Source organism: Deltaproteobacteria bacterium (genome assembly GCA_016709225.1).
GTDB classification, from domain to species: Bacteria; Myxococcota_A; Polyangia; order Nannocystales; family Nannocystaceae; genus Xiheibacterium; species Xiheibacterium phototrophicum.
Map to the genome: position 1 here is coordinate 861347 of JADJEE010000012.1, position 57671 is coordinate 919017.

A 57671-nucleotide genomic window follows, 5' to 3' on the forward strand; every position below is an offset into this window, starting at 1 on the left:
ATGTCGAGCACCAGCGCGGCGGCCCACTTCGCCGGCACCCACGCAGCTGCACCGAGCCACGGGTCGAGCACTGCCGCCAGCACGCCGGCGGGCGTGAGCACCAGCGTGAACACCGGCACCGCGACGACGTTGGTCGCCACCGACCACGCGCCGGTCTCTCCGAAGTGCAACGCGACGACCGGCGCGATCGCCCAGCTCACCCGCCAGCTCTGCAGCGCGAGCCCGGCCCGCTCGGGTGCGCGCAGCAGCGCGGCCATGGCAAAGAACGACAGCTGGAAGCCGACGTCGAAGGCCCACGCCGGTCGCCACGCCAACATCACCGCCGAGGTCCACGCCAGCACCGTCACGCCGTGGAGCGGGCGGGCGGACCACGCCGCCAACCCCAACGCGACCACCATGATCGCCGAGCGCACCGCCGGCGCCTCGGCACCCACCAACCCGACGTACGCCACCACCGGCAGCAGCCCGGTCAGCGCCGCAGGGGCCGGCGAGTCGGTGAACCACGCCGTCACCCGCAGCGCGCCGCGCCACACCAGCCACGCGATCAACGTGACCTGCATGCCACTGACGGCAACCAGATGTCCGAGCCCCGCGATGGCGAGCTCGCGCCGCCGCGTCGGTGACAACGCCGCGCGCACACCGAACAGGCTCGACACCACCAGCGCGCGCGCATCGTCGCCGCGACTCTCGGCCCACCAGGCCTGCCGAGCCCGCGCGACCACCGACCAGTACCCGTCGTCGTCGTCGCGCGAGCGCCACGCCCGATCGGCCGACAACGCCCAGCTGGCCCCGCGGCCCCGCGCGAACGCCAGCGGATCGGCTGCGCCCGGCCACACCGGGCCGTGCACGAAACGCAATGCATCGAGCGGCACGATCACCTCGGCACCCGCGGCGATCGGGCAGATCTCGGGCGGCAGGTCGAGCGACGCCCGCTGCGGACTCGCCCGCGGCCGTGCGACCACCGAGCAACGGGCCCCCGGCCAACCCGCGGCCTCGATCGCGAACCGCTCCACCGCGGCGATCTCCCCGCGCCCCGCGGGCCAGTCGCGCGTGCGCTCGTCGGCACCGACCGCGAGGCCACGCGCCAGCGCGAGCAGGATCAGCGCAGCGGCGAATCGTCGCGCCCCCGGACCACGCGCGCACACGGCCCACAGCGTGAGGCCCAACGCCCCGAGCACCGCGACCAACACCAGCGGCGCATGCACGCCCGTCCACACGCCGGCCCGTGTGGCCATGGACCCTCCCACGAGGGCGACCACGACCCCGAGCCACAGCACCGTGACGCGCACGACGGCGTTCGTCGACCCGCAACATCGACACATTGCAGCCGCGGATCGGCGGATCCGATCGCTCGCGAGTCCGTGGCGCCACGCAGGGTGATCCCGCGCGCAGTCACGAGCCGATGCGAGAGTCGACGCCAGGCATTTGCGGCCACGCGCCCATCGGGCCTACACTGTGCGCCGCGATGCTGCTGACCCGCGTCTGGGGCGTGATCCTTGCCGCACTGGCGAGCCTGTGCCTCGGCGGCATGTTCCTGCTCTCCAAGGCGCAGGGCACCGACTTCTCCGAGAGCGACCGCGCAGCGCTGCATGCCGTCACCGAGGCCGGCGTGGCCGCGCTGGGGGCCCAGCTCGAGTCGGCGCCCGCACGCCAGGTCGGCACCATGCTGCTCGACCCCACCGTGCGCGAGGCGTTGGCCCGCACGCCCGAGCAGGAGGCCAAGCTACCGCCGGAGAAGCTGCCGCTGCCGCAGGTCTTCACCGAGGCCGCCGAGGGCCTGCGCGTGCGCAACAAGTCGGACATGACGGTCGCGTTCGTCGACGGCTCCGGCAACGTCGTGGCGGTGAGCGGCATTGGTGAGCCGCTGGTCTCCGAGCTGGTCGCGAGCACGCCGTTCCAGGAGCTGCCCGCCGACGAGGACGGCATGTTCTCGCTGATGCTCGGCGGACAGATCCACGCCGCCCGCGTGATGCGGGCCGATGCCAACGGACGGCGGCTGGTTGGGTTCGAGCCGCTGTCGATCGGCGCAGGCTCGCTGCTGCGTCGCGTGCTCGGCACCGAGAACCCGGCCGGCATGGTGCGCAACGGCAAGCTGATCGGCGACACCATCGGCGACCAGCCGGTCGCGGGTGAGCTCGAGAAGCTCGCGGTCGCGCACCTCGACGATGCGCCCGACGAGGGTGCGAGCAAGGTGTTCAGCGTCGGCGATGGCCTCGATGCGCGCATCGGCGCGGTCGGTCGCATGCCCGGCCCGGCGGGCGAGGGCAAGGGCGGCGCGCTGCTGGTGGTGATGTCGCGCCGCACCGCCGCCGCAGGCCATCGCGATCTCACCGACGCGCTCGCGAGTGCGCGCGAGCGCGGCGTGGTCTCGGCCGCCAACTGGGTGCTGCTCGCGGTGCTGCTCTTGATCTGCGCCGCGTTGGCGCTGTACCTGCCGCAGATGGAAGCGCTCGGGCCCATGCGTCGGCTCGCAGGCGAGTTCCAGGCGGTCGCGCGCGGCCACCAGCACCAGATCTTCCACGATCGCTACGGCGGTCCCACCGGCGACGTCGCGCGGGCGGCCAACGCCGCCCACGAGGCCTTGCGCGCGGCCTACCTGGCGGAGCTCGAGATCGACGAGGAGGTCAGCGAGGACGCCGGCGCCGCGACGCGCCAGCGCCCGAAGACGATGCGTGGCCGCAAGCTGACCCGTTCGGTGCGCAAGGTCGAGGACGATCCGCGCGAGACCAACGTGACCGCGCGACAGGATGCGAACGCCGAGCCCGCGGCCGAGCCGAGCGCATCGACGCGACTGCCCGAGCGACCCGCGAATGCGCCCGCCACCAACCCACCGCCGGCGCGGCGGCCGACGCCGATCGCGGCGCAGCCGGCCTCACCCATGGCCTCGCCATCGGCCTCACCCGCAGCCGCGCCGACGCCCCCGCGAAGCCCTGCCCCCGCCGCGCCGCGTGCCGTCGCGCCCCCGCGCGCCGCGACGCCGGTGAGCGTGCCGCCGGCCCGCCCGGCGACCACCGAGCCGGTCCCCGCGCCACCGCTCGCGACGCCGCCCGCCGACGCCGGCGACGACGACGACGATCGCACGCGATACCACCGCGAGGTCTTCGAGGAGTTCCTGCAGATCAAGATCGCCTGCGGTGAGAACGTCGAGGGCTTCACGTTCGACAAGTTCGCCCGCAAGCTGGCGAAGAACACCCAGGACATCCTCGAGAAGCACAGCGACGTGCGCGACGTGCAGTTCACGGTCTACGTGAAGGACGGCAAGGCCGCCCTCAAGGCCAAGGTCATCCGCGGAGGCGGTGCGTGACACTGCTGAAGATCGCCCAGATCGGCGCGCCGGTGCTGCGTGAGCGCGCCCGCGAGGTCGAGCGCGAAGAGCTGCGCAGCGCGCCCTTCCAGCAGTTCATCGACGACCTCGTCGAGACCATGCGCGACGCGAACGGAGCTGGGCTCGCGGCCATCCAGGTGCATCGCCCCGTGCGCGTGTGCGTGATGGAGGTCGACGGCAACCCGCGCTATCCGTACAAGCCGAAGATCCCGCTCACCATCCTCGTGAACCCGGTGCTGACGCCGCTGTCCGAGGAGCGCTTCGACAACTACGAGGGCTGCTTGTCGGTGCCCGACCTGCGCGGGGTGGTGTCGCGCTTCGCCGAGCTGCGCGTGCAGGCGTGGGACCGCGACGGCAACGCCATCGACCGCGAGGTCCGGGGCATCACCGCTGGGACGTTTCAGCACGAGGTCGATCACCTCGACGCCACACTGTTCATCGATCGCGTGACCGATCCGCGAACGTTGTGCATTTGGAAGGAATTCGCCCGCCATCGCGAGGCCGACTTCCGCGCCCAGGTCGAACGCGTCGTCGCGCGCTACGGCTCCTGAGCCGTGCCCGAGGCCGCCGCGGGCGGCACCGCGGCGCATGGCATGCTATGGTCGCTGCCGAAGCTCCGTCGTGCGAGAGGTCGGCCGCAAGTCCCTGGCGATGATCGGATCGGCGGTGCTCCACGCCGCGCCGGTGGTGTGGGGCATGCTGTCGATGGCGCCACACATCGAGGTCGACCTCGAGCTCGAGTTCACGGAGGTCGAGCTGATCGACCCGGACACCATCCAGGGCGCGATGCCCGAGGCGCCCAAGCAGGCGCCCGTGGTCGCTCCGCCGCCGCCCGAGGTGAAGCCGCCCGCGCCCGCCACCGAGCCGACCCCCGAACCACCCAAGCCCGAGCCGCCCAAGCCCGAGCCGCCCAAGGAGCCCGAGCGCGACCTCGGCGGTCAGAAGCACTCCAAGGTCGACGAGCTCGGCCCGACCAACAGCACCTACTTCGTGATGTTGGTGCCGAAGAAGATCCGCAAGCTCAGCTTTGCCGAGCAGGCGCTCGATGTCATGGCCCCGCTGCCGGACTTCGAGTACCTCATCACCGCCGGCGGCTTCGATGCGCTGCGGGATTTCGACCACATCGTGATCGCCAGCCCCGATCTGCGTGACTGGCGACAGACCTTCCTCGCGGTCGACTATCGGATGTCGCGCGACGAGGTCCAGCGAGGCATCGAGCGCGCGGCCGCGGCCAACGACGAGTCGATCGAGTGGATCGAGGAGAACGGCATCATCCGCGGCAACCCCAAGCCGCTCGATGGCTCGCCCGACGTCGACAACCGCTGGTTCGTCCTGCTCGAGGACCACATCGCGGTCTACGTGCGCGACGAGTTCCTGCGCCACATCATCGCGCCCGAGCCCGGCGACGAGAAGACTGCGGGCAACTTCGTGGCCAACCTCGTGAAGCTGCGCAGCTTTGCCGCCCGTCAGCCCACCGCCGGGCTGCAGGTCGTGATGAAGGACCTGCGAGCGTCGCTCAAGCGCGCCAAGCTGCCGTTCACGGTGCCCGACGGCATCGAGCTCTCGGCCGAGGCCACCGAGGATCCCGAGCTGCTGGTGCGGGTCGAGTTCAGCGAGATCGTCGACGCCAAGGCCTTCGAGAAGTTCTGGCGCGAGGACGTCGGCAAGCTGTTCGACAGCCGCATCGAGCTCAAGCTGGTGAAGGGGATCATCTACGACCCCGTCGAGCTCGCGCGCAAGAACACCGACGTGCAGATGTGGTCGCGCTTCGACGCCAAGCAGGCCAAGATGATCCTCGGCATCATCGCGGACAACAACGCCAAGTACCTCCGCAAGACCCCCGAGCAGCTCGCCGAGCTCCGGCGTCAACGCCAGGAGAACTGGCTCAAGCGCAACAAGGGCAAGCTGCCGCCCTCGGCGCTCGGTGGTGGCGACGACGAGCCCAAGCCCGAGCCGCCCGCGCCAGCGCCAGCGCCAGCGCCAGCGCCGTGAGGCCGAGCGGCCGCCGGCGCCACTTTAACGCGCGGGTGTGCGTGAGCCCGCGCGGGCGCGAGGCGGGCACGCCCGCCGATGTGATGGGTCCCACGCGTGACAGGCAGCGCCGGCACGCCGGGACTGCGAAGTCGAACGAATCGTCGATGAAGGAGGACGCAAGGGCCGCCATGTACGCCGGTGGAGTACGCCGATGGGCGGCAGTGGGTGTGGAGCGAGCGGACGAGGCCTGGTGCGCCGACGCGCATGCGCCCACGGCGGAGACCCGCCGATGGGCACGACCGGATCGTTCGCGCTACACTGTCGCATCTCGTAGGCCGAGGGACCGGAACCGACGCCGACAAGACACGTGGATCGACACCACGAAGGATGATGGATCATGGGCACCGTAGCGCAGGACGAAGAGAAGGAACGCGACCCCTCCGAGACGTCGGGCTACGCCGACATCATGGAGATCGCGCAATCGCTCGGGATCGAGGACGACGAGATCGCCGCCAGCTCGGACGACGACGACGACGACCTCGATGATGGTGCCGGCACAGGCTATGGCGGAGCCGCGGCCGCGGCGCTGATCGGTGACGCGGCCCTCGAGGCGCCGCCGCCGGTCGCAGCCAACACCACGCGACCGACCAGCGAGAGCAAGCCCCCACCACCGCCGCCGCCGAAGCCGAAGACCGGCGAGGTGCCCAAGGCCGAGGCCGCCGCCGACGCGCCCAAGCCCGAAGCGAAGGCGGACGCCAAGCCGGAGCCCAAGGCCGAAGCCAAGCCCGAATCCAAGGTGGAGTCGAAGCCAGTCGCCGCCGCCGTCTCGCTCGCCGAGGTCGCGCCGAAGGCCGAGCCCAAGTCCGCCACCGTGGCCGTGCCCGCGCCACTGCCGAAGGCCGAGCATCGCGCCACCGCAGCCGCGGTGACGATGGCGCCCTCGCCCGCACCGAAGCAGGAAGAGCAGCGCAAGGGCGGCATGCTGTGGATGCTCGCGCTCGGAGCCCTCGTGCTCGGCGGCGTCGCCTGGGTGGCGATGCGCCCCGACAGCGACGCGAACAAGACCGCAGCCGCGGGTGCCGAGGTGCGCGCGGCCGCTCCGACGCCGCCGCCGGTGGTCGAGCCCAAGCCCGAGCCGCCCAAGCCAGCGCCGGTCGTCGTGGCGCCGCCGGTGGTCGAGGAGCCGGTCGTCGAAGAGCCGCCGGTGGTCGAAGAGCCGCCGAAGGAGGCCAAGGTCGAGGTCTCGGTGACGCAGAAGAAGAAGGGCGAGAAGAAGCCCGCCGCTGGTCCGCCGGAGCCCTCGGGCCCGCCCGAGCCCGCCGAGCCCAAGTCGCTCACGCCCAAGGAGATCGACGAGCGCTTCCGTGCGGAGTGCGTGCTCGACCCGAACAAGCCCGGCTGCGCCGAGCTCCGCAAGAAGGAGCGCAACGGCCCCGATCTCGACGCGAAGCTGGCCGACAAGCTCAGCGAGTCGCAGCTGCGCCAGGGCTTCTCCTCCGCGAAGGCGAAGGCCAAGGCCTGTGGTGGTAGCGCGGGTGAGACGGTGCGCGTGAAGGTGTCGATCGCCGGCGACTCCGGCGACGTCATCTCGGCGTCCGCGCTCGACCCCCACGCCGGCACCCCGCTGGGCGATTGCGTGGCGAGTGCGCTCAAGGACGCCCACTTCTCGCGCTTCACCTCAGAAACGCAGGGCACCGTGTATCCCGTCAGCTTCTGAGTCGGCTTCCGAGTTGGGGATGGACGCGAGGCGCTCATCCCCAACCGGCGATTCGACGCTCACGAGCTCGTGAGCGAGACGGCGGGCGCGAACAGCTCGGGCACCCGAGCGGCGCGAAGGGGATGTCCGAACAGGTAGCCCTGCCCGCGCAGACAGCCGAGCTGCAGCAGTTGCTCGGCCTGTGAGCGCGACTCGATGCCCTCGGCGATCACATCGACGCCGAGCGCCTGCGCCAGCCCGACGATCGTGCGGATCATGGCCGCGCCCTGCTCGCTGCCGTCGAGCACGTCGACGAAGGCCTTGTCGATCTTGAGGCCGTCGACGGGGAATCGGTGCAGGTACGACAGCGACGAGTAGCCGGTGCCGAAGTCGTCGACCCAGATGCGCACGCCCGTGCCGCGCAGCGTCTCGAGCACGCGCAGCACCGCCTCGGCGTTGTCCATCAGCACGCTCTCGGTGAGCTCCAGGCGCAGACAGCCCGGGGCGACCTCGTTGCCGCGCAGCGCATTGTCGATCTCCTCGAGCAGGCGCGGATCGGCGAGCTGTCGGCCCGAGAGGTTGACGCTCATCGACAGCGGCGGAAGCTCGGGCAGCGCCTGCTGCCAGTGCCGTAGCTGCCGCACCGCCTCGTGGATGGCCCAGCGCCCGATCGGCAGGATGAGGCCGGTCTGCTCGGCGACCGGGATGAACTCCGAGGGCGGCACGATGCCGCGTCGTGGGTGCCGCCAGCGCGTCAACGCCTCGAAGCCCAGCAGGTTACCGGTGTCGAGCGCGACGATCGGCTGGTAGTGCAGCTCGAACTCCTCGCGCTCGACCGCCTGCCGCAGCGCGACCTCGAGGCGCAGGTGCGTGAGCGCGTCGATGCGCATCTTGGTCTCGAAGACCTCGTGCCGATCCTGACCGCGTTCCTTGGCCTTCGTCGCGGCCGCGCCGACGTCGTTGATGACCTCCTGCGGGTCGTCATAGCCGCGGGTGCTCGTCGTCAGGCCGATGCTGACGGTCGCGTAGACGGTCTGCCCGTCGACCTCGAAGGGGTCGCGGACCGCGACGCGGATGCGGTTGGCGATGTCGGTGCCGGCGTCGACGTCGTCGAGGTTCTCGAGCAGCACCGCGAACTTGTCGCCGCCGAAGCGCGCGACCACGTCGCCGGGCCGCACGCAGCCGCCCAGCCGGCGCGCGAGGATCGCGAGCATGCCGTCGGCGGCCTGGTGACCGATGCTGTCGGCGAGCCACCGGAAGCGGTCGACGTCGACCATCAGCACCGTGAAGCGGTAGCTGGAGTCCTGCTTGCGCAGCTCGATCGCGCGGGCGATCCGCTCCATGAAGGGCTCGCGACGGGGCAGGCCGGTCAGCGGATCGTTGCGGCTTTCCTCGAGCAGCTTCTGCTCGCGCAGGCGGAAGTCGGAGGTGTCCGTCAGCGAGCCAGCCATGCGCACCGGTCGCCCCGCGGCGTCGCGCTGGACGACGCCACGGCTGATCACCCAGCGGTACGTGCCGTCACTGGCACGCAGGCGATGCTCGTTCTCGTGGAAGGGCTTGTCGCCCGCCAGGTGCTGCTCGATGTCCGCGCGCAGGGCCTCGAGATCGGCCGGGTGCACGCGGCCGAACCACTCGTCGACTTCGTTCGAGAGGTCATCGATGCCGTAGCCCAGCAGCTCACGCCAGCGCCGCGAGAAGTGCATCTCACCGCTGTCGAGCAGCCACTCCCACACACCGTCGTTGCTACCGCGGACGGCGAGGGCGAAGCGCTCCTGCACCTCGGCGAGCGCGCGACGCATGCGACCGCGCTCGATCGCCGCGTGCACGCTGGCCTCGAGCAACGCACCGGAGATCTCCGAGCGCAGCACCACCGCGTCGGCGCCGTCGTGCTGCAGGATGTCGCGCCGGGCCGAGCGCTGCTCGGGCTTGGCGGTCATGTCGATCGCGACCAGGGGTACGCTCGGCAGCCGTCGGTCTCGCACCAGGCGCGTCCACATGCGGCGATCCGCGGCGACCTCGACCAGCACCGCGTCGTACTCGGCGCTGGTGAGGGCCTGGATCGCGAGCACTTCGTCGGCCGCGTGATCGCAGACGAAGTTGGGATCGGCGACCTGCTCGAGCAGCTCGAGGACGGTCGAGTACTCACGCGTCGACTCGCCCAGGTAGAGCACGCGCTGCGTGCCCGGCCGCGGCTCGATCGATGCTCGGGGCTGCACGAACTGCGTCGTGCGGGCCAACGTGGTCATTTCCATCGTCGGCCGACGCTCGCGCGTGCTGCTCTCGGAATCGTCGATCACCCGTGCTCCCCCACCATCGACTCGTCCGCCACCGCGGCCGTGGCCGCGCCCCCGAGCTGGACCGGCGAGAACTCCTCCCAGCCATGACGCCGGAGGTAGTTCGACCACACCCCTTCACAGACGGAATCGTACCGGCACGAGTTGCACGCCTCGCGCTTGCGACGGGCGGCATCGTCGAGATCGGCGCGTCGCAGCTGGACCAGCCCGGACTCGCCCTCGACCGGCAAGCCCGCGAGGGTCGGCTCTCCGACGCGCACGCGCGCGGCGGCGGCCGCGGGCTCGAAGTGGACGTAGCGCTCGACGTAGCCGCGGTTGAAGTCGGGCACCTCACCGGTCGTGCACAGCGGGATGTCGACGAGGAACGCCATCGGCTGCGGCTCGACCCGCTGCTGCTCACGCACGAACGCGGCGAAGCCCGCTGCGATATCGCGGTAACGCGGGAAGATCTGATCGAAGTGGGTGTTGGCGCGACCGTTGGCCTGCATCACATTGAAGACCACCTGCTCGACGCCATGCGCCCGCAGGAAGCGATAGATCGGACCCAGGTGCGGCAGGTTGCGCCGGGTGATCACGGTCGACGTGTGCAAGCCGACGCCGTGTCGTCGCAGGCTCGCGACCATGTCGATGCCCGCGAGCGTCTGCGCGAAGCTGTCGGGTGTGCGCGTGAGGCCCTCGTGCAGCTTCGCCTCGTGGCCGTGAATCGAGATGTAGACCCGGTTCAAGCCCGCCGCGACCAGCCCCTTGGCGTAGCGCTCGTAAGAGAGCGCGCGACCGTTGGTCATCACGCTGATCACCGGCACGCCGTGGCGCTTCGCAGCCTTGATCCAGCGCGGCAGCGCCGGGTTCGTGGTCGGCTCGCCGGAGGTGAAGCAGACCTCCTCGCAGCCACGGTTGTGCTCGAGGATCCACTGCACGGTCTCGTCCGTCGTCGCCGAGTTGGTGACGTAACGGCCGTCCCGATCCTCCTCCATACAGAAGATGCAGTTGTTGTTGCAGACGGCACCGGTGAGCACATGGACTCGCTCACGGCGATCGGCGATGCGCTGCTCGATGCCGAGCGCGCCCTGTTCGCCGACTCCGCCGTCCGCCACGGTCACCAGCTCCCGTGACTGCCGTGGGAGCCGTGACTGCCGTGACTACCGTGACTGCCGTGACTGCCGTGGCTGCCGTGACTGCCATGGCTGCCGTGCGAACAGTGCGTCGGCGCGGCCATGCCCGCCTCGCCCTTGATGGTGTCGGGACCCTCGTCGGCGTTGTCCTTGGCGCGCACCGAGATTTCGCGCTGCTCCGCGCCCAGCATCGCCGCGGGCGCGCGGTTGTACGTGGGCAGCGCCTCGTCGTCGTCCGGTTGGTCTCGGGGCTCGTCCATCGGCAGTATCCCGTTGTCGAATGATACCAGCCGCCCGCGCGAAGTTGGCCGCTTGGTCGCGGGTGAACGCTGATCGGCCACATCGGTGCCATGCCATGGGGCGGCGGACCCGCGGGCCTGCTCGGACGGGGACGTGCCCGCGCACCGGCGCGACGACGCGAGCCCATCGGGTAGCGCGCGATGTCGCGCGGGACCACGGCCCGCCAAGCGCACGGGCGAGCACTGCACCCGCGCTACGGCGTCGCGCGGTCCTGCAGGAAGTGTTCGCGCGGTCGGATCGTGGTCCAACGCGAGAGCACCTCGAGGGTCGCCGCGTCCGCGGTCGCGAGCTTCTCGAAGAGGTAGTCCTGGATGCCCTTGTGGACGGCGCACATCGAGCTCTCGCGCATGCGCCCCATCATCGTGCCGAGGGTCTTGTGGTTGTGTTCGGGCTGCGTGCCGCAGTACGGCACGTAGGGGCAGTCGACGCAGTCGGGCTGAGCGTCGAGGTTCGAGGCGACCGCCATCGCGCGGATCGTCGGATGGCCCACCACGTCGCGGTAGCGGGCGGTGCGGACGTCACCCAGCAGGAAGGTCGCGTCGCCGGCCGCGGCCAGCATGCGGCCCTCGTCGGAGCTGTAGATCTTGCCGTCGTGATCGTACGCGAGCTGGCCGATGCCGGCGCCACCGGGGCTGCGGATGTCGAGGAAGTTGGGATCGTCGCCGCTCAGGATCTTGGTCAGGAAGATCGCCGCGTAACGCTCGAGGATCTCGACGCCCTGGCGGTTGCGCTCGATGATGTAGTCGACCGCCTGGCGGTAGTAGGCCAGGTACTCGCTGCGTGGGTATTCGACCACGCGCCGGGTCTTCTCGGCGAAGCCGAACGGATCGACCGGGCGCAGGAACAACGCGCGACAGCCGAGCTCCACGTAGGTGTCGACCACCTCGCGCCAGCGCTGCAAGGTCTCCTTGGTGGTCGTGAGCAGGGCTTCGACGTGATAGAGCGTCGGGTCGAGGCCGGCTTCGGCGTAGGCCTCGTTGATGCGGCGGATCCACGGCAGCGCGCTGCCGAACGCGGAGGCCTGCGGCAGCTTGCGCTGCTTGTCGTGCAGGTCGGCGGGGCCGTCGATGCTGGTGCAGATCTGCACGCGGTGTTCGAGCAGCCACGCGAGCTTGGCCTCGTCCATCAGCGACAGGTTGCTGACCATCGTGAACTCGAGCTGCTTGCCGAGCCCGCGGTTGCGCTCGAGCGCGTACTCGACGATGCGCTGGACGACCGGGAAGTTGACCAGCGGCTCTCCACCCTGGAACTCGATCGTCACGTGCGGGCTGGTCGTGCGCAGCACCAGGTCGACCACGCGCTCGGCAGTCTCGGGCGTCATGTCGGTGTGCACCGCGTCGAGGTTGGCCCGCGAGGCGTGGCAGTAGACGCAGGTCTCGTTGCAGCGCAGCGTGACGACCACCAGGTGGAGGTTGGGGCCCGCGTGCAGGAAGCGCTTGCGCTGGCGCATGGTCTCGGCGGCCCGGCGGGCGTCGAAGCTCTCGCGCACGAGGTTCTTCGCCGCCAGCTGTGCGTGCAGGGCCCCGGAGCGATCGACCCTACCCGACACGAACTCGCGGAACTGCTCGCGCGAGAGCACCACCCACTCGCCCTCGAGGCTGGTCACCACCACGCGCTCACCGAGCTCGCGGTAGCGGAAGAACGCCGGGTAGCCGCGGGTGTCGAGCACCGGAGTCGTCATCGCGGTGGTCATCGGTCGGGCCCTCCGCGCTCGATGGTGAGGCCCAGCGCATGGTTGCCGAGCTCGAGCGCGATGCGTCGCAGACGTCGGGCCGCGCTCGCCGGGGCCGCTTCGGCGCGGAGCGACAGCTCGACCACGAAGGCGGTCTCGGTCTCGCTGCGCACGCTGGTCGCGACCGACGCGAAGGCCTGCAGCGCCTGATCGATCGCGCTGCCGGCGTAGAGCGTGCGATCGAAGCTCAGCCTCACGCCGCACCCCCGTCGTCGTCCGGCTTGGGCTTCTTCTTGTACTTGTCCTCCCACGACTGCGCGATGCCCAGCGGGTCGTCGAACGGCTCGTCGGTGAAGTCGAACGCCTCGAGTTCGTCGAGCGAGGGCGGCCCCATCGCGCCGCCGAAGGCCTGAAGGGTCACCGACTCGATGAGCGCCCGGTTCTGTCGCGTGATCTCGCGGCGACACGCGCCCGACAACAGCTCGTTGGCGAACTCGCCGACCAGCGCGCGCAGGGCCTCGGCGTCGGCGGCCTGCTTGGGCGTGAGCACCACGCACAGCCGCCGGTTCGCGTCGCGCTCGAGGAACACGTAGCAGCGCGCGATGAAGGCATACGCGGCGGCGTAGACCACATCGAGCGGGTACACGCCGTCGTCGACCCGCAGCGTGACGGCCGCGGTACCGAGCTCGGCGCCGAGTTGGGCTTCGACCTGATCGACCGGCAGGCCCCAGAGGGATTCGCTCATGCAGGACTCCGCCGGTAGCGTATCAGCCACTGATTGCCCGTGTCGGGCGCGATGTCGCGGCGCTCGAGCGCGACGAACTCGGTGTGGACGATGCGGGCCGCGGCCGCGCCCGCGTCGTCGTTGCGCAGGTGCTCCCAGGCGGCCGTGGCGGCCGCTGCACGGGCCTGCTGCGCCCCCGTGCGCGCGAGCCCGAAGGGCACGTCGTCGAAGATCCACAGCTCGCCGCCGGGCCGCAGCACCCGCGCGAGCTCGTCGATCACGCGGGTGGGATCGTCGAGATGGTTCCACGCGTGGGCGATCACCGCATGGTCGACGCTGGCCCCGGGCAGCTTCGCCAGCTCGTCCTCGGCGAGCCCGGCCCGCCCCTGCGCCCCCGGCACCCGCTCGTGCAGCCGCGCGAGCGCGTCGCGATCCGGCTCGATGCCGCACCAGCGGACCGCACCGCGGGCGATCGCGTCGCGCCACACGGCGGTGATGCGCCCGCTGCCGCAGCCGATCTCGAGCACGTCACCGCCGAGCTGGGCCAGGCGCGCGCGCAGCTCGGCCTCGGCGTCGGCCAGATCGAACGACAGCGCCGGCTCGAACAGCCCCGTGCAGTTGTGGCGGTGTCGACACGGAGCGCAGATCGGGCTGCGCACCAGCTTGACGAGGTCGCGGGCGAGGTCGTCGATGGCCGGCTTGCGCGAGGCGTCGAGATAGACCTGCCCATGCGCGTGTTTGACGGTCGCGATCGCGTCGTCGTCGAAGTCGCGGCTGTCGCAGCGATAGCGCGCGAGCCGGTCGCGGTGCCGCACGAACAGGTGCCGTGCGGGCTCCCATGGATCGAGGCTGCCACCGCCGGGTCCGTCCGGGTCGAGCAGCGGACAGTGATCGGCGTCGCCCGTCGGCGTGTAGACCTGCTCGAGCACCCACGAGAAGGAGTTGCTGCGCAGGCCTGCGCGTGGCGGCGCGAGCTCGGCGTGACCGTGGCGCCCGTGGTACTCGCGGAAGATCCCGGGGCAGCCGCCCCGGATCGCACACTCGTCGCAGTGCGGCGAGGGGTGCAGCTTGTTGCGATCGTCGACCGGCAGCAGGTCGGGCTCGCCGACCTCGACCATGGTCCAGTACCGATGCGTGCGCAGGTCGTCGTAGTCCGACTCGAAGCCCGGCAGCAGGCACAGCGGCACGCCGCCGTGGCGGGCGCGACCGGGGCCGAGGCGCTCGCGCGCGTACTGCAGCGCGTCGAGGATCGCCGCTGCGGTATCGCGCAGCCGCGGCACCACGATGTCGAGCAGGCGCATGGCGCCGCCCTTGGGCTCGCAGGCCGAGAACTTGAGCGTGACGTCGGGCCAGGCGGCCGCGGCATCGACCAGCCCACGCAGGTGCGCGAGGTTCTGCCGCGTGACCACGCAGTTGAGCGTGGGCGCGAGGCCCTGGCCCTGCAGGTTGGCGATGGCGGCGGTCGCCGCTGCGAACGAGCCGGCCCGCACGATGCGATCGTGGATCGCCGCCTCGCCCGCATGCAGCGACATGTACACGTAGCGCAGCCGCGAGCCCATCAGCCGCGCGAGCACCTCGGGATAGGCCAGCAGCAGGCCGTTGGTCACCAGGCCCAGATCCATGCCGAGGTGCGCGACCAGACCGGCCCAGCGGAACAGCTCCTCGCGGATGGTCGGCTCACCACCGGAGAGCACGACCATGGTGTGGCCGAGCGCGTGGGCGCGATGGATCTTGGCGGTGATCTCGTCGGCGTCGCCGTCGATGTGGCGCAGCTGCTGCGTGTGGCAGAAGGTGCAGTGCTCGTTGCAGGCGTAGCCGACCTTGACCAGGGCCTTCATCGCGGCCCCGCAGCCGCGGACGCGGGCCGTCGTAGCGTGACCAGGTCGGGCGCAGGCCCGAGCGCACGCGCCGGGGCCTGCAGACGGGCGCACGCGTCGAGCAGCTGCGCCGCGTGGGCGTTGGTGTCGACCTCGACCACCACGTGGGCCACGCGGCCGCGCGCATCGACGAGGTAGCTGGAGCGGCGGGGGCCGTGATCCCACGCGCGCCACGCCCGGGCGAGCGCGCCGTCGGGGTCGCTCGTCATCCGTGCGTCGGCGTCGTGCCGCCGGGCCCACGCCACCAGCACGTCGTCCGGCTGCGGCGCGACCACGACGACGGCGAGGCCGGCGGCGACCAACGCTTCGCGTCGGGCCACGGTGCTGCACAGCTGCGCGGTGCAGCCCGGCGAGCCCGCCTCGGGCACGAAGCACACCGCGGTCATCGGCGCCGACCAGCGCACGTCGGCCAGCGCCGGCGCGGGTTCGCCGAGCATGTCGAAGCGGGGATCGAGCACGACCGCGGTGTCGATCACCCGCGCGCCGGCGATCGGCTGGAACTCGTCGCCGCCGAGCCGCTCCGGGTACTCGCGCCACGGGCCCTCGCAGATGGGCTCGAAGCGGCAGCTCGCGCACTGCACGAAGCGACGCTTGCCACGGGCGACACGGTCGTCGCGGTAGTCGGGCACGACGTAGCCGTCGTAGACGATCTCGGTGGCGGGGATGTGGAGCTCGGCGACCGCCGACGCGTGGCCCTGCATCATGCAGAACGGCATCGCTTCGGCCATGCACGCCACACCGCCGGCGCGGCCGACCGCGAGCGCCTCGTGCACGAAGCCGGCGATCTCGGACATCCGCGGCACCACACCGTTGAAGTAGGTCGCGGCGTGGCCGGTCGGGTGCGGGAACGCCAGCTGGAACTGCGCGACGCCCAGCTCCACCAGCAGCTGCGCCAGCGCCGGCAGGTGGCGCGCGTTCTGCTTGGTGATGACGGTGTTGCACACCACCCGCTGCTGCAGCGCGACCAGGTGCTCGATCGCGCGGACGATCTGCGCGAACGATCCGGGTGCGCGCGTGAGGCCGTCGTGCAGCTTGGCCTCGTGGCCGTGGATCGACGGCGAGAACTCGTTGGCGCCCGCCGCGATGGTGCGCTCGCAGAACTCGCGGTAGGCGAACATGCGGCCGTTGGTCTGGATCTGGATGTTCTCGTATCCCAGCGCCCTCGCGGCCCGCACCAGCTGCAGGAAGTCGGGGCGGATCGAGACCTCGGCACCGGTGAAGACCACGTCGACGCACGTCGCCCGGCTGGCGCGCAGCTCGTCGATGCACGCCTGCGTCGAGCGGTCACCGGTGAAGAGGTGATCGCCGATGACACAGAACACGCAGTTGCTGTTGCAGGTCGTGCCCGTCTTGAGGTCGGCGCGGCGGCGGATGGCCATCTCCAGCGCACGATCGTAGGTCGAATCCCGCGGCCGCGCCATCGCCGAGGCGCCCCGTCCGCACGACGCCTTCGGCCTGTCGGGCTTGGGGTACACTCGTGATCCGCATGTTGCTGCGTCCGGACCTCCGCGAGTGGACCATCCGCGAGGCCGCCGCCGACGACGGCGCTCGCCTGGCGTGGATCCGCACCGCCAGCTGGCGCGATGCCTACCGCGACATCATTCCACCGCTCGCGCTCGAGCGCATCGCGGGCCGCGATGCGCAGCGCATGGCCCACGCCGTGCGCCACCGCGGCCGCGGCCACACCATCTGGCTCGCAGAAGATCGGCAGCACACCGCCTTCGGCTACGCATGGGCGGGCCCGCAGACCGATCGCGCGCTGCCTTTCCTCGGTGAGGTGTTCGAGCTGTACCTCCACCCCGCGTGGCAGCGCGCGCGGGCCGGCACCGCGCTCCTCACCCACACGATCTGGGCGCTGCTCGCCGCGCGCCTGCATCCGGTCGCGCTGTGGGTGCTCGCGGACAACCACCCGGCGAGGCGCTTCTACGAGGCGATGGGCGCCGTCGAGGTCGCACGACGTACCGTGGATGTCGGCGGTCGCCCGCTCGAGAAGATCGCGTACGGCTGGCACGAGCAGCTACCGCTGCCGAACCTGCGGCGATGACGGCGGAGCTGCGGCGAGGGCGAGCCCGCCCGCGCGTCAGCCCGACAACCCCGCCATGCGGAGCGCATCCTTCGTGCGCTTGCCGACCTCGGCGCGGGCGTCGGTGTAGATGTGATCCATGGTCTCGTCGAGCGGGCCATCGCCCTGCCACGCGGCGGTGAGCAGCTCGGTGGGCAGCTCGCGGCGCAGGATTCGGTAGACGTGGGCCGCCACGAAGAGGTCGTCCATGAGCCCGAGCGGGCCGAAGTCGGCCTCGGGCATGACGTCCTCGGGCACCACGAAGTAGGCCAGCACCGCGTTCACCATCGCGCGCGCGTCGCGGGACAGCGTCGGCGCGCAGAAGAGACGCGCATAGAACTCGAAGACGTCGGGCGCACGCATCACCGTGCGCTGTCGCGAGCCCTCGTAGGCATCGACGAACAGCCGCAACGAGGCCAGGAAATCCGGCGCTGCGAAGGCCACCTTCGCACGGTATCAGTCGCCGGACGGCGTGTCGCGGACCTCGGGCACCAGGGCCGCAAAGCCGTGCGCACGCACGAAGTTCACGGTGGCACCGCGGCAGCTCGGGTCATGCACACAGGTGCGACAGCGCAGCGACTTGACGTGGTCGTGGTCGTGCACGAAGCGCCGCGTGTAGCGGAAGATCTCGAGCCGCGACGCCCCCGCGCCGTCGAGGGCCGTCGACGCGAGCATGGCGGTGTCGAGCACCCGCGCCGGCGCCCGAGGGGCGATGCCGCTGCGGCAGTGCGGCACGCCCTCGAAGGTGATCGCACCGAAGCGAGCCACCAGCTCGCGCGCGCTCGTCAGCGGTGCGTCGCGGGTGGCGGCGTCGCTGGCCAGCTCGTAGTTCGGTTGCACGAGCGCCAGGCGTGACGGCCACGACGTCTGGGTCGCGAGCCACGCGGCGTGCTCGCGGTCGAACGGCGCCAACACCTCGAAGCTGCCGGCGATGGCCAGCACCGCCTCGGTCTGCGCGAGCTCTCGCGTGCGCACGCGGTCCAGCGATCTGCCGTCGATGCTCCCATCGGCGGCGAGCGCCGCGGCGAGGCCGGCCGTCGATCGCAGCTCGAGCTCGAGGGCGAGCGCGCGCGGGAGCGTCCGCGCGTGGCCGCGCGCGGCGGCGAGATCGGCGGCGACTATCCACGCCCGCGTCGCACCGCTGGCGGCGATGCGCGCCGCCAGGTCGAGGCCCGGCGGGGCCTCGGCGACCGCGGTATCGACCACCGGCAGCCGCCGCAGATGATCCGCCGCTGCCGCGCGGGCCCGGCTGCGCTCGGCGCTGGCCGGGTCGCCGCCGAAGCTCGGCGGCAGCGCGGCCTCCCAGTCGAGATCGAAGCGCACCACGTCGAAGCGCTGCGCCGCGAGGGCCTCGCGCGTGTCGTCGAGGTGATCGCACAGCCGCCGCACGTAGCAGTGGCGGCAGCGCGCGGGCTCGCGACACGGCAGCGGCGTGCCATCGGCCAGCAGTCGCTCGTACTCTTCGCGGCGGCCGCGGACCTCGTCGTTCAGCTTGTACGGATCTTGAATCAGCGACTCGAAGCCCTCGAGATGCTCGACCGGAAAGCGGTTGAGCCACAGGTGCACGTCGGGCTCCCGCGACATCGCGAAGGTCTCGCGCAGCGCGTCCTGGTGCGCCTCGAGATCGTAGAACAGGGTGGTCTCGCCCTCTCGCCACGCGCGTCCGAACGGGATCACCTGCAGCAAGTCGAACTCGCGCACGCCCATCGCCATGAAGGTCCGCAGCATCCGCGGCAGGTGGCGGACGTTGGCTCGGTTCACGCAAACGTCGATGTTCACGACCGGGCGCCCATCGGCGAGCGCGGCCCTCAAGCCCGCGATCTCCTCGTCGAAGGCCCCCTTCACGCCGACCAGCGCGTCGTGGATCTTGGCGTCGGGGCCGTGGATCGAGAACGTGATCTCACCCAGACCGGCATCGAGCGCCCGCCGCAAGAACTCGGGATACGCGAACATGCGACCGTTGGTGACGGTCTGCACCCGCGTGTAGCCGGCCGCGCGTCCCAGCCGGACGAAGTCGACGAAGTCGGGGTGGATGGTCGGCTCGCCGCCCGACAGGATGAGGCGCTCGGCACCCTTGCGGCGGCCATCGAGGATCTGCGCCTTGACCTCGTCGCGGGCCCGGATGCGCCCGTCGTGGGTGTCGCTGTCGAGGCAGAACACGCAGCGGTCGTTGCAGTCGAAGGTCAGCCGCACCCAGTTGCGCACCTGATGGGCCGCGTGCTCGTGTTGCTCGCGCTTCTGACCGAAGCCGACGCTCTCTTCACCCTCGGCCACCTTCACCACGGGTAGTCTACGCCGGGCGCGGCGTGCGGCGTCCTCGGAGCCGCAGTGCCCGGGAGCCCGACATCCCCGCCGGATTCCCGGACAGCGGCCGGGCCGGCGTCGCGCGAGCGCCGAGAATTCGCTTGGCACCGCGGTTGCTGAGCCCGTGGGGCCCCACTCGGCCCGCACGCCCTTCGAGCCGTGGGAACGGCAGTCGCCGCCGGGCGCCCGCGCGCGCCCCGAGCAAGACCCAATCGACACGATGCCGTCCGCCGCACTATCTTGGAACGCGATGTCGAACGACCCACGGCAGACCGATGTCGCGCTCGGCGTGGTCGAGCTGCGGCGCCGCGCACTGCTGCGCCTGGTCGATCGCTTCCGTCTCGCGAAGTGGGTGATGGCGCCGCTGCTCTTCAGCGTCGGCGGCTGGATCCTATATATCGACGGCGCACCGTGGCGCTGGGCCCTGGTCGCCGTGGCGGGCGGCATCTCGGCGGCGGTCGGCGTGCGCTTCGGCTTCGGCAACGCCAAGGGCATCGCCCGCTTCTGCGAGCGCGACTTCCGACCCTCGGAGGCGGTGCCGTTCGCGACCGTGCAGGTGTTGTTGCTCGCCGCCAGCGGCGGGCTCGCGAGCCCGCTGCTGCCGATCATGTTCGCCGGGGCCCACAACGCCGGCCTGTTCGGTGGGCCGGCGGCCTCGCGCAGCGTGTTCGTGGTGCACGTCGTCGGCCTCTGGACCCTGCTCGCGCTGCACCTGACGCACGTCGTCGAGCTGGTGCCGCACCCGCTGGTCGACACCCACTGGCCGGGCCCGACCTTTCTCACCTCGATCGCGGTGGGCATGACCGGCGCGCTGATCGGCGCCCACGTGATGGGCCTGCGGACGCGCGAGGCGGTCGACGAACAGCTGCGTCAGGCCGTGCTCGCGCGCGAGGCTGCGCTCGGCAACTACCGCGAGCGCGCCGACGAGCTGACCACGCTGTCGGCCGAGATCGCCCACGAACTCAAGAACCCGCTCGCGACCGTGAAGGGCCTCGCTGCGTTGCTCGGCCGAGATGCCGAGGGCAAGTCGGCCGAGCGCCTGCTCGTGCTGCGCCGCGAGGTCGACCGCATGCAGGGCATCCTCGACGAGTTCCTCAACTTCTCGCGGCCGCTGGCGCCGTTGACCGTGCGGCGCGTCGATCTCGGCAAGCTCGCACGCGAGGTCATCGATCTGCACGAGGGCATTGCCAGCGATCGCCGCGTCGCGATGGAGCTCGATGCGGATCTCGGCGTGGGTGCGGTCTGCGACCCGCGCAAGATCAAGCAGATCCTCGTGAACCTGCTGCAGAACGCGCTCGACGCGGCGGGCCCCGAGACCACCGTGGAGATCGTGGTGCGGCGCGTGGTCGACCTCGTGGAGATCCAGCTGCTCGACCGCGGTGCGGGCGTGCCCGCCGATCTGAGCGAGCGCGTGTTCGAGGCCGGCATGACCACCAAGCCCAACGGCAACGGGCTCGGCCTGCCGATGGCGCGGGCGTTGGCGCGCCAGCACGGCGGCGACCTGCGGCTGGCACCCCGCGGCGACGGCCACGGCTGCGCCGCGATCGTGCAGCTGCCGGTGCTCGGCCCCGCGCTGGCCAACGCCGACGCCGAGGCCTCGATCAGCGACGTGGCCCCGCCGCCCAAGCCCGCCGTCGAGCCACACGCGGCGCGCACGCGTGACGACGCCGCGGTGCCGCTCGCCGAGGGTGCGCTGGGGGCGATGACGTGAAGCCGCACGCGCTGGTCGTCGACGACGACGACGGCGTGCGCTTCACGCTCGCAGGCATCCTCGAGGAGGAGGGCGTGCTGGTCTCGCAGGCCGCCAGCGGCGAGGCTGCGCTCGCGCTGTTCGACGACCCCGCAACACCCGAGATCCACCTGGTCGTGACCGACATGCGCATGCCGGGCATGAGCGGGCTCGACCTGCTCACGGCTCTGCGGCAGCGCACGCGCGCGCCGAAGGTCGTGATGATCACCGCACACGGCAACGAGCGCCTGGCGGTGGAGGCGACCAAGGCGGGCGCCTACGACTACTTCCGCAAGCCCTTCGAGCTCGAGGAGCTGGTGGCGGTGGTCCGACGCGCGCTCGATGCCGTGCGGCTCGAGGTCGAGAACGAGCGCCTGCGCTCCACCCTCGAGCTCTCGCAGACGATGGTGTTCGTCTCCGATGCGATGGCGAAGCTGGCCGTGATGGTCCACCGCGTGGCCCCGCGCGACGTCACCGTGCTCATCCGCGGCGAGAGCGGCACCGGCAAGGAGCGCGTCGCCGAGGCCATCGTGCGGGCCTCGAGGCGCGCGGCCAGGCCGTTCGTGCGCTTCAACTGCGCCGCGCTGACCACCGAGCTCGCAGAGGCGGAGCTGTTCGGTCACAGCCGGGGAGCTTTCACCGGTGCGGTTCGCTCGCGCGCGGGGCTGTTCCGCGAGGCCGAGGGCGGCACCATCTTGCTCGACGAGGTCGGCGAGCTCGACCTCGCGACCCAGGCCAAGCTGCTGCGCGTGCTGCAGGAGCACGAGATCCGCCCGGTCGGTGAGGATCACGCGATCCCCATCGACGTGCGGGTCATCGCCGCGACCCACCGCGACCTCGCCAAGCGCGTCGAAGAGGGTGCCTTCCGCGAGGACCTCTTCTACCGCCTGCGCGTGGTCGAGATGCACGTGCCGCCGCTGCGCGAGCGCCCCGAGGACATCGCGCCGCTGGCACGCCACTTCCTGCGGCGCTTCGCCTCGAGGTTCGGGCTCGGCATCGTGCGCGAGCCGCCGGAGCTGATCGTGCGGCTGCAGGCGATGCCGTGGCCCGGCAACGTGCGCGAGCTCGAGAACGCGATCGAGAGCCTGGTCGCACTGTCGGACGGCGACGACTTCGACCTCAGCACGCTGGGCCCCTCGACGCCGTCATCCCGCGCCAGCGACGGTGGCGACGGTGGCCTGCGGGAGCGCGTCGATGCCTTCGAGCGGCAGCTGCTGCTCGACGCGCTCGCGGTCGCGTCGGGCAATCGCAGTGAAGCGGCCCGCGCGCTCGGCATCGGCCGCGCGACGCTCCACGACAAGCTGCGCAAGCACGGCATCGTCGACGGCGGCGCCTGACGGTCTGCCCGGCCCCGCCGGAGTTCCGGACGGACGATCCGGCGGACCGACAGGTCCGCTCGCCCGGTCCCGGCGGACGCCGCGATACCCCGCGCCGTCACACGCACTCGTTGCCGGCCGTGTGTGGCACGCAACGTGCTTCCTTGCGCCGGCAATGCTCGCGCACGCAGTCCCGGCCACCGCCCGCGCCCCCCGAGCCCGCCGCGCGAGTCCCCTGCGCGCCGCGACGCCGGCGGCCGCGATGGCGCGACCGGCTGCGCGCATGGAGGCGTACCTGCGGGGTGACGACCACGCCCTGAGCACGCTGTTCCGCGTGCTCGCGCCGCGGCTGCGCCGCTTCCTGCAGGCCCGCATCGACGATGCCGACATGGTCGAGGACGTCGTGCAGCAGACCTTCATCAAGGCCCACCTCGGCCGGCATGCGTTCCGGGCACGCGCCACCGACGGACGTCACAGCGACGACGCCATCGTCGCGTGGTTCCTCGCGATCGCGCGGAACACCGCGATCGATGGCCTGCGATCGGAGCGTCGCCACCAACGCGGACGCGTGCACGAGGGTGACGCGGGCGAGTCGTGCGTCGACGAGTGCGCCAGCGACATGCCCGACCCCGAGCAGCTCCACATCGACGCGCAGTCCGATTTCGCCGTGCGCGAGCGGGTCCGTGCCGCAGTCGGCCGCCTGCCACCCTCGCAGCGCGACGTCGTCCTGCTGCACAAGCTCGAGGGCCTGTCGATGCAACAGGTCGCACAGCGGCTCCACGTGATGCCGGGTGCCGCGCGGGTGCGTGCGCATCGGGCCTACCTCGCCCTGCACGCCCTGCTCCAGCCGACCGTGGCGGCCAACTCGCGCGCGCCCGCAGATTCGCCGTCCCGCGGTCACGACGCTGCCGCCTGACGCCGCGAGCATCGAGGGCCGCAGCGCGCGTTGGTCGGGGCCGTCGGGATCCGCTAGGATCCCGAGCGATGTTGGCGGAGGTCTGCACGCCAGGCCGCCGCCCACGAATCGGGACGACGGCATGATCGAAGGCTTGGCCATGGGCTTGGCGATCGCGACCGGCTGGGCGAGGAGCCTGCGCTGGCTGGCGACGATCAGCGAGCCCGACGCGATCGAGGTCGCCGCGGCGGTCGACGCCGACGCCGACGCCGACGCCGCAGCGAGGTCGCTCCCGAGCTCGGCCGACGTCGAGGCCGTCGCGCTGGTCGACGACACCGACGCGTTGTTCGTCCATCCCGAGCGCCCCGATGGACCGCGTGTCGAGACCCTCGCCGCACCGGCGTGGACCATCCACCGCGTGCGGCCGGGCGAGGGCCTAGGCTCGATCGCCGCGCGCTACGGCGTCGCGCTCGATCGCCTCATGCAGTGGAACCACCTCGACACCAACCGACCGCTGGGGCGCCGCAGGACGCTGCGCGTGTTCAGCGATCGTCGGCCACCGGCGGTGCATCAGGTCCGCACGACCGTGCGCATCGGTGAGAGCTGGGACGATCTCGCCGCGCGACTGCATGTCGACGAGCACGGGCTGCGGGTGCAGAACTGGCGCATGCGCGAGCCGGTCGCCGGCGAGGCGGTGATCGCTTGGGTCGATCCCCTGGATGCGCCGAGCTTCGTGGCCCCGAGCACGCCCGTCGCCCAGGAGCCGCTCGAGATCACCGCATCCGGTCAGAGCGTCGGCTTGCCCCAACGCGGCAAGCTCAGCGACGGAGTGCCGCTGCCCGAGCACCCGCTGTGGCTGCGCGGCAACCCCGATCATCTCTTCGGCAGCGCCCACACCATCAAGACGGTGCACCGCGCGTTCTCCATCTTGCGCGGCGAGAAGGGCTACACGCCCGCGCTGCTGATCGGTGCGATCAGCAAGCGCAGCGGCGGCCGCTTCGCCCCCCATCGCTCGCACCAGTCGGGTCGCGACATCGACATCCGGCTGCCGCTACGGCCCGGCACCGCCGTGACCCACGACCCCACCGCCGACGAGGTCGATTGGTACGCGACGTGGGTGCTCATCGAGTCGTTCGTCGCGACCGGTGAGATCGAGGCGGTGTTCCTCAACGAGGCCCATCACGAGCGGCTCTACCGTGCCGGCCGTGCGCTCGGTGTGGCACGCGAGGACGCGTTCGAGATCGTGCGCTGGCCCCGTTGGAAGGGCGCCGGCATCGTGCAGCACGCCGAGGGGCACAACGCACACCTGCACGTGCGGGTCCGCTGCGGCGCCTCGGAGCGCGCGTGCCTGTGATCGAGGCCCACGCGGCGCTGCGCGTGCTGGTGATCCATCCGCCGACGTCGGTCGCACGCGACTTCATCGACTACCCTTACTTCGCCGACCTCGGCGCGGTGCAGGCAGCGGCGGTGCTCGAGCCGCTTGCCGAGGTCACGCTGGTCGACGCGCTCGCACTACCCGGTGCTGGTCTGCGCTGGCGCGACGATGGCCGCGCGCAGCTCGGCGCCGACACCGAGCAGGTGCTGGCGGCGTGCGACCAACCGGCGGAGCTGGTCATCGTCGCACTCACGCCGTTTCATCGCCCGCCGCTGCGCGACGACCTCCTCGCCGAGACGCTCGTCGGCCTGCGTGCGCGACACCCCGACGCGACCCTCGTGCTCGCCGACCTGTACCAGTCGGGGCAGCACTACGTGCATGCCGACGGTGAGGCGATCCTCGACGCCTACCCGGAGGCCGACCTGCGGCTGTCGTTCGAGGCCGAGCTCGCGCTGCCGGAGCTGGTGACTGCGGTGGCGCAGGGCCAGCGCCCGCGCGGGGTGTGGCGCGGTCGTCGACCGCCGCAGCTCGACGCCTTGCCGGCACCCGCGTGGTCACGCATCGACCTCGCGGCGCGCGACGCCTGCATGGCGGCGATCGTCGCCGGCCTCGGGCGCGCCAGCTGGGCGTTCCCGCTGCACGGCCGCGCGCTGCCGTGGATCAGCTCGAGGGGTTGCCCGTTCGACTGCGCGCACTGCAGCAGCAACCCCGATCGCGTCGCCGCCGAACCGAAGACGCAGCGCCGTCGCAGCGCCGCCGGCATGCGCGAAGAGCTGGCCGCGCTGGCCCGCGCTGGCGCGACCGTCGTTCACGTGCTCGACGAGATGGTGAACGTGCACCCGCAGCACCTCGCGAGCTTGCTCGACGCCGCCGAGGCGGAGCAGCTCCGCCTCGAGTTTCCCAACGGCATGCGCGCCGATTGCCTCGCACCCGCCGACCTCGTACGTCTGCTCGGGCGCATCACCACGCTCAGCATCAGCGCCGAGAGCGGCTCACAGCGCGTGCTCGACGAGGTCGTGGGCAAGCGCCTCGACCGCGCGGAGATCGAGCGGGTCTGCGCCCACGCCCACCGCATCGGGTTGCCGACCCTCGTGCACTTCATCATCGGCATGCCGAACGAGAGCGCCGCCGAGATCAACGAGACCTTGGCGTTCGCGCTGTCGCTGTTCGACCGCTTCGACATCGAGCCGGCGGTGCAGTTCGCGACCCCGCTGCCTGGCACTCGCCTCGCGCGGGGGCAGTCGCTGCCGGTGATCGACGACTGGGGCCCACGCTTCCAGGCCGAACCCACGCCGCTACGCGGGGCGATCGACCACGCGCAGCTGCACGCCTTCAAGCACACCTTCGACGCCCGACTGGCCAGCAGCCGCGGGCCGCAGAAGCTGATCCTGAACGCGACCTACGTGTGCAACAACCACTGCACGTTCTGTGCGGTCGGCACGCGCACGCAGGTCGATGGCCACCCCACGCGGCAGCGCGAGATCCTCGCCAAGTACCGTCGCCAGGGCGTCGAGCTGCTCGACATCGACGGCGGTGAGCCGACCATGAACCCCGAGCTGGTGCCGCTGGTCCGCTACGCCCGCGCGATCGGCTACCGGCGCGTCAACGTCACCACCAACGGCCGGCTGTGCGCCTACCCGGACTTCGCAGGCAAGCTGCTCGAATCCGGCGTCACCTCGGTGTTGTTCTCGATCCACGGCGCCGACGCGCGCACCCACGCGGCCCAGGTCGGCGTCGCCGAGGCCTTCGATCAGAGCGTGGCGGGCATCCGCAACGCAGTCGCGCTGGCCGGCGGGACCGTCGAGCTGGGCATGAACACCACCGTCACCAAGGGCAACGCCGCGCAGCTGCCCGCGATCGCGGAGCTCGCCCTGGCGCTGGGGCTGCGCTGGCTCAACATCCAGTTCCTCACTCCGTTCGGCCGCGCGACCCGCATGGTCGCACCCGACACCGCCGAAGCGGCTGCCGTGGCCGCGCGCGTCATCGACGAGTTCGGCACGCGCATGAAGATCCAGGTCATCAACCTGCCGTTCTGTTTCATGCCTGGCTACGAGGCCCACCTCGCAGGTGATCTCGACAAGCGCGCGCGACAGATGGTGTTCGTGAACAACGACGACGTGAACCTCGCCGAGTACCTCGCGGCCCGACGGGTCCGCAAGCCGCAGTGCGCCGCCTGCCCGCAGGCGTGCTTCTGCGCCGGGTTCTACGAGCTCGACGACGTGCCCGAGCCGCCATGGATCGTGCGCGCCGAGGATCTCTCGCGACGCATCAGCTGAGCCGCGGCGCCGTTGCGGGCTGGGCCGCGCCCGCGAGCCCGGCGAGCGCCTCGCCGGCGAGCCGGTAGACCGTCCACTCGCGCAACGCGACGGCGCCGAGCGACTCGTAGAAGCCGATCGCGGGCGCGTTCCAGTCGAGCACGGCCCACTCGAAGCGTGCACAACCCCGCGCGACCGCCAGCTGCGCCAGGTGCTGCAGCAAGGCCCGTCCGATGCCGCGGCCGCGCGCCGCGGGCGTGACGTACAGATCCTCGAGGTACAGACCCGCACGTCCCCGCCAGGTCGAGTAGTTGTGGAAGAACAGCGCGAAGCCCTGCGGATCGCCACGCTCGTCCTGGGCGATCACGCACTCGAACGGCGGCCTCGGGGCCTCGAGCTGCGCGGCGAGGGTCGCGGCCGTGACCTCGACCGCCTCGGGTTCGCGTTCGTAGGTGGCGAGCTCGCGGATGAATCGCAGGATCAGCTCGGCGTCGGCGGAGGTCGCGGGGCGGATGCTCGGGGCCATCGACGCCATCATGCCGCAATCGATCGGCGATCCGCGCGGAGCCCATGGTCGCGTCGGCCGACCGCGGCGACGCGAGGCCGTCACGGCGCTGGCGAGCGCACGGCTCCCGCGGCGTCAGTCGCAGCCGATCGGTGCCGTGGAGATCACCAGGTCGTCGATCGAGCGCTCGAGCTCGGCTGGCGCCCCGCCCGGCCAGAGGTTCTGCACCGTCACGAGGTTGATGCCGTACTCGGCCCAGGTGCCGCGCCAGTCGAGCTGGTAGGCTGCGTTCTGCAGCTCGCCGTCGACCCAGAACTCGAACGCGCCGTCGCTCGCACCGGGGGTGTTGAGCGCCACGTGGGCCTCGACGCAGTGCCACTTGCCCGACTGCTTGCTCGAGAACAGCGGCGTCGCCCCAACGAGCCCCCCGAGCGCGCGCTGGCCGTCGGTGTCCTCGAAGCCGTTGCAGGCGACCGAGTCGCCGACCACACAGCTGATCGGCTCGGCCCACAGCACCACGTTGTCGGCGTCCGATCGCAGCCGAGCGATCATCGCCTGGTCCCACGCATCGCTCGCGAACGCGGTCGCGCTGGTGAGGTGGCCGGGTCCGACATCCGGCCAGCCTTCGTGCATCTTCACGCGCAGGCGCCAGTAGATGCTCTGGAAGTCGGTGTCGGTCGAGGCCTGCGGCAGCTCGCCGTACACGATCGGGTTGCGGCCGAATGCTGCGCTCAGGTAGCCGGCACCTTCGAGACCCTCGCGATACGTCGCCGTCATCGCGTGGGTGCCCGAGGCCGCGCCGCCCTCCGACAGCACGAATGCACCCTCGCCGTCCTGATACTCGAAGAACGTGGTCGCGAGGTTGTCGATGCGCTCGAAGTCCTCGCACAGCACCCAACCGTCGGGCAGCGGATCGGGACAACCCGCGAACTCACCTGGCTCGTACGGAGGCTTGCTCGCGCCGGTGGTGCCGCCGCTGCCGTCGTCGTCGCCGCCCGTCTCGGCGCCGGGGTCATCGCCACCCGTCGGCGCGCCGGAGGTGTCGTCCTCCGACGAGCTTTCGACGCCGCTCTCGCTCGACCCCGCAGCGGTCGGCGGGCCCACGAGATCGAAGGCCGGCGAGCTGCACGCTGCGAGTCCGAGCGCGAGTGCGACCAGGACCAGGTGCGAGGATCCAATTCGGTTCATTGCAAGTAAGTGAGAGGGTTACGACCAGGATAGCAGGCGGGCCCGGGGGCGTGCCAATCCACCGCGCGTGCGCGACGACGAGGGCTTTCGACACGACGAAATTGTCGCGGTCGGTCGCCGTCGGCGCGCGACCGACTGACGCAGTGTTCAGCGCGCGACCGCACTGCACCGCTGCGCCCATCGCGAGCGGCGTGGATCAGTCGCTGGGTGCCGGATCGCCCTCGCGCAGCAGCGTTTCGACCATGCCCGACATCTCGGCGTATGCCTCGCGACAGCGGGCGTGCTCGGGCCCACCGCCAGGATGAAGCTCGGGGCCGGGATGCACCCAGCGAACGACACCGCTGCGATCGAGCAGGAATGTTGCGCTCGTCGCAGCGCGGGGCGCGGTGAGCCACCAGCGATCCACCGTGCGCCAGTCGTCGTCGAGCCCGATCGCAAACTCGAGTCCCCATGCGCGCGCGACGTCCGCGACGTGAACGGCATCGACGCGCGAGGTGTGGTCATCGGCGGCGCGCGGCGACGGCCGCGGCTTGGGATGATGGATCCCGATCACCGTCAGGCCGCGATCCCGATACGTGCGGTCGAGCATCGCGAAGCCCGGCGCACTCGCACGGCAGTAGGGACACGTGTCGGTCCAGAACCGAACCAGCACCACGCGACCCCGCAGCGATGCGAGGCTCGGTCCGTCGCGCGTGGGTTGGCCGTCGACGATCCAACCAGAGACCTCGAACTCCGGCGCGATGGTGCCAACGAGATCGCTCTCGGCGTCATGCGGATCGATGTGGGATCGCGCGGGCTCGACCACCGCATCGCTGGACTCGGGCGCGATGCCGCACGCGGGAGACGACGCGATCATCCACGCCGCCCACGACGCCACACAGGCTGCGCCGGGCGCGGTCGCACAAAGCTTCACGGGCACGTCGAGGCATGATAACGCTGTTCCAAGCATGCCGACGGCCCCGAACATCCCCGGCCTCGACGACGAGGTGAACGCCAGCGAGGCGTGGTTTCGAAGTCAGCTGCGAACCCTCGTCGAGCTGCCCTCGGTCAGCCCGGGCGCCACCGGCGACCGCGACATCCGGGCCAGCGCGATTGCGGCGCGGGAGCTGCTTTCGGCGTGCGGCGCCGAGGCAGAGCTGGTCGAGACCCGCGGCACCCCCACGGTGATCGGCCGCCTGCGCCACCCGCAGGCCCGCGCACGCATCGTCGTCTACAACCACCTCGACGTGCAGCCCGCCGAGGCCGCCGCCTGGCAGCAGCCCAATCCGTTCCGCTTCGAGGTCCAAGACCACCCGGCGCGCACGTTCCTGTACCGCGGCCGCGGGGCCACCGATGACAAGGGCCCGGCGCTGTGCGGCCTGCGCGGAGCCAAGCTCGCGATCGATCACGGCGCGCCGATCGACGTCACGTTCGTGTGGGAGACGGAGGAGGAGATCGGTAGCCCGCACTTCGGCGACGCGCTCGCAGCGCGGCGGGTTCAGCTCGACTGCGATGCGGTGATCGTCTCCGACACGATCTGGCCCACCGACCAACAGCCCGCCGTGTCGACCGGCCTGCGCGGCTCGCTGTACGCGAGCCTCAAGCTACGAACCGCCGGCAAGGAGGTCCACTCCGGCCTCGCCGGCGGGGTCGCGCGCAATCCAATCCGCGAGCTGTGTGCGCTGGCCACCGCGATCGATCAGGCGGACTTCTGGCACGCCGGTGCCGCGGCGCCCGACGAGGACGAGATCGCGGGGTTCCTGAAGTCGGGCTTCGACCCCGACTACTTCATGCACGCCCACGACCTGCACCACGTGACCACGCAGGTGCCGCTCGAGATGATGCTGAAGATCTGGACGCGACCGACCTTCGAGATCCACGGCCTCGCGGGCGGCTATCAGGGCCGCGGTGTGAAGACCATCGTGCCCGACGCGGCCGAGCTGAAGATCAGCTTCCGCTTGGTCCCCGACCAGGATCCCCGCCACATCGGCGAGGCGCTCACCGCCTTCGTGCGGGTGTTCAACCCCGATGTCACCGTCGAGCTGAGCGGGTGGCTGGTGCCGTACCGCGCCGACACCGGTGGCAAGGTCCACCGCGCGATCGTGTCGGCGCTGCACGCCAGCACCGGCTGCCAGCCGGTGACGGTGCGCGAGGGCGGCTCGATCGGCGCGGTGCCGATGATGGCGCGCGAGCTCGGCGTGCCGGTCCACTTCCTGCCGCTGTCGCTGCCCGACCACGGCTACCACGCGCCCAACGAGTACTTCGACTGGCGGCAGGCCCGAGTCGGTATCGCGTCGTTCGCCCGCGCGCTCACGACCATCGCCAGCGACCCCTAGCGCTGCAGCAGGCGCTGGCCGCGGGCGATCCACGACTGCGGCAGCGCTGGGAACAGTCGCTTCACCGCGTCGGTGAGGTGCGCCTCGCGGGTGACCAGCACGCGCGATCGGTTGTGTCGCATGGCGTCGAGGATGATCGCCGCGCAGCGCTCGGGCGGCATCGTGTGGCGCTCGAAGAAGCGCACCAGCTTGGGCCGCAGTGCCTCGGAGCGCGCATCGTAGCGACCATCACGCACGATGTTGGTGCAGATGCCACCGGGGTGGACGCTCAGCACCTTGACCGGGCCTCCCGCGAGCTCGGCGGCGATCGACTCGGAGAACCCGCGGACCGCGAACTTCGTGGCGCAGTAGGCCGACTGCGAGGGCACGCCGATGAGCCCGAACATGCTCGACAGGTTCACGAGGTAGGCGTCGTCGCTGCGCAGCAGTGCCGGCAGGAAGAACTTGCAGCCGTACACCACGCCCCAGAAGTTGATGCCGACCAGCCACTCGAAGTCGTCCATCGAGTGATCGAGCAGGTCCGACGACACCGACACGCCGGCGTTGTTGATCACGATGTCGACGCGATCGTGGTGGGCGAGCACCTCCGCGGGCAGCGCGGACATCCGTGCGCGATCGGACACGTCGGCGACGTGCACCGAGACCCGACCGCCGTCGGCGAGCTCGCGCTCGACCTCGCGCAGGCGCGCCTCGTCGACATCGACCAAGGCAATCCCAGCGCCCTGGTCGAACAGCGCCCGCGCGAGCGCGCGGCCGATGCCACTGCCCGCACCCGTGATGACGGCGACCCGATCGCGGAAGCTCTTCATGGCGATCGCTATCCCGCGACGTGCGTCCGCACGCAATCGAAAGCTGTCGATCGCGCCGGGGCTCAGCGAAACCGCAGGTTGGACAGCGCGGTCCAGCCCCACTCGCGGCCATCGAAGCCCCGCACGAGGCCGTAGCCCTCGGCCCAGTCGAGTACGAGCAGATCGGTGCCCATGGGGATGAGCTGCGGCTCGAGCCAGCGAAACTTGGGCGGTCCGGTGCGGACCCATGCGTCGCCGACGACGACGCTCGCGGCGTAGCCCCCGGGTGGACGCGCGGGCGGCTGCAGCGGGAACAACTCCATCGGCGCGAGCACGCCGCGCATCAGCGCGAGCGCGGCCTCGGCAGGCACGTGCACCGGCATCGCGTCGCGGCCGCGCACGAACTCCCGCCAGGGGCCGGCCGCCGGTCGCTCGCCGCGGGTGTCGGCGCCGTCGTGGGCATTGGCGAGCACGGCACGCTCGTAGGCGTGGGCCGCCTCGGTGCCGGTCTCGTGGGTATCCGCGGGGGCCGGGCCGCCGGCGTGCATCGCGATGAGATCGAGGTACCCACGCGTCACGCCGCACGCGCTGCCGTGATCGGGGCCGATCACCACGAAGCCGAGCGACGACAGCGCGCGCTTGAGCATCGCGTTGCGCTCGTAGCGGGCCAGCTTCACCGCCGGCGGCGCGACGGCGCCGTCGTGACTCGCGGTCGCCGGTGGCGGACCACGCCACACGATGCGCGCGTTCGGGGCCGCGCGAAGCACCTGCTCGACCAGTGTCGGGATGCTGCGCTGCTCCGCGCCGGACAGGCCGAGATTGCCACCGAGCCCGATCTCGACCAGCACGGTCGCGGGCGACAACGCATCGGCCACCGGCGGCCCCTCGGGGAACGCGTCGAGCTGGCGCCACAGCTCGCCGAAGTCGCCGTCGTACAGACCATCGGTACGCCGCAACCAGTTGCGGGGTCGCGAGCTGGTCCGGTACTTCACGACGATCTGCTCGGCCGCGAAGCCGCCGTCCTCGACGAGGTGGCGGCGCAACGCGGGACCGAACACGTACTCGTTGCTGTCGCCGAACGCGACGACGTTGGGTCGGCGATTGTCGAACGCCACCATCAGCACGAGCTTAGCGAGCGAAACGAAGCGGCGCGACCAGGCGCGCGACGGCCAAAGGATCACTTCGCGGCGCTGCAGGGGCGCTTTCGCCTGAAGGCGCGCGAATCAGGCTTCGACCGCTGGGCTGGTTCAGTCGCCACCGCTGGGCGCGAGCACGATGTCGGTCATGAACGACGGCATCGGATCGCGGCGCGGTGCGGCGGTGACCGAGCCCGCGCTGGTCGGCTCCTCGCCGAGGTCGACGTGCTGCGTCGGACCGCGGGGCCGCGGGCCATGGCGCCCGACCAGCTCGACACCCGCCACGTCGGGGGCGTCGATCACCTCGTCGGGCTCGAAGGTCGGCGGCGGCGGTGGGGTCGTCGCGACCATCGGCTGCAGGTCGGGATCGACCGTCTCCCCGCGCCCACGGATCCCGCCGCAGCCGGCCAACAGGGTCAGCGAGGAGGTCACGAGCAGCGCCCAGCGGGCCCTGGCAGCAACGGCGGACATCGAGGACATCATGGGTCTGCACGTACGACGCGTGCAAGAGTTCCTGCGCAACGACCCACGCAAGGGTGCCCGCGAGCGCGCCCCAAGGCCTGCTAGAGTGCGCGGCCGTGGGTACCGACCACCACGACGATCGGGCGGCGCGGCGCGGCGCAGATGCCGATCGCATGCGCCCCGAGCTGGTGCTCGCGATCGATCTCGGGACCTCGGGACCGAAGGTCGCATTGGTCTCGACCGAAGGCGACGTGCTCGCGTGCACCTCGGCACCAACCACGCTCCACGTGCTTCCCGGCGGCGGCGCCGAGCAGGATCCCCACGAGTGGTGGTCGGCGATCGTCACCGCGACGCAGGCGCTGTGGCGCGAGGGGCATGATGCCAAGCACGTGATTGCGGTCTGCGTGACGGCGCAGTGGGCCGGCTGTGTGCCGGTCGATCGCGACGGCGTACCGCTGCACCGCGCGATCACCTGGATGGACACCCGCGGCGCGAAGTACATGGCCGCGCGCGTCGGCGGCGTGCTGCGCTTGCAGGGCTACGGCGCCGGCAAGCTCGCGCGTTGGGTGCAGAAGACCGGCGGCATCCCCTCGCTGGCGGGCAAGGAGCCGGTCGCCCACATCGAGTGGCTGCGACACGAGCGGCCCCGCGTGCACCGTGACGCGCACCTGTTTCTCGAGCCCAAGGACTGGCTGAACCACCGCCTGTGCGGTCGCTTCTGCGCCACGTACGACTCCATCGCGCTGCACTGGGTCACCGACAACCGCGACATCGACCACATCGGCTACGACGAGAAGCTGCTCGCGATGGCCGGCATCGCACGACGGCAGCTGCCCGAGCTGGTGCCCGCGACCGCGGCGATCGGCATGGTGACGCCGGCCGCGGCCGCGGAGCTCGGGCTCGGCAGCGACGTCCGCGTGTTCGGTGGCACGCCCGACGTGCAGTCCGCCGCGATCGGATCGGGCGCGGCGCGGGACTTCGAGCCCCACCTCTACATCGGCACCTCTTCGTGGCTGTCGTGCCACGTGCCGTTCAAGAAGACCGACCTGCTGCGCAACGTGGCGGCGCTGCCCTCGGCGCTCCCGGGCCGCTACTTCGCCGCCAACTCGCAGGAGACCGCGGGCGCCTGCGTGAACTGGCTGCGCGACCACGTCATCTGGCCCGACGACGCCGCCGCCCCCGGTGCACCACCGGCCGATGCGCTCGCCCGCATCGATGCGCTGGCCGCCACGGTCGCCCCCGGCAGCGAGGGTGTCGCGTTCGCGCCGTGGTTGTTCGGCGAGCGCTGCCCCGCCGCCGACCCCGACGTGCGCGGCGCCTTCACCGGCCTGTCGCTGCGCAGCTCGCGGGCCCACCTCGCACGTGCCGTGCTCGAGGGCGTGGCCCTCAACACGCGATGGCTGCTCGAGGCGGTCGAGCACTTCGTCGGCCGACGGCTCGACGCGATCCGCATGATCGGCGGTGGTGCCAGCTCGGCGCTGTGGTGCCAGATCCACGCCGATGTGCTCGATCGCGAGGTCCTGCAGGTCGAGGACCCCGTGCGATGCAACGCACGCGGGGCCGCGTTCGTGGCCCTGCTCGGGCTCGGACGCCTGCACGTCGACGACATCGCCGCCAAGGTACCGGTGGCCGCGCGCTACCGTCCGCAGGCCGCCCACCGAGCGGTCTACCAGGGCGCGTTCGCGGCCCAGCGCGAGCTGTGGAAGCAGCACCGCGATGCGTTACGCTCGCGCGCGCCGGCATGAGCACACCGTCACGACTGCGAGACCACCGCGCGATCGCACCGCTTCGTCGCTTCGGCGAGCGCGCGCTCGACGAGCTGTTCCAACGCGCGAAGCGCCTGCCGATCCTCCGCGACCGCATCGCCGCCGAGTACGACAAGTTGCTGGGCGACATCCGCCGCGCGGCCAAGCCCTACGGCGACCTGCCGCGCAACCTCACCCTGCCCGCCACGGGTCGCCCGCGCGCGGAGGTGCTGGCCGACATGCAGGCGCTCGCGCAGCGCGAGCGCGAGCGCTGGCACGACGGCTTCGTCTCGGGCGCGGTCTACCACGGTGACGACGAGCACGTCGCGTTCCTCTCGCAGGTCTACGCCGAGTTCTCGCAGACCAACCCGCTGCACGCCGACGTGTGGCCCTCGGTCGTGAAGTACGAGGCCGAGATCATCGCGATGACGGCGGACCTGCTCGGTGCCGACACGGTGGAGGCGCGCGGACCCTGGCCGGGGCCGGTGGCCGGCGTGGTCTCGAGCGGCGGCACCGAGAGCATCATGCTGGCGATGAAGACCTACCGCGACTGGGCGCGGGCCGAGCGTGGCATCCGTGCGCCCGAGGTCGTCGCGCCCAGCACCGCCCACGTCGCCTTCGACAAGGCCGCGCAGAGCTTCGGCATCGAGCTGGTGCGCGTCCCGGTCGGGCCGGACTTCCGCGCCGACGTCGAGGCCACCCGTCGCGCGATCGGTCGCAACACGATCTGCGTGGTCGGATCGGCGCCGGCATTCCCCCACGGCACCATCGATCCGATCGAGGCGCTGTCCGAGCTCGCGCGCGCCCGCGGCATCGGCTTCCACACCGACGCTTGCCTGGGCGGCTTCGTGCTGCCGTTCGCGCGCGAGATGGGCTGGCCGGTGCCGCGCTTCGACTTCTCACTACCCGGCGTCTCGTCGATCTCGGCCGACACCCACAAGTACGGCTACGCGGCCAAGGGCACCTCGGTGGTGCTCTATCGCTCGGCGGCGCTGCGCCGGTACCAATACTTCACCGCGACCGACTGGCCCGGCGGCATGTACCTCTCGCCGACCTTCGCGGGCAGTCGCCCCGGCGCGCTGTCGGCCGCCTGTTGGGCTGCGATGATGGCCACCGGCCACGAGGGCTACCGCGACGCGACCCAGGCGGTGCTCGAGTGCGCCCGCGAGATCCGCGAGGGCATCGCCGCGATCCCCGGCCTGCGCGTGCTGGGCGATCCGCTGTTCGTGATCGCGTTTGCGTCGGACGAGCTCGACATCTATCGCGTGCTCGATGCGATGACGAAGAAGCACTGGAACCTGAACGGACTGCACAAGCCGCCGGCGGTGCACCTGTGCGTGACGCTGCGCCACACCCAGCCGGGGGTCGCGGCGCGCTTCCTCGCCGACCTGGCCCAGGCGGCGGCCGAGGTCCGCGCCAACCCGCAGGCCAAGGGCGGCATGGCGCCGATCTACGGCCTCGCGGGCACGCTGCCGGTGCGCAGCGCCGTCGGCGACATGATGCGCGCGTATCTCGACGTGCTCTACGAGGCCTAGCGCAGCCCGCGTGGCACTCCGCGGCGCGAGCACACCGGCCTCGGCCCCGATCGCGGCGCCGCTCGGAGCTCGCAATGTGGCCGATCGCTCACGGCGGTGCGACGGCCAGCGCGGTGAGTAGCACCGCGACCAGCATCGCCTTGCGCATGACCCTGCGGGCCTGCCCGCGCACACGCTCGAGCTGGGCGGCGTCGGTGATCGGCGTGGGTCCGTCGTCCATGTCACGCGAACCGCGTGACGCGAGTGCGACTCATGTGTGGTCGCGGGCCTGGATGACGGCGCTGGCCGCCGCGATGAACGGCAAGAACAGCCCCAGGCGCCAGCCGCGACCGACACCCAACAGCACCAGCGCGACCGCAGCGGTGCCCGCCATCGCGAACAACACCACGCCTGCGCGCATGCGCATGCGTCGCTGACGGGGCCCGATGTTCGGGGTGCAGGCGGTCGCGTCCATGGTTTCGAGAAGAAGCTAGCACCCGATCGCGATCGTGCCCGCACCCTGGCGAAACTAGTACCTCGACACAGCGATAGTGACGGGCCATGACACCGCCCTGACCGCGCCTCGCTGCGTTGCCGCACCTTGAAATACGCCCGGGCCGACGACCCGATCCGGGTCGTGCGTACCGCACCGACGACGCAGATCGAGGGGCCCACCGCCGGTACGTCACCGGTACGCTTGCGTCGTCGCCGCTGGCACGGCCCGTGCGATGTGCAGGGCTGCATGCCCCGTCGCGCCTCGCTCGCGTGTGCCGCCCTCCTCCTCGCCACGACCCCGATCCTGCACGCCGCCGGCCCTCGTGCGGCGCGCTCGCACACCACCGCGGAGGCCACCGCCCAGCCCGGATCGACGACGGCGGCCGAGCGCGCCGCGGTGGTCGGCGATACCACCATCGACGTCGGCAGCGGTCAGTCGATCACGATCAGCCCCGAGGGCTCGATCCGCCTGGGCAACGAGACCTTGGTCGGCACGATCGGGCTGGAGCCGCAGGCGACGCAGTACAGCTATCGCCTCTCCCGCGATGCGATCACGGTGGCGGTCGGCGTCCGCATCCCGCACCTCGGCCTTCAGCCCGACCGCGTGGTGCTGGCCCACATCGACCTGCTGCACGACCGACTGGTGTGGAGCGCGGAGGTGAGCGCCGACGTCACCTCGCGGGCCTGGGGCGAGTGGGCCGTGATCTTCCACGGTCGTGCGGCGCTGGTGCAGCTACCCGATGCCCTGGTCGCGGTCGACATGCGCACCGGCACGCAGCTGTGGTCGTTCGCGTCCGTCGACCCCGCCTTCGAGGAGCACTACACCGGCAGCTTGGCGGTCGAGCACGGCGCATTCACGGCCGTGCGCACGCGCGTGGATGGTCGCGACGTGTTGCTCGACGCCAAGCTCGCGGCCACCGGTCGTGAGGCGCAGCTGCGGCTCGACGTCGACACCGGCCGGCGGCTCGATGCTGCGACCGCCGAGCACGCCCGCGCACCGCGGGGCCTGTTCGAATTCTCGGCACGCGTGCGACCGCCGGCCGACGACGACCAACCGGCACCGCCACCGCCACCGCCCAAGGGCTATCGCGGGGTCACCGTCGGCCCCACCGCGCTGTTGTGGAACGAGCGCACCGGCCACGGCATCGTCGTCAATCCACTCGCGAGCGCGACGGCGGAGATCCTCGCGGCCGCCCGGGCGCAGCGCTTCACCGCCGCCGACGGCACACTCGCGCCGATCGACTGGACGCTGGTGATCGACACCGCCACGCTCGCCACCGAGATGGTCGTCGGCAAGGTCACGCCACCCAAGAAGCGCCCGAAGGCGCCGAGCATCGTGTTCGACTACGACCACGCGCTCGACGAGTCCGGCGAGGTCATCGCGGTCGATGCCATCGCCGCAGTGCTCGACGCCAGCGCGGTGGGCGGGCGCGTCGACCTGCGCGATCTGGTCGACGGCGTGCGCGTCGACCAGGACGTCTACGGCTCGATCATGCTGGTGTGGGGCCCGATCGGGTTCCACGACGACACCCACCGTTGGCCGGCCAGCCACGTCATGCGTCCGTGATAGAACCCGAGCATGGCGCTGCAGCTCTCCCTCGAAGGCAAGGTCGCAATCGTCACCGGCGGTGGTCGTGGCATCGGCAAGGACATCACCGAGCGCCTGGTCCAGGCCGGAGCCGACGTCGCGATCGCCAGCCGCAAGCTCGAGGCGCTCGAGGCGTGCGCGAAGGAGCTGGCGCACCACGGTCGACGCGTGCTGCCGGTCGAGTGCCACGTGGGCAAGCCCGAGGATCTCGAGCGGCTGGCGGCCACCGTCGAGGCCGAGCTGGGACCGGTCGACATCCTCGTGAACAACAGCGCGACCAACATCGGCCAGGGCCCCTCGCTCGAGACCTCGACCGCGATGCTCGACAAGATGATCGACGTCAACGTCAAGGCCACGTTCACGTTGGTGCACCGCCTCGTGCCGGGGATGATCGCGCGTGGGCGCGGCTCGATCATCAACATCGCCTCGATCTCGGGCCTGCGTCCGCAGGCCGGCGGCCTCTTGTACAGCTACACCAAGGCCGGGCTCATCATGCTCACGCGCAGCTGGGCCCGCGAGTTCGGCCCCCATGGCGTGCGCGTGAACGCGATCGCCCCGGGCCTGATCCAGACCGACCTGAGCGCGTACTACTGGAAGGACCCCGCGCGCATGGCCGAGCTGGTCGGCGACCAGCCGATCCGCCGCATCGGGCAGCCTCGCGACATCGGCTTCGCGGCCGCCTATCTCGCCAGCGATGAGAGCTCGTTCCTCACCGGACAGGTGCTGGTCATCGACGGCGGCGCGCTGGCCTAGTACCTCGACACAGCGATTGTGACGGGCCATAACACCGCCCTGACCGCGCCTCGCTGCGTTGCCGCACCTTGAAATATGCCCGGTATTCCGGCGGCACGGCGCCTTGCGGAGTCGCGGCCATGACGGCGTTCTGACCCATCACAATCGCTGTGTCGAGGTACTAGCAGCCGCTCGCGCCGGCGGTCCCGACCTGTAAGCCCGCACCCCGCGTCGCGCGTTGCAGGGTCACCGATGCGTCGCCTGAGCCTTGCCTTGTCCCTGTGCGCCTCACTGCTGGCCGGATGCCAGGGTGCGCCCCCGAATCGAGCCACCACCGTCACGCCCGGGGCGAGCACGCCGAGCGCCACTGCGCCGGCACTGGTCGAGCTCGCGATCGACCTCGACCGCGACGCGATGCCGGCCGACACCCGCACCCGCGTGATCGCCCGCCTGCGGGTCGACGCGGCCGAGCTCGCCCAGCAGCAGCGACCGCCCATCAACCTCGCGGTCGTGATCGACACCTCGGGCTCGATGGTCGGCGACGCGATCGCCCAGGCCCGCGCCGCCGCGGGTGCACTCCTCGACGGGCTCCAGGAAGGTGATCGCATCGCCGTCATCACGTTCGATACCCACGCCGCGGTGCTGGTCGCCCCCACCCTCGTCGCCCGCGACACCCTGGCACCGGTGCGCGAGCGCATCGGGGCGATGGAGGCCCGCGGCACCACCGACCTCGCCGGCGGTCTCGCGCTTGCGCTGCAACAGCTGACGAGCGCGCCGCTGCCCGGCGGTGTGCAGCGCATCGTGCTGCTCGGCGATGGCGTACCCAACGACGCGGCCCCGATCCCGCAGTACATCGCGCAAGCCAGCGCGTCGGGGATCTCGATCTCGGCGCTCGGCTTCGGCCTCGAGTACGACGAGACCGTGCTCGGCCAGCTCGCGCAGGGCACCGGCGGCCGCTTCCATCGCATCGCGCAGGGCGAGTCGATCGAGACCGCGTTCCGCGACGAGGTGTTCCGCATCGAGCGCGTCGTCGCCAGCGGCGTCGTGCTCACGATGCAGCCGGGCCCCGGCGTGAGCATCGAACGCGTGCTCGGCCACGCGACCGCGCCCGACCAGAACCGTGCCCACGCGGTCCGACTCGCCGACCTCGCCGAACACCAGCGCCAAGATGTCTATGTCGAGCTGATGGTCGAAGGCCACCGCGACGGCGCGAACATCGAGCTCCTCGATGCCACCGTCGCCTATCAGGACCGCACGGCGAATGCCGGGATGCTCTCGCAGCGCACGTTCATCGGCGGCAAGGCCACGAGCAGCGACGACGTTCCACGCGACCTCGAGGTCGAGCGCGGCGCCGCGACGGCCCGCGCGGCCGCGGCGACCGTCGACGCGATCGCTCGCTCGCGGGCCGGCGACTTCGCCGGCGCCGACGAGCTGCTCGAGGTGGCCGAGGTCGCCGCGCGGGCGATCGCGAAGGCGGCCGACGACGCCGCACTCGCCAAGGACGCCGACGAACTCGCGAAGCTGCGCAAGAGCCTCGCCGCGGAGCGCAAGCGCTACGAGAAGGCGATGGCCGAGGCGGAACGGGCCGCCCGCAGGGAGCAGCAGGACGCGAGCAAGGGCGGCCAGCCGCTACGCCCGATGCCGATGCCCGCGCCGCACGCCTCGATGCCGGCGGCCGAGCTCGACAGCATCAAGGCCAAGCACTCACGCGCGGTGGAGACGCTGCAGCCGCAGGACTGAAGCGTCGCCGCGAACTCGGGCCTACGGCCACGTCTCGACCGCGCCGTACTCGAGCAGCGCGTCGGCGCCGGCCTGGGCCTGCAGCGCGATCCAGCTCGGCATGCGCACGACGTGCTCGACGCGCAGCTCGTCGATGCGACCGTCGAACCAGCGGCTGGGTACGTCGCTGTCGCCGATGAGCAGCTCGACACCGTCGTCCATCACCGGCCCGCCCAGCGGCGATCCGCTGTCGAGCGCCACCGGCTGCTCCACGCCGTCGATGTAGAGGCGCGGCGGCGCATCGCCCAGCGCGTCGTAGGTCGCGGCCACGTGATGCCACTGCTCGAGCGTCAAGCTCATGGGTGGCGTGCCCCAGATCTGCTGCGCCGTCGCGAAGCCGTGGCGGAACCGCAGCTCACCGCCGCTGTTGCCATCGACGTAGAACATCCAACCCCCGTTGCCGCCGCCGCTCTTGTCGGCGATGCGCCCGCGCAAGGTGCCGCCCCACGAGGTCGCGGCGATCCACGCCGACAGGGTGCAGCCACCGAAGCAGACGTTGTCGAGCGTCTCGTCGCCGGCGACGGTGATGCGTCCATCGGTGCCGGTGAAGGCCTGAGCCTCGCCGAGCATGCCCGCCGCGGGCGCGACCTCGCCGCTTGCGACACCGAGATGACCGCCCTGCGTGGCGTCGTCGAGCGCAGCGTCGAGGTGCCACACGCCGGCGTGATCGGCCCACACCGTCGCGGGATCCTGGGCGTCGGCCGCGGTGGCATCGCCCCAGTACAGCCACGCCGTGGTGCCGTCGGGCGGCAGCTCCGGCACGCGCACCCACAGCAGCGCGCCTTCCTCGGGGGACCACCGCTCGATCTCGTGGGGCAGCGCCTCGCCCTGCGCACCGACGACGCGCAGGTCTTCACCGGCGGGCTGCGCAGTGGCGAGATCGAAGCGATCCAACGTGAGCACGACGGGGAGCGTCACCGCGGACTCGGAGACCATCGCGCCGGCGCTCGGGGTCGCGACCAGACGCATCCGACGATGCATCGCGCACAACACCCAGCCGGGCGGGCAGGCGACGCCGACGTCACCCGTGCGCACGCCGGTGGTCGACGCACTGTCGTCGGCACCCGAACCACTGCTGACCTCGGCTTGCGCGCTCGATCCACCGACGGTGCTGGTGGAGACGCCGGTATCGGCGACCCCGGTGCTGCCATCGACGGGCTCGACGCAGCGGCCCCCCCGTCCCGCGGGGGCGTGATCGCCATAGCGGCGGCCCGACGCACAGCTGTCGTCGGGGAAGCTGCAGGCGCCATCGGCCTCGCAGAACCCGATGCCCTCGGGCCCGACGCACTGTTCGTCGTGTTCGCACACGAACGCGCCGACGCGACACCCTGCGCCGGCGACGAGCGCCAGCCCCAGACGCAGCTTCGCGGCGCGACCCACTTCGACATGGTACCGCGCCGCGCTGCGATCGTGCGCGCGCCCGTCAGCCCGCGCCGAGCTCGAGCTTGTTGTACGCCTGCTTGGCGGCATCGCGCACCGGGTGGCACCAGCAGCCCTGATCGAGATACGGATCCGACCACTGCAGGCGCTCCATGTGCTTCTTGGCCTTCGTGAGCGACAGCTCGCCGACCGCCCACGCCGCCTTCGCGCGCACGTACGGCTGGTCGCTGCCGAGCGCCTTCACGATGGCATCGTCGACGTTGCGGCACTTGTCGGCGACGATGCCGTCGAGCGCCCACTCGGCCGCGGTCGTCGCCCCCCCAGCCAACGCACGCCGCCACATCGCCGCGCGCTTGTTGCAGTCGCCCCAGGCGTCGTGGGCCTCGAGGAATGCCTTGCTGCGATCGAGTGCGCGGGTCGCCGAGGGCAGCGCACTCCTGCCGTCGAGCAGGTAGTCGCGCACCGAGTTCACCAGCTGATCCTCGCCGACCCGCTGCGCCAGGGTCCCGAGCACCGCGTCACCCTGCTGCGCCGATGTGTCGAGCACCGCGACGAACAGGGTCTCGTACTGCTTGGCGGAGTAGAGCTTCTCGGCGGCATGGGGCACGCACCAGTCCCACGCGGGCAGCTTCGGCGCGCACTCACCGTCGACCCAGCGGCGCACCGCGTTGGCGTCGCTGGCGATCGCGACGTCGAGCGAGGCATCGATCGCGGCGCCGGTGCGCTCGACGTACGCGACACGGCCCTTGCTGGTGGCGATCTCGGCGGCCGCCGCAAAGCGGCCCTCGGGATCGTGCTTGGCGAGCCCGGAGTCGCCGCACTTGGACTCGATCTGCCGCGCGAGATCGGCGGCCTCTGCATCGAGCGACACGTCGCCCTGCAACGGCTGCCGCGCGACCCGCTGCTGCAGCCCGCCGAGCAGCGCCTCACCGGCATGCTTGCGCAGCTCCTGGTTGCCCTGCGACGGGACCTTCGAGGGCTTCTCGAGGCACTTGTAGAGATAGGCGCTGCCGAGCTCGCGGAAGGCGGTCGCGACCGCCTGCGGATCGGTGCTGCTGACCAGGGTGTTGCGGTGCTGGGCGATGCCACCGGAGTCGATGGCGTCGACCCCAACGGGCGTCAGCTCGCCCTTGGCCGCACGCACCAGCAGCGAGCAGCCGCTGGCGGACGAGAGGGCCAAGGTGGAGACGAGGGCGAGGGTGCGGATGGACATGGTGCGGACTGCTTCCCTGGGGCGCGTGTCTTGCCCCGCACCCCACCAAGGCGGCCGCGCCCACCAAGTGACGCATGCCCGTCGCACGCGCTAGCTCACGGCCGCTGTCGTGCGCACGGCTGCGTCCAGCACCGCGTCCAGCCGTGGCTCGACCGCGAGATCGAGGCGTCGATCGTCGAGCTCACAGCTCAGCGCGATCGCGCGCAGCATCAGGCCCGGCTGCGACAGCGCGCGCCACAGCCGGTTGTGCGCACCATCGCCGTGGCGCACGTCGCCGACCACCGGGTGGCGGACGTGGGCGAAGTGGCGTCGCAGCTGGTGCAGTCGACCGGTGCGTGGCCGTGCCTCGACCAGCGTGTAGCGGGCGCTCGAGTAGCGCCCACACGCGCGCGCGAGTTCGACGCGCGTGCGCGCGAACCACCGCGTCGACGCCGGCTGAAGTGGACCGCCCTCGTCGTCGTCGAGCGGCGAGTCGATCTCGCCGCTGCCGTCGAGCCAGCCCCGCACGATCACGAGGTAGCGCTTGTCGACCGCGTGCGCGGCGAAACGATCGGCGAGCGCGCGGGCCGAGCCAGGATCCAGTGCGAACACCAACACGCCCGACGCGCCACGATCGAGGCGGTGCACCGGATAGAGGTGCGCGCCGATCTGATCGCGCAGCGTCTGCAGCACTGCCGGTGCGCCGTCATCATGCTGGCCGTGGCGATGCACGACCATGCCGGCGGGCTTGTCGATCGCCACGAAGCGATCGCACAGGTGCAGGATCGGCAGCGGCGTGATCACGGCTCGTCGGGCACGATGAAGCAGCCGGCGTCGGTCGGCTCGCAGACCAGTGTGCCGTGCACCCCGCAGGCCTCGACGCGCCAGTGCTCGATGTCGCCGAGGCGCATCGCCTCGACCGCGACCTCGTCGACCGGACAGCCCATCATGCGGGCGGCCTTGAGGCGGGCATCGGCCTGCATCGTGCGCAAGAGCACGAATGCGGCGACCACGGCCACGCCGAGCACGAGCCCGAGCACCGTCACGAGCGCACGCATGCGGCGGCGAGTGGTCATCGCGACGGCCGCGACTCTACCCAAGCCGCCCGTGCACGTCGAGGCGCCGCCAAGCTGGCGAGCGCGCCGCAGGTTTGCCACCATCTGGGCGCCATGGACCACGACGAGCAGCCTCGGGACGAGCTCTACCGCATTCGCCACAGCCTCGCGCACGTGCTCGCGCAGGCGGTGCTGCAGCTGCGCCCTGGCTCCACCCTCGGGTTCGGACCACCGATCGACGACGGCTTCTACTACGACTTCATCTTGAGCGCGCCGCTCTCGGAGGACGACTTCCCCGAGCTCGAGAAGCGCATGAAGCACATCCTCAAGCAGGGCCAGACCTTCGAGCGCGAGGAACTCGGCGCCGCGGATGCGCTCGCGCGCATCGACGGCATGAACGAGCCCTACAAGCGCGAGTACGCGCAAGAGCTGATCGAGAAGCGCGGACTGCCGGGCCTGTCGTTCTACAAGAATGGCCCATTCCTCGACATGTGCGAGGGGCCCCACGTCGAGAACACCCGCAAGATCCCCGAGGGTTGCTACAAGCTGCGCTCGATCGCCGGCGCGTACTGGCGCGGTGACTCCCGCAACGCGATGATGACCCGCATCTACGCGTGGGCGTTCGCGAGCAAGGAAGAGCTCGACGCCAAGGTGAAGGCCTACCGCGAGGCGCTCGCGCGCGACCACAAGAAGCTCGGCCGAGAGCTCGACATCTACGTGATCGACGACGAGATCGGCAAGGGCCTGCCGCTGTGGCTGCCCGCCGGCACCGTGCTGCGCGACGAGCTCGAGAAGCTCGCCAAGGAGCTCGAGTTCAAGGACGGCTACCAGCGCGTGGCGACGCCGCACCTCAACAAGGTCGAGCTCTTCTACAAGACCGGCCACCTGCCCTACTACGCGCCGCACATGTACCCGGTGATGGAGCTCAAGGAGACCGTCACCGACGCGAGCGGCAGCCACGAGGTGGTCAAGGAGGCGTACTGCCTCAAGCCGATGAACTGCCCGCACCACCACCGCATCTTCGCGGCGCGCATGCGGAGCTATCGCGACCTGCCGATCCGCTTGGCGGAGTACGGCCAGGTCTATCGCTTCGAAGACGCCGGCGCGCTGTCGGGCCTGCTCCGCGTGCGCGGCATGTGCATGAACGACGCGCACATCTACTGCACCGAGGAGCAGATCGAGGACGAGTTCCTGAAGGTGATGGATCTCCACCGCCGCGTGTACGAGATCCTCGGGCTGTCGAGCTACCACCTGCGCTTCTCGACCTGGGATCCCGAGGACCCGAAGGGCAAGGAGAAGTACGTCGACAACCCCGAGGCGTGGGCCCGCACCGAGGCGCTCGTGCACCGGGCGATGATCAAGAGCGGTCTGCCGTTCACCGAGGGCAAGGGCGAGGCCGCGTTCTACGGGCCCAAGATCGACATGCAGTTCAAGACGGTGACGGGCCGCGAGGAGACCGCGAGCACCAACCAGCTCGACTTCGCGGTTCCCGAGCGACTCGGCCTCAAGTACATCGGCGCCGACAACAAGGAGCACACGCCGTACTGCATCCACCGCGCGCCGCTGGGCACCCACGAACGCTTCATCGCGTTCCTCATCGAGCACTACGGCGGTGCGTTCCCAACCTGGCTGGCACCGCTGCAGGTACGCGTCATCACCGTCGCCGACGCCTTCAACGAGTACGGCAGCAAGCTGGTCGCGACGTTGCGCGACAAGTTCGTGCGCGCGGAGCTCGAGTCGTCGCACGAGACCTTGAACAAGAAGGTCCGCAACGCGGTGACCGAGAAGATCCCCAACGTGCTGGTCATCGGCGAGCGCGAGGCCGCCGACGGTACCGTGACGCTGCGGCGCTACGGCGATCCCAAGCAGGAGACCATGCCGTTCGCCGAGTTCGAGCGGCGCCTCCACGCCGCGATCGCGAGCCGCAGTCGGGACCTGCCGGCGTGAGCGCAGCGCGACGTCTCGGGCTGCTGGCACCGGCGCTCGCCGCCGCGTGCGCCGAGCCCAGCGCGTGCGAGCACGACGACGAACCCGCGCTCGCGCTCGGGCTCGCGTCGACCGGCGACTTCACACCGCTGGTCGACGGCGCGACGCTGCCGATCTCGCGGGCGCCGCAGGGTGGCTCGGGCCTGCCGGTGCGCGTGCGCACCCGCGGGTTGCTCGCCTCCAACGACGCGACCGCCACGGTCACGCTGTCGCTGACGCTGGCGGGCATGCCGGCTGGCACCTTCACGCTCGAGGGCTATCCACTCCTGTGCGAGGGCAGCGACGTGGGTGGCAGCCTCGGCGTGCAGGTGGTGCCGATCGACCCCGACCGCTACGCCACCGAGGCCCAGCTGATGGAGCTCGATGGCGCGGCGGCGGAGATCTCGATCGAGGCGGTCGACGACGACGGCCGCAAGGCCGAGGCCAGCGCCGCGGTGGTGCTCGCCTACGACGGCTGACCCGGCGGCGGCGCGCACACCAACAGGCCCGTGCGCAGGCCGTCGCGGATGAACGCGAGCGCGTCCTGCTCGATGTCGTCGACATCGACGCCGAGGGTGTCGGCGTGCAGCGCCAGCGCGTCCACCAGGTTCGCCGTGTCACGAATGCTGGTCAGCAGCAGCGTCGAGGTCTCGCTGAGCTCGCGGTCGACCCCCGCCCCGTCGCGGAAGCGGACGAAGACCTTGTCACCGCCGTCGTCGCCGAGCGACTGCTCGTGCACGAGCAGCGCCACCGGGCTCGGACGCACCGTCATCGACAACAACGCGTCGTCGGAGGCCCCGGCGGCCGCGGCCCCATCGATGAGGGCCATCAGCGCGGACGCCTCGAAGCCCACCAACGCGCCGGGCTCGAGCATGACCAGGCGGCCCTGGTCGCGGCCCCGCCGCGCGAACAACAAGGTGTGCCGGACCCGCTCGACACCGAGCCGCGCGAAGTGGTCACGATAGCGCCGCTGCTGCTCGCGATAGCGCGGGCCGAGCTCGCGGTCCTCCAGCGACGCGTACGCGATCGACTGCATCACCGCATCGGCGCCGCGCATCGCGACCACCGCGAGCTCGAGTGGCCGCGCACCGACGGCCGCTTGGATCCACTCGACGAGCGCGGCGCCGTCGGACGCCGTGGCGTCGAAGAGCACCCACGCGCGGCCGCCCTCGGCCAGCCCATCGAACAGCTGCCCGAGCAGCCGCTGCGCCAGCTCGTCGCCACGCGCGCCGCCGTGCAGGAACGTGACGGTGTCACCGTCGTCGGGCCGCGCGACGTAGGCCGGCTGGCTGACGATCGCATCGAAGCGGCGTCCTCGCACCGGCGCGGCGAGATCGCCGACATGCCACTCGCACGTCAGCTGGTTGAGGCGGCCGTTGAAGTGCGCGAACGCGATCGCGCGGGGATCGATGTCGACGCCGACGACCTCGGCGACCCCGGCACGCCGAGCCAGCAGCGCCAGCGTGCCCGCACCGCAGCCGATGTCGAGCAGGCTGCCGACGCCATCGAACGCGAGCGAGCGCGCGAGTTCCTCGGTGGTGGCGCCGGGGCCCATGACCGGGTCGACGTCCACCTCGAACGGCGTCGATGCGATCCACATGCCGTAGTACGGTTGCACCCGCAGTCGCGAGCGCACCGTCTGGTCACCCCGCAGCACGCCCGCCTCGCACAGCGCGGCCACCACGGTCTCGCCGAGCGCGGCCACGGCCGCGGTGCGCGGCACCGGACCGTCGTAGGCGAACAACGCGGCCAACGTCGAGCGCACGTCACCCCGGCGCGACAGCTCGTGCAGCACCGCGGGTACCCGCACGCCATCGAGCAGCCGGGGAGCGATCGCCTCGCAGGCTGCGGTCGCGGAGGCGTCATATCCCGCGCGCGTGAACGCATCGCGCAAGCCGGTCAGGGTCTCGTCGGAGATCGTCGCCAGTCGATCGGTGTCGAAGCGCGCATCCATCACGCCCGACTCTACCAAGCATGCGCCGCCCCGGCAGCCGGCGACGCGCGAAGGTGAGCGACGCGCGAGCCCCTGCGTGCGGACCAAGGAACGCAGGGGACTCGCGCGTGCTCGGGGATCCCGTCAGAAGCGCCCGCGTAGCACCACGCCGGCGAACTTTCGGGTCACCGACGGCGCGAACGCAAGCTGGGCCTTCCGCTTGTTGTTCGCGCCGACGATGATGAGGGAGACACCCGTGATGGCGAACACCGGTGCCATCACGGCGCCGGTGATGAGCAGTGCGTTCATCGAGCGACCGCGCTGGTCGATGCGTGCCCGCTGCTCGTCGGTGTAGCCCGGCAGCTTCTGGTCCTCGCGGGCCCGCGCGCCCTCGACTGCACCGACGCCGATCATCGCGGTCGCACCGAGGCCGATGGCGAGCATCACCGCGCCGCTGGCGATGAGCGGTGTGGTGCCGCGCGGCTGGTCGACCTGCGCCGCGCCGTGGGCCCCGGCGCCGCCGTTGTTCGGCGCCGCACCGCCGCCGTTGTTCGGCGTGCCGCCGCCGTTGTTCGGCGACGCACCGCCGCCGTTGTTCGGCGCCGCGCCGCCGCCGTTGTTCGGCGCCGCACCGCCGCCGTTGTTCGGCGCCGCGCCGCCGCTGCCCTCGGCCTTCGCGAGGTTCGCCTTCATCACATGCCGGGCCTGCGCGACCTGATCCGGGATGTTGCTGGTGCCGTGGGCATCGCGGTAGGCCTTGAAGTAGCCGTAGTACGCGTCCATGCCCGAGCGGAGCATCTGCACGTCACCGCTGCCGTCGTACGCGGCTTGGTACGCCGCCATCACGTCGAGGATGATGGACGCACGCACCGTGCGGGTCTCGGGCGACTCGGGCAAGCGGCCCAGCAGACCGTTCCAGGTCTGTCCGGCGGCGGCGTAGTCCGCCTTGTCCCACGCGCGCTTGCCCTCTTCGTAGCGGGTCCGCTCGCCCTTGGCGAGCGCGGACGCGCTGGTGTTCAGGGTCCCCGCCGCGCTGGCCACGGTGCCGTGGGCCAGCGTGAGGGCGAGGGTCGAAGCGACGAGCCATCGCATGTGCTTGTTGGTCCGCAACATGACGCTAGTCCTCGCCGTCGCAGGTGACGATGTCCGTGCGACCGACCGGGACGCCGTCGGTGCAGTAGTCGCCCTCCCAGATCTGATCGCACGACGCGTTCAGACACTGCAGGCCCTGGTCGTCGTGGCAGCCACCACCCGCCTCGCTCTTCACCTTGCACACGCCCTCGAGGCAGTAGAGGCCCTGGGCGCAGCGCGGGGTGTCGTCGGTGGCGTAGTCCTCGTCGCACTCCTGGCCTTCGCTGGCGCCGATGCGACACTCGGGGTTGGCCTCACCGTCATCGGTCGCGTCCTCGCACACGCCGGTCGAGCACCAGTTGCCGGTCGGGTTGGCCGCGTGCTCGCCGGGGACGCACACGTCGCCGTTGCCGAGCTGGCTGGTACGGCACAGCTGACCGTCGTCGCTGGTGATGCAGCCGATGGTGGTCGAGGGGTTGCACTCGCGGTCCGAGCTGCACGGCTGGTTGGCGTTGACGACGATCTCGCACTGCCCGCTGCCGCCGATGTCGCAGTAGAGGCCGGCTTCGCACTCGTTGATGGCGGTGCAGTCGTCGTGCAGCCCGGCGTCGGTGCGACAGCTGTCGCCGGCGCAGTGCATGTTGTCGACGCAGTCGTGGTCGGTGTCGCAGCGATCACCGTTGGTGTTCTGCCGCTCGAGGCAGTAGGTGTACGTGTGGTCGTCGTAGTCGACCGGGATGCAGCTCTCGCCCTCGGGGCAGGACGCATCGACCGCACAGTCGTAGTAGGTGTTGCAGTAGGCGATGCAGGTCTCCGACTGCGGGTCGCAGGTCAGGTGCTCGAGGCACGGCAGCGTCTCGGTGCCGACGTCGGGCTGCTGCGCGTCCTCGAACTCGCAGTGCTCGCCCTCGTCGGCACGGATCGCACAGCGGCCGCTCGCGATGTCGCAGTACAGCCCCTGGTCGCACTTGTCGTCGGCCTCGCAGAACTCGTCGACCAGGCCCTTGTCGACGCACACGAAGATGCCGTCCTTCTCCTCGCACGACGACCCTTCTTCACACTCGATGTCGTAGCCGAGGCCGGCGAGCGCCTCGCTGCAGGGCTCGCCCTCCTTCTGCGTACCGGTGAAGAGGTTGCGCAGGTCGCAGGGGTTCTGCGACGGGTCCCCGCCGGGGTGCACACGGCATCCTCGCCGGCCGGCTCTCAGCACTGCTGCTGCTCGATGAGATCCTTGCAGTCGGCGGCGGCCTGGGCGTTGGGCGTCGAGCGATCGAGACGAACGCCGAAGCCGAGCGTGTACAACAGGTCGCCGCGCTGTAGCTCGGGCTTGTCGTCGTTCGAGTAGAGCTGCTGGGTGAAGCGCTCGGTGCAATCTGCGGCGTCGGTGGTGAAGGGTCCGAGGCGATAGGTCCGCTCGCCATCGTCACAACACTTGAACTCCCAGTCGCACAGCGCTCCGATGAGCGGCTCGACGTCGCTGCCGTCGCCACCACCACCGGTGTCGGTGTCGGTGCCGCCGGTGGGATTGCTGCCGCCCTCGGCGCTACCGGTCTGCGTGGGGTTCGCGGTGTCGCCACTGCCGTCCGCACCATCGGTGCCGCCGGAACCATCCATGTCCGTGGCGCTGCCGATCGTGCCGTCGGCTGCGTCGTCCGCAACCTCCTCCTTCTTGTAGCAACCCGTCACCGCGAGCATCGCGAGTGACACGAAGAGCACACTCTGAGTCTTGGTTGTCCGCTGTAGGCCCATCACGGAGGTCTCGAACGTGCGACCGCGGGGCACGATTCAAGGCAAGCTCGCGTCATCGTTGGGCACTTCGTTGGGATCGCGTGCTCGACTCGAGCAGCGATCGCACCGTCGCGTCGATCGAGATCACAGCGCCTCTCGCCCGCTCCACGCCATCGGACGCACGCCAGATCCAGCATCGGCGCGAGTCGAGCAGCGCTGCTCGAGTTGGGCACGTGACCACCCCAAGTTGGGCAATTCCGTGGCTCGCACGACGCTCGAAGTTTTTTTGCCCCCGTTCGCGGACTGCGAGCCAGACCGCATCTACCGGGGGTTTCGAAGCCGACCGCCACCGGGCCCTGGCGCGCGACCGCGCCTCGGGCATCAGTCCGGCTCGGCCAGCACGCGGTCGATGATCGGCTGGGGATCGACGAAGACCGGCGCCAGCTCGCCGGGGTCGTAGTGGTCGCCGCGCTCGAACAACCCGCCGCAGATCCCATCGAGCGAGCAGCGGCGGCAGACCTCGGCCTTGGGGTGGCGAAAGTCGGTCTGCCGCACGGTGCCCTTGGTGTCGAGGAAGTGCACGATGCGCTCCTCGCCCTTCACCATCTTGCGGGTCTCGGTGCTGCAGTGGGCGAACTCGGTCATGTAACACAGCGGCACGCGCTCGACCCGAAAGCTACGCCCGCTGCGATGCAGGTATCGCATCGCCCGCGCGAGCGACAGCTCGAAGTCGGCGAGCCGCGGCGCGGTGTCGCGGTTGGTCTCGGCCCGGCCCATCGAAGGATCGAGGTTGTTCCACACGAAGTGCGAGATGAACTCGAAGCGCCGCGTGAGCGCGACGACCGTCTCGTCGAGGTGGTCGGCGTTGTAGGCGTTGATCACGGTGTTGATGTTGACCGTGGCCCCCGCGGCCCCGAGGCGCTCGAGTGCCTGCATGGCGAGCTGGTGGCTCCCCCTGACGCCGGTGAGGAAGTCCTCGAGCTCGGCACGCGCGCTGTGGATGCTGACGTGGAAGTGCGCCAGCCCGGCCGCGACGTAGCGCTGGGCGAGCCCCTCGCGGGCCAGCTGCGAGCCGTTGGTGATCATGCGGACGTGGAGGCCGCGATCGCGCGCGTAGGCTGCGACCTCCGGCACGATCGGCGACAGCGAGGGTTCACCGCCGGTCAGGATGATGCCGAAGTAGCCCCGTGCCACGAAGTCGTCGACCTGCCGCTGCGCCGTCGCGAGGTCGAGCACGTAGCCCGATGCGGGGTTCGAGCAGAACCGGCAGTACTGGTTGCAGCCGCGGACCAGCTGCATGTAGCCGAGGTTCGCCACCCCGGCATCATCGCACGGCTCACTTCTTCCAGCAGGAGTAGTCGATGGTCGCGGTCTGCTTGCTGGCCTTGGCGGGGGCCGGCGGCGTGGCCGCGAGGTCGATGCGCGTCAGGTTGCCCTTGGCATCGAAGCGGTAGGTGAACTTGCGGTCGACCGAGCCGTCCTTGCCGAGGTCTTCCTTGATGGTCTTGATGCGACCGTCCTTGTCGTAGGTGATGTCGAGCGCGGTGGCATCGTCGCTCGCCTCACCCTTGGTCGAGGCCTTGCGCACGTGGCCATCGACCACCTGCGCGTCGACGTCGGCGCGCTTGGCCGCGATCGGGTAGCCCGGCTCGAGCCCGACGAAGGCACCCAGACCGACCAGCGTGATCTCGCGGTTGCCACCGTTCTCTTCGCTGGCGGTGACCTTGGCCTTGCCGAGGTTGCTGCCGGCCTCGAACGTGGGCTCGATGCGTAGATCGGTCTTCTTGTCGCAGCCGAGATCGATCGAGACCTTGGTGACGTGATCACCGGCGCGCTCGAACTTGGAGCAGGTGTCGGCGGTGCCGTCGTTGTCGCCGTCGACGCGCACGGTGCCACCGGCCTCGGTGTACTTGAAGCGCAGCGTCGGCCCGCCCTTGTACGAGATCTTGCACGGGCCCGGCCACGGACCGGTCGGCGTCTCGGCCACGACCGGCGCCGGGGCCTCACCACCGGTGGTGTCCTCGTCGTCGTCCCACTTGTCGTTCGCGAAGGGATCCTCGGGCAACGTCGGCTCGATCGGCGCGGGCTCGGGCACCGGATCGACCTTGCTCTCGGGCTGCTTGGCCGGCGGCGGGACCTGCTTGGTCTCGTCACCACCGCCGCCGCAGGCGAGCGGGGCCAGCGAGCACGCGAACAACGAGCACACGAGGAACGACGGACGGCGCGACATGGAGGGTGGCTTTCTCGAGGGACCGTTTCGGGCGTCGGAGCTTCGGCGGCCGTCATGCATCGGCGTCGATCGGCACCAGCTCGTCGGTGCCGTGCAGCTCGGCGTAGCCGCGCCGCAGACCAAAGCAGCGGCGTTCTAGCACACAACGACGGCACGCGTCGGGCTTCACGAACTCGCCGCCATCGATGCCGGCGGGCAACTCGGCGAGCCCGCGACCGCCGTCGGGGTAGCGAGCGAGCTCGCCGGGTGGCAGCAGGCACAGCGGGATGCCGCACATGGAGTCGAAGCCACCGACCTCGAGGCCGAGCGCACGCGCGCGGTCGAGGCCCTCGCGCAGCGCCGGCATGATCTCGGCGTAGCGCGGGACCATCGCCGGCGTTCGTGGCACGAGGTCGGTCGACGGCGCCACGAACGAGACCGTGATCGCCGCGTGGGGCCAGCGCGCGTGCACCAGCGCGACGAAGGCCGGGAACTCGTGGTGGTTGCGGCGACAGACCACGAAGTTGATGCGCAGTCGCAGCCGATCGTGCAGCCGCGCCAGCGCGTCGAGCCCGGCGCAGGTGGCCGCGAAGGTGCCGGGCGCGACCGTGACGGCGTCGCTGGTGTCCGCGCTCGCGCCGTGCAGCGAGATGAACGCGCTGTCGAGGCCCGCATCGACGAGCGCTTGCGCGAGCGCGTCATCGATGCGGGTGGCGTTGCTCTGCAGCTCGACCTCGAGGGCACCGCCGGCCTTGCCGCGCCGCACCCAGTCGAGCAGGCCGGGGTCGAGCGTGGGCTCGCCACCGGAGAGCACCAGCACGCCGCCGCGGCCAGCGATGTCGTCGATCGCCGCGGCGACCGCGTCGCGTGGCGCGGCCGGCAGGTGCGTCGACACGAAGCAGAACGCGCAGGCCTGATTGCACGCGAAGCCAATCCGCACGATGCGAGCGGCGACGGTGCGGCCATCGCTGCGGCGCCACAGCTCGTCGGTCACGAGTTCGCGCGCAATCTGTCGCTCGACCGACTCCACCTGCGACAACCTGCGGCGCAGGCGTTCGTCCGCGATCGGGCGCGCGTGCTGCTCGGCGTGGCTTCGCCAGGGCGCCGGCACGCCGACGCAACGATCGGCGATCGCACAGCTCGCACAGGCGGCGATGCGACGTTCGTGGTCGCGTGCGGGTTGACCGGGGCCGAGCGCATAGGCGTGCGCGAGCCGATCGGGCCGTCGCAGCAGGCACGGCGGCAGGAACCCCGAAGGGTCGAGCTGCAGCGGCATTGCGGCCCGACGCGCGTCCTCGGCGAGGGCCTCGAGCCCCGCGATTGCGTCGGGCGCCTCGGCGACCGCGCCGTCGTCGGGCGATCGCATCACCACGCGGGCCCACAGCCGCGTGACGGCCGGCAGCTGGGTGCGGATCGCCTGCGCCAGGCCGCCGAGCTCCGGCAACGTCGGGGCCGCGATCGGTACGGCCGCCTCGACCACGACGCCGGCCCGCTGCAGAGCCGACGCCGCCGTGCGAAGCCGACCCAGCCCCTCGGCATCGCCGGTGACGGCCGCATGTCGCTCGATCGCAGGCACGTGCAGCCGTGCGATCGCCAGCCCTGCGTTCGCGAGCGCGTACGCGCGGGCGTCGTCGATGCCGACGCCGTTGGTCTCGAGCACCACCTTCGCGCCGCTGCGCCCGGCGGCAGCGACGATGGCCGGCAGGTCGCCGCGGAGGCTCGGCTCACCGCCGGTCAACACGACCTCCGCGAACACCCGCGCCTGCGTCAACGCGGCCGTCAGCGCGGCCGCACCCGCCACCGACGCGCGCTCGTGCGGCCGCCGGGTGTCGCAGAAGCTGCAGCGATGGTTGCAGGTCTCGTTGGTGAGCACGCGAACGGTGCGCACGGGCGGTCAGCATAGCGTGTCGCCGCACGCAAAGGCGAGCTCACGGCCGTGTGCGGGCGGGGCCATCCCTGCGTAGCGCCACCATGCAGCCGAGGATTCGCGCGCCATCGCGGATCCGCTGCAGGCCGGTGTTGCCGTGGGTACGGGCCCGACGCGAGACCGGCACCTCGGCCACGCGGGCGCCGGCCTGCAGCGCACGCGAGAGCACCTCGGTCTCGATGTCGTAGCGGCGCGCCGCCAGCGGCAGCCGCTCGAACAAGCGCCGACGGATGGCGCGAAAGCCCGCCTGCGTGTCGGTGAGCGCCACGCCGTAGAGTCGATCGAAGACCCACGAGAGCGCGCGGTTGCCCACGCGATCGAGCGCCGTGATTGCACCCGGTTCGAAGCGGCCGAGGAAGCGCGAGCCGATGGCCAGATCGGCGCCGCCATCGATCGCCCGGAGCAACGCAGGGATGTGCTCGGGCGGGTCCTGGCCATCGCCGTCGAGGAACACCAGCACGTCGCCCGAAGCGATCGCCGCGCCGCGACGCAGCGCGAGGCCCTTGCCGCCCCCGCCCGTGCAGCGCAGCACCCGGGCCCCAGCGGCGGCCGCGAGCGCGCCGGTGCCGTCGGTCGAGCCGTCGTCGACCACGATGACCTCGCCGAGCGCGAGCCGATCGCACGCCGCCACCACGGCCGCAATGCTGCCGGCCTCGTTGCGCGCCGGAATCACGATGCTGCAGGCGGGCGCGCTCACAGCAGCGCCTCGACGCGCGCACGATCGGCGGCGAAGTCGAGCGCCTGCAGGGCGAACAGGGTGCACCACACGTTGCGGTGGCGACTGGCGTCGTCGTAGTGCACCGCGCCGTCGACGGTGCGCGCGGCGAGGAAGCGCAGCCCGCGGTCGATCGCGCCATCGAAGCGATCACGATCGATCGCGCACCACAGCCGGATCGCCTGCGCGGTCACGTCGGTGCGCGCGGGGCCGTGGGCACCGGCCGCAGCCGACCACCACGCCGGCAAGCCGCCGTCGTCGCGCTGCAGTGCGGCCAGCTGCTCCGCCGCCGGCACGAGGCCAGCGGTGCCGCCGTGCGCCCACTGCCCCTCGAGCCCGTACGCGATCGCATGCAGGTACGCCGGGCCCTCGCCGTCGGCGACGCCGAAGGGCAGCGGTTCGCGATCGCCGACGCGGGCCACGAGCGGCGCGGCGATCGTCGACCACAGCGCGGGCACGACGTGGCGCAGCACGGCGAGCTTGCGCAGGTGGCCGCCAAAGCGACGACTCCAGCGCTGCGGCTGCGTGGCCGGCCAACACGCGCGCACGCCCTCGACGGCCCACTGCAGCCGCTCGGCGCCGCGGCACCAACTCGCGTGCGGCGCGTCGTCGCGCGCCCGAGCCCAGCGCGACAGCCCGGCCAGCACGACCGCGAGGTCGAAGGCGTACGCGATGCCATCGCGCCCGACCGCGTCGTCGTCGATGCACGCACACAGCCAGCGCGCGACCGCCGGCGCGCGCGCGTGGGCCAGCGGCTCGCCGGCGGCCCACGACAACCACAGGCCACCGGCCTCGGGATACACGTGACCGCCGACCCACGCCCGCACGCGCCCGTGCTCGTCGACCACCGCGTCGTCGATCAAGAAGCGCACCATCGCGTCGCGATCGGGACGCGCGTGTGGATGCTGGTCGCCGTCAGCCATCGCCGTCCCCGCGCAGCAACGCGAGCGTGCGCGGCACCGTGCGGCGCAGCGTCGCCAGCGGCGCGCCGGCCAGCGCCGGGTAGGCCTCGCAGGCCGAGAAGCAGCCGCCGCAGGCGAGCCGATCGATGTCGGCGCGGACGCGTCGCACATGCTCGCTGCGCCACAGCGCCCGCAGATCGTGCTCGCGCACGTTGCCCAGCGGGCGATCGTAGATGTGGCACGGCAACAGCTCGCCCTCGGGCGACACGAACACCGTGCTGCGCAGCGCCTGGCAGCGGATGCCGGCGGGCTCGCCACGCTCGATCGCCGCGAGGTTGACCACGTAGAGCGACTCCATCAGCTCGGTGAGCGAGTGCGGCACCCCGCGAGCGATCGCGTGGCGGCGCAGCGCCGCGGCAACCGGCACCCGCAGCTCG

50 protein-coding genes (2 of these 50 running past the window's edge) are annotated in these 57671 nt (G+C 71.3%); 18 read left to right on the plus strand and 32 right to left on the minus strand.

Going from position 1 to position 57671, the window contains the following annotated elements:
* Positions 1-1235 carry the 5' portion of a ComEC/Rec2 family competence protein gene (locus IPH07_28550; GenBank protein ID MBK6921382.1) on the minus strand. 628 nt of this gene lie to the left of the window's left edge, so 1235 of the gene's 1863 nt are visible here — the first part of the coding sequence; the start codon lies at positions 1233-1235; its stop codon lies off the left edge, out of view.
* Positions 1236-1465: 230 nt separating this feature from the next.
* Between IPH07_28550 and IPH07_28555 the strand changes: the two genes are divergently transcribed.
* The 4 genes from IPH07_28555 to IPH07_28570 all read left to right on the plus strand — a co-directional run bounded on the left by IPH07_28555 (position 1466) and on the right by IPH07_28570 (position 7016).
* Positions 1466-3304 (plus strand): hypothetical protein, encoded by a 1839-nt coding sequence (locus tag IPH07_28555; protein ID MBK6921383.1) that lies wholly within the window; start codon positions 1466-1468, stop codon positions 3302-3304.
* On the plus strand, positions 3301-3876 hold the full coding sequence (gene def / locus IPH07_28560) for a peptide deformylase (GenBank protein ID MBK6921384.1): 576 nt from the start codon (positions 3301-3303) through the stop codon (positions 3874-3876). Before IPH07_28555 ends, def begins: the two co-directional genes overlap by 4 nt.
* A 70-nt stretch (positions 3877-3946) precedes the next feature.
* Positions 3947-5317, plus strand: a complete 1371-nt coding sequence (locus tag IPH07_28565; protein MBK6921385.1) for a hypothetical protein — start codon at positions 3947-3949, stop codon at positions 5315-5317.
* Between the two features lie 379 nt (positions 5318-5696).
* On the plus strand, positions 5697-7016 hold the full coding sequence (locus IPH07_28570; protein MBK6921386.1) for a hypothetical protein: 1320 nt from the start codon (positions 5697-5699) through the stop codon (positions 7014-7016).
* 59 nt (positions 7017-7075) lie between these two features.
* Here the strand turns inward: IPH07_28570 and IPH07_28575 are convergent, their stop codons facing one another.
* The 8 genes from IPH07_28575 to IPH07_28610 all read right to left on the minus strand — a co-directional run bounded on the left by IPH07_28575 (position 7076) and on the right by IPH07_28610 (position 16353).
* Positions 7076-9292: an EAL domain-containing protein gene (locus IPH07_28575; GenBank protein ID MBK6921387.1), complete on the minus strand. Its 2217-nt coding sequence runs from the start codon at positions 9290-9292 to the stop codon at positions 7076-7078.
* The gene (locus IPH07_28580) at positions 9289-10383 is read right to left on the minus strand and encodes a radical SAM protein (GenBank protein ID MBK6921388.1); all 1095 of its coding nucleotides are present in this window, start codon (positions 10381-10383) and stop codon (positions 9289-9291) included. Before IPH07_28580 ends, IPH07_28575 begins: the two co-directional genes overlap by 4 nt.
* A 2-nt stretch (positions 10384-10385) precedes the next feature.
* On the minus strand, positions 10386-10661 hold the full coding sequence (locus tag IPH07_28585; protein MBK6921389.1) for a hypothetical protein: 276 nt from the start codon (positions 10659-10661) through the stop codon (positions 10386-10388).
* Positions 10662-10894: 233 nt separating this feature from the next.
* Complete coding sequence (gene hxsB / locus IPH07_28590) at positions 10895-12394, minus strand: His-Xaa-Ser system radical SAM maturase HxsB (GenBank protein ID MBK6921390.1); 1500 nt, start codon at positions 12392-12394, stop codon at positions 10895-10897.
* Complete coding sequence (locus IPH07_28595) at positions 12391-12630, minus strand: hypothetical protein (GenBank protein ID MBK6921391.1); 240 nt, start codon at positions 12628-12630, stop codon at positions 12391-12393. The genes hxsB and IPH07_28595 overlap by 4 nt, the downstream gene beginning before the upstream one ends.
* The gene (hxsD, locus tag IPH07_28600; protein MBK6921392.1) at positions 12627-13118 is read right to left on the minus strand and encodes a His-Xaa-Ser system protein HxsD; all 492 of its coding nucleotides are present in this window, start codon (positions 13116-13118) and stop codon (positions 12627-12629) included. The genes IPH07_28595 and hxsD overlap by 4 nt, the downstream gene beginning before the upstream one ends.
* Entirely contained in the window at positions 13115-14935 is a 1821-nt protein-coding gene (locus IPH07_28605) for a radical SAM protein (protein MBK6921393.1), read from the minus strand. Before IPH07_28605 ends, hxsD begins: the two co-directional genes overlap by 4 nt.
* Positions 14932-16353, minus strand: coding sequence for a redoxin domain-containing protein (locus tag IPH07_28610; GenBank protein ID MBK6921394.1), 1422 nt, complete (start codon positions 16351-16353; stop codon positions 14932-14934). Before IPH07_28610 ends, IPH07_28605 begins: the two co-directional genes overlap by 4 nt.
* A 107-nt stretch (positions 16354-16460) precedes the next feature.
* On the opposite strand from IPH07_28610, the gene IPH07_28615 reads away from it, so the two are divergent.
* Positions 16461-17018 carry a GNAT family N-acetyltransferase gene (locus IPH07_28615; GenBank protein ID MBK6921395.1) on the plus strand — a complete coding sequence of 186 codons (558 nt, stop codon included), beginning with the start codon at positions 16461-16463 and terminating at the stop codon, positions 17016-17018.
* Positions 17019-17054: 36 nt separating this feature from the next.
* Here IPH07_28615 and IPH07_28620 read toward each other — a convergent pair whose 3' ends face one another.
* Entirely contained in the window at positions 17055-17480 is a 426-nt protein-coding gene (locus tag IPH07_28620) for a DUF1232 domain-containing protein (GenBank protein MBK6921396.1), read from the minus strand.
* A 12-nt stretch (positions 17481-17492) separates the two neighbouring features.
* Positions 17493-19787, minus strand: a complete 2295-nt coding sequence (locus IPH07_28625; protein ID MBK6921397.1) for a radical SAM protein — start codon at positions 19785-19787, stop codon at positions 17493-17495.
* On the opposite strand from IPH07_28625, the gene IPH07_28630 reads away from it, so the two are divergent.
* The 5 genes from IPH07_28630 (at position 19774) to IPH07_28650 (ending at position 26931) form a co-directional block, all read left to right on the plus strand.
* Complete coding sequence (locus IPH07_28630; GenBank protein ID MBK6921398.1) at positions 19774-21051, plus strand: HAMP domain-containing histidine kinase; 1278 nt, start codon at positions 19774-19776, stop codon at positions 21049-21051. The two genes, IPH07_28625 and IPH07_28630, sit on opposite strands and share 14 nt — an antisense overlap.
* Positions 21048-22406, plus strand: coding sequence for a sigma-54-dependent Fis family transcriptional regulator (locus tag IPH07_28635; GenBank protein MBK6921399.1), 1359 nt, complete (start codon positions 21048-21050; stop codon positions 22404-22406). Before IPH07_28630 ends, IPH07_28635 begins: the two co-directional genes overlap by 4 nt.
* Before the next feature lie 241 nt (positions 22407-22647).
* Positions 22648-23301 (plus strand): RNA polymerase sigma factor, encoded by a 654-nt coding sequence (locus tag IPH07_28640; GenBank protein MBK6921400.1) that lies wholly within the window; start codon positions 22648-22650, stop codon positions 23299-23301.
* Between the two features lie 121 nt (positions 23302-23422).
* Positions 23423-24634: a penicillin-insensitive murein endopeptidase gene (locus tag IPH07_28645; protein MBK6921401.1), complete on the plus strand. Its 1212-nt coding sequence runs from the start codon at positions 23423-23425 to the stop codon at positions 24632-24634.
* Positions 24625-26931, plus strand: a complete 2307-nt coding sequence (locus tag IPH07_28650; GenBank protein MBK6921402.1) for a radical SAM protein — start codon at positions 24625-24627, stop codon at positions 26929-26931. The genes IPH07_28645 and IPH07_28650 overlap by 10 nt, the downstream gene beginning before the upstream one ends.
* Here IPH07_28650 and IPH07_28655 read toward each other — a convergent pair.
* From IPH07_28655 to IPH07_28665, 3 genes are all read right to left on the minus strand, one after another.
* Positions 26924-27445 carry a GNAT family N-acetyltransferase gene (locus IPH07_28655; GenBank protein ID MBK6921403.1) on the minus strand — a complete coding sequence of 174 codons (522 nt, stop codon included), beginning with the start codon at positions 27443-27445 and terminating at the stop codon, positions 26924-26926. The genes IPH07_28650 and IPH07_28655 overlap by 8 nt on opposite strands.
* A 105-nt stretch (positions 27446-27550) precedes the next feature.
* The gene (locus IPH07_28660; protein ID MBK6921404.1) at positions 27551-28603 is read right to left on the minus strand and encodes a hypothetical protein; all 1053 of its coding nucleotides are present in this window, start codon (positions 28601-28603) and stop codon (positions 27551-27553) included.
* Between the two features lie 196 nt (positions 28604-28799).
* A complete protein-coding gene (locus tag IPH07_28665) occupies positions 28800-29522 on the minus strand; it encodes a TlpA family protein disulfide reductase (protein ID MBK6921405.1) in 723 nt (240 codons plus the stop codon).
* Between the two features lie 28 nt (positions 29523-29550).
* On the opposite strand from IPH07_28665, the gene IPH07_28670 reads away from it, so the two are divergent.
* Positions 29551-30918: a M20/M25/M40 family metallo-hydrolase gene (locus IPH07_28670; GenBank protein ID MBK6921406.1), complete on the plus strand. Its 1368-nt coding sequence runs from the start codon at positions 29551-29553 to the stop codon at positions 30916-30918.
* On the opposite strand, the gene IPH07_28675 is transcribed toward IPH07_28670, so the two are convergent.
* The 3 genes from IPH07_28675 to IPH07_28685 form a co-directional block, all read right to left on the minus strand.
* Positions 30915-31727 (minus strand): SDR family NAD(P)-dependent oxidoreductase, encoded by an 813-nt coding sequence (locus IPH07_28675; GenBank protein ID MBK6921407.1) that lies wholly within the window; start codon positions 31725-31727, stop codon positions 30915-30917. The two genes, IPH07_28670 and IPH07_28675, sit on opposite strands and share 4 nt — an antisense overlap.
* Before the next feature lie 62 nt (positions 31728-31789).
* Positions 31790-32824 (minus strand): hypothetical protein, encoded by a 1035-nt coding sequence (locus tag IPH07_28680; protein ID MBK6921408.1) that lies wholly within the window; start codon positions 32822-32824, stop codon positions 31790-31792.
* Between the two features lie 129 nt (positions 32825-32953).
* Complete coding sequence (locus IPH07_28685) at positions 32954-33313, minus strand: hypothetical protein (protein MBK6921409.1); 360 nt, start codon at positions 33311-33313, stop codon at positions 32954-32956.
* A gap of 164 nt (positions 33314-33477) precedes the next feature.
* On the opposite strand from IPH07_28685, the gene IPH07_28690 reads away from it, so the two are divergent.
* Positions 33478-35049, plus strand: coding sequence for an FGGY-family carbohydrate kinase (locus IPH07_28690; GenBank protein ID MBK6921410.1), 1572 nt, complete (start codon positions 33478-33480; stop codon positions 35047-35049).
* A complete protein-coding gene (locus tag IPH07_28695) occupies positions 35046-36584 on the plus strand; it encodes an aminotransferase class V-fold PLP-dependent enzyme (protein ID MBK6921411.1) in 1539 nt (512 codons plus the stop codon). The genes IPH07_28690 and IPH07_28695 overlap by 4 nt, the downstream gene beginning before the upstream one ends.
* Positions 36585-36834: 250 nt before the next feature.
* Here IPH07_28695 and IPH07_28700 read toward each other — a convergent pair whose 3' ends face one another.
* Entirely contained in the window at positions 36835-37038 is a 204-nt protein-coding gene (locus IPH07_28700) for a hypothetical protein (GenBank protein MBK6921412.1), read from the minus strand.
* A gap of 267 nt (positions 37039-37305) precedes the next feature.
* Here IPH07_28700 and IPH07_28705 point away from each other — a divergent pair, with 267 nt between their 5' ends.
* The 3 genes from IPH07_28705 to IPH07_28715 all read left to right on the plus strand — a co-directional run bounded on the left by IPH07_28705 (position 37306) and on the right by IPH07_28715 (position 41118).
* Positions 37306-38625 (plus strand): hypothetical protein, encoded by a 1320-nt coding sequence (locus tag IPH07_28705; GenBank protein ID MBK6921413.1) that lies wholly within the window; start codon positions 37306-37308, stop codon positions 38623-38625.
* A gap of 12 nt (positions 38626-38637) precedes the next feature.
* The gene (locus IPH07_28710) at positions 38638-39399 is read left to right on the plus strand and encodes an SDR family oxidoreductase (protein ID MBK6921414.1); all 762 of its coding nucleotides are present in this window, start codon (positions 38638-38640) and stop codon (positions 39397-39399) included.
* Positions 39400-39651: 252 nt separating this feature from the next.
* The gene (locus tag IPH07_28715; GenBank protein MBK6921415.1) at positions 39652-41118 is read left to right on the plus strand and encodes a VWA domain-containing protein; all 1467 of its coding nucleotides are present in this window, start codon (positions 39652-39654) and stop codon (positions 41116-41118) included.
* 21 nt (positions 41119-41139) lie between these two features.
* Here the strand turns inward: IPH07_28715 and IPH07_28720 are convergent, their stop codons facing one another.
* The 4 genes from IPH07_28720 to IPH07_28735 form a co-directional block, all read right to left on the minus strand.
* Positions 41140-42537 (minus strand): DUF2341 domain-containing protein, encoded by a 1398-nt coding sequence (locus IPH07_28720; GenBank protein MBK6921416.1) that lies wholly within the window; start codon positions 42535-42537, stop codon positions 41140-41142.
* Positions 42538-42580: 43 nt separating this feature from the next.
* The gene (locus IPH07_28725; protein ID MBK6921417.1) at positions 42581-43750 is read right to left on the minus strand and encodes a hypothetical protein; all 1170 of its coding nucleotides are present in this window, start codon (positions 43748-43750) and stop codon (positions 42581-42583) included.
* Between the two features lie 90 nt (positions 43751-43840).
* Positions 43841-44533, minus strand: a complete 693-nt coding sequence (locus IPH07_28730; GenBank protein MBK6921418.1) for a pseudouridylate synthase — start codon at positions 44531-44533, stop codon at positions 43841-43843.
* Entirely contained in the window at positions 44530-44805 is a 276-nt protein-coding gene (locus IPH07_28735; protein MBK6921419.1) for a hypothetical protein, read from the minus strand. The genes IPH07_28730 and IPH07_28735 overlap by 4 nt, the downstream gene beginning before the upstream one ends.
* Positions 44806-44898: 93 nt before the next feature.
* Here IPH07_28735 and IPH07_28740 point away from each other — a divergent pair, with 93 nt between their 5' ends.
* Positions 44899-46731, plus strand: a complete 1833-nt coding sequence (locus IPH07_28740; GenBank protein ID MBK6921420.1) for a threonine--tRNA ligase — start codon at positions 44899-44901, stop codon at positions 46729-46731.
* Complete coding sequence (locus tag IPH07_28745) at positions 46728-47228, plus strand: hypothetical protein (protein MBK6921421.1); 501 nt, start codon at positions 46728-46730, stop codon at positions 47226-47228. The genes IPH07_28740 and IPH07_28745 overlap by 4 nt, the downstream gene beginning before the upstream one ends.
* Here the strand turns inward: IPH07_28745 and IPH07_28750 are convergent.
* From IPH07_28750 to IPH07_28795, 10 genes are all read right to left on the minus strand, one after another.
* Complete coding sequence (locus IPH07_28750; protein ID MBK6921422.1) at positions 47216-48703, minus strand: methyltransferase; 1488 nt, start codon at positions 48701-48703, stop codon at positions 47216-47218. The genes IPH07_28745 and IPH07_28750 overlap by 13 nt on opposite strands.
* 123 nt (positions 48704-48826) lie before the next feature.
* On the minus strand, positions 48827-49795 hold the full coding sequence (locus IPH07_28755) for a hypothetical protein (protein ID MBK6921423.1): 969 nt from the start codon (positions 49793-49795) through the stop codon (positions 48827-48829).
* Between the two features lie 4 nt (positions 49796-49799).
* Complete coding sequence (locus IPH07_28760) at positions 49800-50933, minus strand: hypothetical protein (GenBank protein ID MBK6921424.1); 1134 nt, start codon at positions 50931-50933, stop codon at positions 49800-49802.
* A 23-nt stretch (positions 50934-50956) separates the two neighbouring features.
* Positions 50957-51460 (minus strand): hypothetical protein, encoded by a 504-nt coding sequence (locus tag IPH07_28765; GenBank protein MBK6921425.1) that lies wholly within the window; start codon positions 51458-51460, stop codon positions 50957-50959.
* A 402-nt stretch (positions 51461-51862) separates the two neighbouring features.
* Positions 51863-52798 carry a radical SAM protein gene (locus tag IPH07_28770; GenBank protein MBK6921426.1) on the minus strand — a complete coding sequence of 312 codons (936 nt, stop codon included), beginning with the start codon at positions 52796-52798 and terminating at the stop codon, positions 51863-51865.
* Between the two features lie 19 nt (positions 52799-52817).
* A complete protein-coding gene (locus IPH07_28775; protein MBK6921427.1) occupies positions 52818-53711 on the minus strand; it encodes a hypothetical protein in 894 nt (297 codons plus the stop codon).
* Between the two features lie 52 nt (positions 53712-53763).
* Positions 53764-55578 (minus strand): radical SAM protein, encoded by a 1815-nt coding sequence (locus tag IPH07_28780; protein ID MBK6921428.1) that lies wholly within the window; start codon positions 55576-55578, stop codon positions 53764-53766.
* Between the two features lie 40 nt (positions 55579-55618).
* Positions 55619-56314, minus strand: a complete 696-nt coding sequence (locus tag IPH07_28785) for a glycosyltransferase family 2 protein (protein ID MBK6921429.1) — start codon at positions 56312-56314, stop codon at positions 55619-55621.
* Positions 56311-57255, minus strand: coding sequence for a hypothetical protein (locus tag IPH07_28790; GenBank protein ID MBK6921430.1), 945 nt, complete (start codon positions 57253-57255; stop codon positions 56311-56313). Before IPH07_28790 ends, IPH07_28785 begins: the two co-directional genes overlap by 4 nt.
* Positions 57248-57671 carry the 3' end of a radical SAM protein gene (locus IPH07_28795; protein ID MBK6921431.1) on the minus strand. Its footprint extends 704 nt past the window's final position, so 424 of the gene's 1128 nt are visible here — the last part of the coding sequence; the start codon falls outside the window, past its right edge; it ends in the stop codon at positions 57248-57250. The genes IPH07_28790 and IPH07_28795 overlap by 8 nt, the downstream gene beginning before the upstream one ends.

Coding starts and splice junctions, on each gene's coding strand:
- IPH07_28555 (MBK6921383.1), top strand. CDS start 1,466: ATGCTGCTGACCCGCGTCTGGGGCGTGATCCTTGCCGCACTGGCGAGC.
- IPH07_28570 (MBK6921386.1), top strand. CDS start 5,697: ATGGGCACCGTAGCGCAGGACGAAGAGAAGGAACGCGACCCCTCCGAG.
- IPH07_28585 (MBK6921389.1), bottom strand. CDS start 10,661: ATGGACGAGCCCCGAGACCAACCGGACGACGACGAGGCGCTGCCCACG.
- hxsB (MBK6921390.1), bottom strand. CDS start 12,394: ATGACCACCGCGATGACGACTCCGGTGCTCGACACCCGCGGCTACCCG.
- hxsD (MBK6921392.1), bottom strand. CDS start 13,118: ATGAGCGAATCCCTCTGGGGCCTGCCGGTCGATCAGGTCGAAGCCCAA.
- IPH07_28605 (MBK6921393.1), bottom strand. CDS start 14,935: ATGAAGGCCCTGGTCAAGGTCGGCTACGCCTGCAACGAGCACTGCACC.
- IPH07_28610 (MBK6921394.1), bottom strand. CDS start 16,353: ATGGCCATCCGCCGCCGCGCCGACCTCAAGACGGGCACGACCTGCAAC.
- IPH07_28615 (MBK6921395.1), top strand. CDS start 16,461: ATGTTGCTGCGTCCGGACCTCCGCGAGTGGACCATCCGCGAGGCCGCC.
- IPH07_28625 (MBK6921397.1), bottom strand. CDS start 19,787: ATGCCGCCCGCCACGGCGACCAGGGCCCAGCGCCACGGTGCGCCGTCG.
- IPH07_28640 (MBK6921400.1), top strand. CDS start 22,648: ATGGCGCGACCGGCTGCGCGCATGGAGGCGTACCTGCGGGGTGACGAC.
- IPH07_28645 (MBK6921401.1), top strand. CDS start 23,423: ATGATCGAAGGCTTGGCCATGGGCTTGGCGATCGCGACCGGCTGGGCG.
- IPH07_28655 (MBK6921403.1), bottom strand. CDS start 27,445: ATGGCGTCGATGGCCCCGAGCATCCGCCCCGCGACCTCCGCCGACGCC.
- IPH07_28660 (MBK6921404.1), bottom strand. CDS start 28,603: ATGAACCGAATTGGATCCTCGCACCTGGTCCTGGTCGCACTCGCGCTC.
- IPH07_28670 (MBK6921406.1), top strand. CDS start 29,551: ATGCCGACGGCCCCGAACATCCCCGGCCTCGACGACGAGGTGAACGCC.
- IPH07_28675 (MBK6921407.1), bottom strand. CDS start 31,727: ATGAAGAGCTTCCGCGATCGGGTCGCCGTCATCACGGGTGCGGGCAGT.
- IPH07_28680 (MBK6921408.1), bottom strand. CDS start 32,824: ATGGTGGCGTTCGACAATCGCCGACCCAACGTCGTCGCGTTCGGCGAC.
- IPH07_28685 (MBK6921409.1), bottom strand. CDS start 33,313: ATGTCCGCCGTTGCTGCCAGGGCCCGCTGGGCGCTGCTCGTGACCTCC.
- IPH07_28690 (MBK6921410.1), top strand. CDS start 33,478: ATGCGCCCCGAGCTGGTGCTCGCGATCGATCTCGGGACCTCGGGACCG.
- IPH07_28695 (MBK6921411.1), top strand. CDS start 35,046: ATGAGCACACCGTCACGACTGCGAGACCACCGCGCGATCGCACCGCTT.
- IPH07_28700 (MBK6921412.1), bottom strand. CDS start 37,038: ATGGACGCGACCGCCTGCACCCCGAACATCGGGCCCCGTCAGCGACGC.
- IPH07_28705 (MBK6921413.1), top strand. CDS start 37,306: ATGCCCCGTCGCGCCTCGCTCGCGTGTGCCGCCCTCCTCCTCGCCACG.
- IPH07_28710 (MBK6921414.1), top strand. CDS start 38,638: ATGGCGCTGCAGCTCTCCCTCGAAGGCAAGGTCGCAATCGTCACCGGC.
- IPH07_28725 (MBK6921417.1), bottom strand. CDS start 43,750: ATGTCCATCCGCACCCTCGCCCTCGTCTCCACCTTGGCCCTCTCGTCC.
- IPH07_28735 (MBK6921419.1), bottom strand. CDS start 44,805: ATGACCACTCGCCGCCGCATGCGTGCGCTCGTGACGGTGCTCGGGCTC.
- IPH07_28740 (MBK6921420.1), top strand. CDS start 44,899: ATGGACCACGACGAGCAGCCTCGGGACGAGCTCTACCGCATTCGCCAC.
- IPH07_28750 (MBK6921422.1), bottom strand. CDS start 48,703: ATGGATGCGCGCTTCGACACCGATCGACTGGCGACGATCTCCGACGAG.
- IPH07_28755 (MBK6921423.1), bottom strand. CDS start 49,795: ATGTTGCGGACCAACAAGCACATGCGATGGCTCGTCGCTTCGACCCTC.
- IPH07_28775 (MBK6921427.1), bottom strand. CDS start 53,711: ATGTCGCGCCGTCCGTCGTTCCTCGTGTGCTCGTTGTTCGCGTGCTCG.
- IPH07_28790 (MBK6921430.1), bottom strand. CDS start 57,255: ATGGCTGACGGCGACCAGCATCCACACGCGCGTCCCGATCGCGACGCG.